Annotated in this window: 50 protein-coding genes (1 of these 50 running past the window's edge); 31 read left to right on the top strand and 19 right to left on the bottom strand. The window is 69.9% G+C overall.

Features of this window, described 5'->3' with window-relative positions:
- Nucleotides 1-855, bottom strand: the 5' portion of a protein-coding gene (hpnR, locus tag FGD71_RS15325; protein ID WP_119101030.1) for a hopanoid C-3 methylase HpnR. It extends 642 nt beyond the left edge of the window; the window shows 855 of its 1,497 coding nt (coding positions 1-855); the start codon lies at nucleotides 853-855; its stop codon lies beyond the left edge, outside the window.
- 262 nt (nucleotides 856-1,117) lie between these two features.
- On the opposite strand from hpnR, the gene FGD71_RS15320 reads away from it, so the two are divergent.
- On the top strand, nucleotides 1,118-1,999 hold the full coding sequence (locus tag FGD71_RS15320) for an SDR family NAD(P)-dependent oxidoreductase (protein ID WP_119101011.1): 882 nt from the start codon (nucleotides 1,118-1,120) through the stop codon (nucleotides 1,997-1,999).
- A 132-nt stretch (nucleotides 2,000-2,131) separates the two neighbouring features.
- Here FGD71_RS15320 and FGD71_RS15315 read toward each other — a convergent pair whose 3' ends face one another.
- Nucleotides 2,132-3,259 carry a threonine synthase gene (locus tag FGD71_RS15315; protein WP_119101010.1) on the bottom strand — a complete coding sequence of 376 codons (1,128 nt, stop codon included), beginning with the start codon at nucleotides 3,257-3,259 and terminating at the stop codon, nucleotides 2,132-2,134.
- Nucleotides 3,260-3,320: 61 nt separating this feature from the next.
- Nucleotides 3,321-4,532, bottom strand: coding sequence for a serpin family protein (locus FGD71_RS15310; protein WP_119101009.1), 1,212 nt, complete (start codon nucleotides 4,530-4,532; stop codon nucleotides 3,321-3,323).
- An 82-nt stretch (nucleotides 4,533-4,614) separates the two neighbouring features.
- Between FGD71_RS15310 and FGD71_RS15305 the strand changes: the two genes are divergently transcribed.
- The 6 genes from FGD71_RS15305 (at nucleotide 4,615) to FGD71_RS15280 (ending at nucleotide 11,131) form a co-directional block, all read left to right on the top strand.
- Nucleotides 4,615-5,883, top strand: coding sequence for a DUF4190 domain-containing protein (locus FGD71_RS15305; protein WP_119101008.1), 1,269 nt, complete (start codon nucleotides 4,615-4,617; stop codon nucleotides 5,881-5,883).
- A 147-nt stretch (nucleotides 5,884-6,030) separates the two neighbouring features.
- Nucleotides 6,031-6,783: a GntR family transcriptional regulator gene (locus FGD71_RS15300; RefSeq protein WP_119101007.1), complete on the top strand. Its 753-nt coding sequence runs from the start codon at nucleotides 6,031-6,033 to the stop codon at nucleotides 6,781-6,783.
- 232 nt (nucleotides 6,784-7,015) lie between these two features.
- Nucleotides 7,016-7,198 (top strand): SPOR domain-containing protein, encoded by a 183-nt coding sequence (locus FGD71_RS15295; protein WP_119101006.1) that lies wholly within the window; start codon nucleotides 7,016-7,018, stop codon nucleotides 7,196-7,198.
- A 33-nt stretch (nucleotides 7,199-7,231) separates the two neighbouring features.
- Nucleotides 7,232-7,636 carry a (deoxy)nucleoside triphosphate pyrophosphohydrolase gene (locus tag FGD71_RS15290; protein ID WP_119101005.1) on the top strand — a complete coding sequence of 135 codons (405 nt, stop codon included), beginning with the start codon at nucleotides 7,232-7,234 and terminating at the stop codon, nucleotides 7,634-7,636.
- Nucleotides 7,637-7,863: 227 nt separating this feature from the next.
- Nucleotides 7,864-8,271, top strand: a complete 408-nt coding sequence (locus tag FGD71_RS15285; protein ID WP_119101004.1) for an ATP-binding protein — start codon at nucleotides 7,864-7,866, stop codon at nucleotides 8,269-8,271.
- A 241-nt stretch (nucleotides 8,272-8,512) separates the two neighbouring features.
- Nucleotides 8,513-11,131, top strand: coding sequence for a SpoIIE family protein phosphatase (locus FGD71_RS15280; protein WP_119101003.1), 2,619 nt, complete (start codon nucleotides 8,513-8,515; stop codon nucleotides 11,129-11,131).
- Here FGD71_RS15280 and FGD71_RS15275 read toward each other — a convergent pair.
- Nucleotides 11,094-12,785: a hypothetical protein gene (locus FGD71_RS15275; RefSeq protein WP_240436596.1), complete on the bottom strand. Its 1,692-nt coding sequence runs from the start codon at nucleotides 12,783-12,785 to the stop codon at nucleotides 11,094-11,096. The genes FGD71_RS15280 and FGD71_RS15275 overlap by 38 nt on opposite strands.
- Before the next feature lie 212 nt (nucleotides 12,786-12,997).
- Between FGD71_RS15275 and FGD71_RS15270 the strand changes: the two genes are divergently transcribed.
- Nucleotides 12,998-13,321, top strand: a complete 324-nt coding sequence (locus tag FGD71_RS15270; RefSeq protein WP_119101002.1) for a hypothetical protein — start codon at nucleotides 12,998-13,000, stop codon at nucleotides 13,319-13,321.
- Here FGD71_RS15270 and FGD71_RS15265 read toward each other — a convergent pair.
- Genes FGD71_RS15265 through FGD71_RS15250 form a run of 4 tightly spaced genes read right to left on the bottom strand, consistent with a single transcriptional unit; the run spans nucleotide 13,302 to nucleotide 17,168 of the window.
- Nucleotides 13,302-14,072: a succinate dehydrogenase/fumarate reductase iron-sulfur subunit gene (locus FGD71_RS15265; protein ID WP_119101001.1), complete on the bottom strand. Its 771-nt coding sequence runs from the start codon at nucleotides 14,070-14,072 to the stop codon at nucleotides 13,302-13,304. The two genes, FGD71_RS15270 and FGD71_RS15265, sit on opposite strands and share 20 nt — an antisense overlap.
- A complete protein-coding gene (locus FGD71_RS15260) occupies nucleotides 14,069-16,039 on the bottom strand; it encodes a fumarate reductase/succinate dehydrogenase flavoprotein subunit (RefSeq protein WP_119101000.1) in 1,971 nt (656 codons plus the stop codon). The genes FGD71_RS15265 and FGD71_RS15260 overlap by 4 nt, the downstream gene beginning before the upstream one ends.
- A complete protein-coding gene (locus tag FGD71_RS15255; RefSeq protein WP_119100999.1) occupies nucleotides 16,039-16,860 on the bottom strand; it encodes a hypothetical protein in 822 nt (273 codons plus the stop codon). The genes FGD71_RS15260 and FGD71_RS15255 overlap by 1 nt, the downstream gene beginning before the upstream one ends.
- Before the next feature lie 20 nt (nucleotides 16,861-16,880).
- Complete coding sequence (locus FGD71_RS15250) at nucleotides 16,881-17,168, bottom strand: hypothetical protein (RefSeq protein WP_119100998.1); 288 nt, start codon at nucleotides 17,166-17,168, stop codon at nucleotides 16,881-16,883.
- Between the two features lie 385 nt (nucleotides 17,169-17,553).
- Between FGD71_RS15250 and FGD71_RS15245 the strand changes: the two genes are divergently transcribed.
- From FGD71_RS15245 to FGD71_RS15205, 9 genes are all read left to right on the top strand, one after another.
- Nucleotides 17,554-19,992, top strand: a complete 2,439-nt coding sequence (locus FGD71_RS15245; RefSeq protein WP_119100997.1) for an ABC transporter family substrate-binding protein — start codon at nucleotides 17,554-17,556, stop codon at nucleotides 19,990-19,992.
- A gap of 236 nt (nucleotides 19,993-20,228) precedes the next feature.
- Nucleotides 20,229-22,136, top strand: coding sequence for a translational GTPase TypA (gene typA / locus FGD71_RS15240; RefSeq protein WP_119100996.1), 1,908 nt, complete (start codon nucleotides 20,229-20,231; stop codon nucleotides 22,134-22,136).
- A 395-nt stretch (nucleotides 22,137-22,531) separates the two neighbouring features.
- The gene (locus FGD71_RS15235; RefSeq protein WP_119100995.1) at nucleotides 22,532-23,575 is read left to right on the top strand and encodes an ABC transporter permease; all 1,044 of its coding nucleotides are present in this window, start codon (nucleotides 22,532-22,534) and stop codon (nucleotides 23,573-23,575) included.
- Between the two features lie 101 nt (nucleotides 23,576-23,676).
- Nucleotides 23,677-25,470, top strand: coding sequence for an ABC transporter substrate-binding protein (locus FGD71_RS15230; RefSeq protein WP_162931132.1), 1,794 nt, complete (start codon nucleotides 23,677-23,679; stop codon nucleotides 25,468-25,470).
- 100 nt (nucleotides 25,471-25,570) lie between these two features.
- Nucleotides 25,571-26,548 (top strand): ABC transporter permease, encoded by a 978-nt coding sequence (locus FGD71_RS15225; protein WP_119101028.1) that lies wholly within the window; start codon nucleotides 25,571-25,573, stop codon nucleotides 26,546-26,548.
- 15 nt (nucleotides 26,549-26,563) lie between these two features.
- Nucleotides 26,564-27,625 (top strand): ABC transporter ATP-binding protein, encoded by a 1,062-nt coding sequence (locus FGD71_RS15220; RefSeq protein ID WP_119100993.1) that lies wholly within the window; start codon nucleotides 26,564-26,566, stop codon nucleotides 27,623-27,625.
- Between the two features lie 13 nt (nucleotides 27,626-27,638).
- Nucleotides 27,639-28,745 carry an ABC transporter ATP-binding protein gene (locus FGD71_RS15215; protein WP_119100992.1) on the top strand — a complete coding sequence of 369 codons (1,107 nt, stop codon included), beginning with the start codon at nucleotides 27,639-27,641 and terminating at the stop codon, nucleotides 28,743-28,745.
- Between the two features lie 224 nt (nucleotides 28,746-28,969).
- On the top strand, nucleotides 28,970-29,344 hold the full coding sequence (locus FGD71_RS15210) for a VOC family protein (protein ID WP_119100991.1): 375 nt from the start codon (nucleotides 28,970-28,972) through the stop codon (nucleotides 29,342-29,344).
- A 9-nt stretch (nucleotides 29,345-29,353) separates the two neighbouring features.
- Nucleotides 29,354-29,845: a GNAT family N-acetyltransferase gene (locus FGD71_RS15205; RefSeq protein ID WP_181359210.1), complete on the top strand. Its 492-nt coding sequence runs from the start codon at nucleotides 29,354-29,356 to the stop codon at nucleotides 29,843-29,845.
- Here FGD71_RS15205 and FGD71_RS15200 read toward each other — a convergent pair.
- The 5 genes from FGD71_RS15200 to FGD71_RS15180 form a co-directional block, all read right to left on the bottom strand.
- Nucleotides 29,809-30,825: an ABC transporter ATP-binding protein gene (locus FGD71_RS15200; protein WP_119101027.1), complete on the bottom strand. Its 1,017-nt coding sequence runs from the start codon at nucleotides 30,823-30,825 to the stop codon at nucleotides 29,809-29,811. The genes FGD71_RS15205 and FGD71_RS15200 overlap by 37 nt on opposite strands.
- Before the next feature lie 102 nt (nucleotides 30,826-30,927).
- Complete coding sequence (locus FGD71_RS15195; protein WP_119100989.1) at nucleotides 30,928-31,953, bottom strand: ABC transporter ATP-binding protein; 1,026 nt, start codon at nucleotides 31,951-31,953, stop codon at nucleotides 30,928-30,930.
- Nucleotides 31,954-31,968: 15 nt separating this feature from the next.
- Nucleotides 31,969-32,949, bottom strand: coding sequence for an ABC transporter permease (locus tag FGD71_RS15190; RefSeq protein ID WP_119100988.1), 981 nt, complete (start codon nucleotides 32,947-32,949; stop codon nucleotides 31,969-31,971).
- A 171-nt stretch (nucleotides 32,950-33,120) separates the two neighbouring features.
- Nucleotides 33,121-34,848, bottom strand: coding sequence for an ABC transporter substrate-binding protein (locus FGD71_RS15185; protein ID WP_240436595.1), 1,728 nt, complete (start codon nucleotides 34,846-34,848; stop codon nucleotides 33,121-33,123).
- Between the two features lie 131 nt (nucleotides 34,849-34,979).
- Complete coding sequence (locus tag FGD71_RS15180) at nucleotides 34,980-35,996, bottom strand: ABC transporter permease (protein ID WP_420878295.1); 1,017 nt, start codon at nucleotides 35,994-35,996, stop codon at nucleotides 34,980-34,982.
- Between the two features lie 340 nt (nucleotides 35,997-36,336).
- Between FGD71_RS15180 and FGD71_RS15175 the strand changes: the two genes are divergently transcribed.
- The 5 genes from FGD71_RS15175 to FGD71_RS15155 are packed head-to-tail and all read left to right on the top strand — an operon-like array spanning nucleotide 36,337 to nucleotide 41,942.
- Nucleotides 36,337-37,971 (top strand): peptide ABC transporter substrate-binding protein, encoded by a 1,635-nt coding sequence (locus FGD71_RS15175; RefSeq protein ID WP_119100985.1) that lies wholly within the window; start codon nucleotides 36,337-36,339, stop codon nucleotides 37,969-37,971.
- Between the two features lie 51 nt (nucleotides 37,972-38,022).
- The gene (locus FGD71_RS15170) at nucleotides 38,023-38,946 is read left to right on the top strand and encodes an ABC transporter permease (RefSeq protein WP_119100984.1); all 924 of its coding nucleotides are present in this window, start codon (nucleotides 38,023-38,025) and stop codon (nucleotides 38,944-38,946) included.
- Complete coding sequence (locus FGD71_RS15165; RefSeq protein WP_119100983.1) at nucleotides 38,939-39,949, top strand: ABC transporter permease; 1,011 nt, start codon at nucleotides 38,939-38,941, stop codon at nucleotides 39,947-39,949. Before FGD71_RS15170 ends, FGD71_RS15165 begins: the two co-directional genes overlap by 8 nt.
- 6 nt (nucleotides 39,950-39,955) lie before the next feature.
- Nucleotides 39,956-40,930: an ABC transporter ATP-binding protein gene (locus FGD71_RS15160; protein ID WP_119100982.1), complete on the top strand. Its 975-nt coding sequence runs from the start codon at nucleotides 39,956-39,958 to the stop codon at nucleotides 40,928-40,930.
- The gene (locus tag FGD71_RS15155) at nucleotides 40,923-41,942 is read left to right on the top strand and encodes an ABC transporter ATP-binding protein (protein ID WP_119100981.1); all 1,020 of its coding nucleotides are present in this window, start codon (nucleotides 40,923-40,925) and stop codon (nucleotides 41,940-41,942) included. The genes FGD71_RS15160 and FGD71_RS15155 overlap by 8 nt, the downstream gene beginning before the upstream one ends.
- 149 nt (nucleotides 41,943-42,091) lie before the next feature.
- Here FGD71_RS15155 and FGD71_RS15150 read toward each other — a convergent pair whose 3' ends face one another.
- The gene (locus FGD71_RS15150; protein WP_119100980.1) at nucleotides 42,092-44,260 is read right to left on the bottom strand and encodes a S9 family peptidase; all 2,169 of its coding nucleotides are present in this window, start codon (nucleotides 44,258-44,260) and stop codon (nucleotides 42,092-42,094) included.
- A gap of 176 nt (nucleotides 44,261-44,436) precedes the next feature.
- Between FGD71_RS15150 and FGD71_RS15145 the strand changes: the two genes are divergently transcribed.
- The 4 genes from FGD71_RS15145 (at nucleotide 44,437) to FGD71_RS15130 (ending at nucleotide 48,795) form a co-directional block, all read left to right on the top strand.
- Nucleotides 44,437-44,631: a hypothetical protein gene (locus FGD71_RS15145; RefSeq protein ID WP_119100979.1), complete on the top strand. Its 195-nt coding sequence runs from the start codon at nucleotides 44,437-44,439 to the stop codon at nucleotides 44,629-44,631.
- Nucleotides 44,632-44,709: 78 nt separating this feature from the next.
- A complete protein-coding gene (mshB, locus tag FGD71_RS15140) occupies nucleotides 44,710-45,618 on the top strand; it encodes an N-acetyl-1-D-myo-inositol-2-amino-2-deoxy-alpha-D-glucopyranoside deacetylase (RefSeq protein ID WP_119100978.1) in 909 nt (302 codons plus the stop codon).
- 248 nt (nucleotides 45,619-45,866) lie between these two features.
- Complete coding sequence (locus FGD71_RS48830) at nucleotides 45,867-46,259, top strand: DUF6113 family protein (RefSeq protein WP_119100977.1); 393 nt, start codon at nucleotides 45,867-45,869, stop codon at nucleotides 46,257-46,259.
- A gap of 190 nt (nucleotides 46,260-46,449) precedes the next feature.
- Nucleotides 46,450-48,795 (top strand): hypothetical protein, encoded by a 2,346-nt coding sequence (locus FGD71_RS15130; RefSeq protein WP_119100976.1) that lies wholly within the window; start codon nucleotides 46,450-46,452, stop codon nucleotides 48,793-48,795.
- Between the two features lie 85 nt (nucleotides 48,796-48,880).
- Here FGD71_RS15130 and FGD71_RS15125 read toward each other — a convergent pair whose 3' ends face one another.
- The 3 genes from FGD71_RS15125 to FGD71_RS15115 form a co-directional block, all read right to left on the bottom strand.
- The gene (locus FGD71_RS15125) at nucleotides 48,881-49,621 is read right to left on the bottom strand and encodes an MBL fold metallo-hydrolase (RefSeq protein ID WP_119100975.1); all 741 of its coding nucleotides are present in this window, start codon (nucleotides 49,619-49,621) and stop codon (nucleotides 48,881-48,883) included.
- Between the two features lie 44 nt (nucleotides 49,622-49,665).
- Complete coding sequence (locus FGD71_RS15120; protein WP_119100974.1) at nucleotides 49,666-50,517, bottom strand: SirB1 family protein; 852 nt, start codon at nucleotides 50,515-50,517, stop codon at nucleotides 49,666-49,668.
- A gap of 259 nt (nucleotides 50,518-50,776) precedes the next feature.
- Nucleotides 50,777-51,802, bottom strand: a complete 1,026-nt coding sequence (locus tag FGD71_RS15115) for a GNAT family N-acetyltransferase (protein WP_119100973.1) — start codon at nucleotides 51,800-51,802, stop codon at nucleotides 50,777-50,779.
- A gap of 141 nt (nucleotides 51,803-51,943) precedes the next feature.
- On the opposite strand from FGD71_RS15115, the gene fdxA reads away from it, so the two are divergent.
- Both fdxA and FGD71_RS15105 read left to right on the top strand, forming a co-directional pair.
- Nucleotides 51,944-52,264, top strand: a complete 321-nt coding sequence (fdxA, locus tag FGD71_RS15110) for a ferredoxin (RefSeq protein ID WP_018089397.1) — start codon at nucleotides 51,944-51,946, stop codon at nucleotides 52,262-52,264.
- Nucleotides 52,265-52,366: 102 nt separating this feature from the next.
- Nucleotides 52,367-53,458: a bifunctional succinyldiaminopimelate transaminase/glutamate-prephenate aminotransferase gene (locus FGD71_RS15105; protein ID WP_119101026.1), complete on the top strand. Its 1,092-nt coding sequence runs from the start codon at nucleotides 52,367-52,369 to the stop codon at nucleotides 53,456-53,458.
- Nucleotides 53,459-53,552: 94 nt separating this feature from the next.
- Here the strand turns inward: FGD71_RS15105 and FGD71_RS15100 are convergent, their stop codons facing one another.
- Nucleotides 53,553-53,948: an ATP-binding protein gene (locus FGD71_RS15100; protein WP_119100972.1), complete on the bottom strand. Its 396-nt coding sequence runs from the start codon at nucleotides 53,946-53,948 to the stop codon at nucleotides 53,553-53,555.
- Between the two features lie 30 nt (nucleotides 53,949-53,978).
- Between FGD71_RS15100 and FGD71_RS15095 the strand changes: the two genes are divergently transcribed.
- On the top strand, nucleotides 53,979-54,158 hold the full coding sequence (locus FGD71_RS15095) for a hypothetical protein (RefSeq protein ID WP_140935896.1): 180 nt from the start codon (nucleotides 53,979-53,981) through the stop codon (nucleotides 54,156-54,158).
- 216 nt (nucleotides 54,159-54,374) lie between these two features.
- On the opposite strand, the gene FGD71_RS15090 is transcribed toward FGD71_RS15095, so the two are convergent.
- Entirely contained in the window at nucleotides 54,375-55,379 is a 1,005-nt protein-coding gene (locus tag FGD71_RS15090) for a VldE C-terminal domain-containing protein (RefSeq protein WP_119100971.1), read from the bottom strand.
- 127 nt (nucleotides 55,380-55,506) lie between these two features.
- Between FGD71_RS15090 and dapE the strand changes: the two genes are divergently transcribed.
- Nucleotides 55,507-56,586 carry a succinyl-diaminopimelate desuccinylase gene (gene dapE / locus FGD71_RS15085; protein ID WP_119100970.1) on the top strand — a complete coding sequence of 360 codons (1,080 nt, stop codon included), beginning with the start codon at nucleotides 55,507-55,509 and terminating at the stop codon, nucleotides 56,584-56,586.
- Between the two features lie 179 nt (nucleotides 56,587-56,765).
- Nucleotides 56,766-57,524 (top strand): LOG family protein, encoded by a 759-nt coding sequence (locus tag FGD71_RS15080; RefSeq protein WP_119100969.1) that lies wholly within the window; start codon nucleotides 56,766-56,768, stop codon nucleotides 57,522-57,524.
- The last annotated feature ends 147 nt before the right edge of the window (nucleotides 57,525-57,671 follow it).

Below are 57,671 nucleotides of genomic sequence, written 5' to 3'. Positions count from 1 at the left end.
CAGTCCCAGCCGTGACCAGCGTTCGAAGACCTCGGGATGCCGCAGGAGCACATCGCTGCGGGTCTCCAGGTAGTACTGCTTTCGGATGCCGCGGCGTTCCACCTCGGCGGCGATGGCGTCGCCGTGTTCGGGCCGGATGAAGGCGACGTCGTCGACGATGAACACATTGGGCTCGCGGATGGCCGCCAGGTCGTCGGCCGCCGCCTGGGGCGACGCCTTGCGGTAGCTGCGGCCGTAGAACGTCCACGCGGAGCAGAACGAGCAGTCCCAGGGGCAGCCGCGGGTGAACTCGACCGAGGCGCACGGGTCGAGTTCGCCGATGAAGTACCGGCGGCGGTTGCGCATCAAGTCCCGTGCGGGCAGCGGGGCGTCGATGCTCTCGAGCATCCGGGGCGCCGGCCCCCGGCCGCTCGCGGTGACGAGCCCGGGGACCTCGTCCACGGCTCCGTCACGGATCGCCTCCAGCAGCGGCGCGATCACCGGCTCGCCCTCGCCGCGCACCACCGCGTCCACCGAGCCGCCCGCCTGTTCCAGCACGTCCTCGGCGACGAAGGAGACACTGTGGCCGCCGAAGAAGACGAAACAGCCGGGTACGGTCTGCTTCGCGTGTGCCGCCAGCTCGATGGCCTCCGGGATGTTCGCCAGGTAGTTCAGGGAGACCCCGAGGGCCTCCGGCCGGAAGGACCTCAGTTCCCTCATCAGCACGGACCGGTCGAGCACTTGAAGGTCCACGACACGGACCTCGTGACCCGCGTCGCGCGCGGCACCCGCCACTCGTTCGAGACCGAGCGGCTCCAGGCGCAGAAAGATCTCGGAGTACATCAGGGCGCTGGGGTGGACGAGCAGGAGACGCATCATCGCCTCGCCACGAACTCGGGGACAGGGGGTGTCCCCTTCGTATCCCGGTAAGCCCGCGGAGAGTACCGCCAGTCAGCGGTATCGGACGCTGCTGGAGGGTGGTTCCCTGCCCGCGGAGACGGGCGACCGCGCATCTGCGGACCGCCGACGGTCCGGCGCCGGGTAGGGGAACGGGGGCGACGTAGACCGAAGCGCAGGGAGACAGGCGATGACGCAGTCCGGCTCCACCTACAACGCTGAGGCGAGACCCGGTGATNCGATGACGCAGTCCGGCTCCACCTACAACGCTGAGGCGAGACCCGGTGATCCGCGCCCGGCGGCCCCGCCCCGCCCCGCGAGGGTGGTGAGGAAGCAGGCGCCGGTCCTGCGCGGCGGCCCGCGGGTGGCGCTGGTGACGGGCGCGTCCTCGGGCATCGGCGCCGCGATCGCGCGACGCTTCGCCGAGGGCGACGGCGCGGGCCGGGGCGAGGGCGAGTGGCAGCTGCTGCTCAGCGGCCGGGACCGGGACGGGCTGGAGAAGACGGCCGCCGGTACGACGGCCAGGATTCTGCCCGCCGACCTCGCCGCTCCGGACGGTCCTCGCCTGCTGGCCGAGTCCGCGCTCCGCGTGGCCGGACAGATCGACCTGCTGGTCGCCGGGGCGGGGATCGGCTGGGCCGGGCCCTTTGTGTCCATGCCGCACTCGGCCATCGACCGGCTGCTGTCCGTGGACCTCAACGCGACGCTCCACCTGGTACGGGCGGTGCTGCCCTCCATGGTGGCGGCCGGCCACGGACGCGTCGTGCTCCTCGGATCGGTCGCGGGGATGGTGGGTGTACGGGAGGAAGCGGTGTACTCGGCCGCCAAGGCCGCCGTCGCAGCCTTCGCCGAGGCGCTGCGGCAGGAGCTGCGCGGCACCGGCACCGGAGTGACGCATGTCGTGCCGGCGGCCGTGGACACGGCGTTCTTCGAGCGGCGCGGCGCCCCCTACCAGCGCTCCTGGCCGTGCCCCGTGCCGGCCGGCGAGGTGGCCGACGTCGTCTGGGATGCCGTCCGGCACGGACGCGAGGACGCCTACGTACCGTCCTGGCTCCATCTGCCCGGTCGCGTACGCGGTGTCGCTCCCGGCCTGTACCGGCGGCTGCTGCACCGCTTCGGTTGAAGCCCGCTTCCGCGGCCGGCCTCGCCTCCTCGGCGTGAGGTCCGGTGGGCCACGCCGTTCAAGAATCCACCGTTCAGGAATCCACCGTTCATGGGGCCCACCGTTCATGGGCCCAGCGTTCGTGGCCGCCGTTCAGGAGCCCGACAATTCCTCTTCCCTCCGCGCGAGTCCCGTCTTCAGTCCCGCCCCGCACAGCGGCACGACAGCCGTACGGTTCCCCGGTACGCCCTCCCTGACGGCAGCCCAGCAGGCGACCCCCGTCGACTCGACGTACAGCCCGCGCGAGGCCAAGTCCCGCTGGGCGTGCCGGATCTGGTCCTCGGTCACCGTGAGGAAGGTTCCCCCGGACTCGCGGACCGCCCGCAGGATCTGCCGGGCCCGCGGCGGGCGCGGGATGGCGATGCCCTCCGCGACGGTGGAGGCCATCGGCGTGACCCCGACGAGGTCGTCCGCGCCCTCGTCCCAGGCGTGGGCGAGGGGCGCCACCGCGGCGGACTGGACCGCGTACAGCGCGGGCCGCCGGTCGATCAGTCCCGCCGCGTACAGCTCGGCCACCGCGAGAGCGGCGCCCAGCAGCAGCGTCCCGTTGCCGACGGGCACGACGAGCACCTCGGGAAGTCGTCCGCCGAGGTCCTCCCAGAGTTCGTGGACGTAGGTCTTCGTGCCGTGCAGGAAGTACGGGTTGAAGACGTGGCTGGCGTAGAACGTGCCCTCCTCGTCCGCTGCCTCCCGGGCCGCCCGCGCGGCCGCCTCCCGGTCGCCGGGGACCACTTCGAGCCGGGCGCCGTGCGCTCCGATCTGCTCCAGCTTCTTGGCTGACGTACCGTCAGGGACGTATACAGTGCACGGCAGTTGTGCGCGGGCGCAGTACGCGGCGATCGCCGTGCCCGCGTTGCCGCTGCTGTCCGCGACGACCCGGCGCGGGCTCAGTCGCAGCGCCAGCTCGGCCAGCATCACCGCCCCGCGATCCTTGAACGAGAGCGTCGGCATCAGGAAGTCCAGTTTGGCCGAAACGCCGTCCTTCAGCGGGACCAGCGGCGTACGGCCCTCGCCGAGTGACACCGACGGTGCGGCCAGGGGCAGGCACTCGGCGTACCGCCACAGTGAATTCACCCGGCCCACAAGGGATTTGAGGGTAGCCGGGGTCGGAGCGAAATCGAGGTCGAGCGGACCGCGACAGGCCGGGCAGCACCAGGCGAGCGAGTCCACGGGGACACGCGTGCCGTCCCTCGGGCAGAAGCGATCCGGCAGTGGAGTCATGAGCGCAGACTAAAGGGGGCGTTTGGTGGCGTTGTGTCATGACTGGCACATGGCCGCTGTGTTACGTCCGTGAAGGCGAGCGGTCCTCGTCCTCGCGGTACGGCGTCGGGTCCGTGACCCAGCCCGCCGCGAGGACGAGGCGCGAGGAGCGGTTCAGGGCGAGGAAGCCGAAGGGGCGATCGAACGTGGCGTCGATCGTGGTGGTCGTGTACCGCAGCTCGGGTATCCCGCCCCCGGGTGCGGCGGCGAGCGCCGTCACGGACGCGGCCCGGAAGCCGAGGGCGCCGAACGTGGCCGTGGTGGACTGCTGGGCCGACCCCACGCACAGGGGCTGGGCGCTGATGCCCGGGAAGTGTCCTCGGGACTCGTCCCGCGCCGTGGTGAGGCCGAACAGGCCGTGCAGATGCAGCAGATCGTGGTCGGCGGACAGGTCGAAGGCGACGGTGGTGACGTCCAGGGACGGCGGCTGAGGAGTCACGCAGCGCTCCTTCTCCACCCGGAGGCCGGGGCCCGCCTCGCCGTACGGCAGTTCGTGTCCCGGGACGACCGCATGACGGCGGCCCAGCACGTCCACGCCGGCGCCCAGCACCTGGCCGGGGCTCATCCGCTCCTCGCCGAGCAGGAGATGGACGTCGATGCCGGTATTGCCCAGCACCTTCAGCTCGGTGACGGCCCCGTACGGGGTGTCCGCGACCCCGACCCGGTCCAGCAGACGGGTCGAGCGGCGCAGCCCCCGCAGCGTCCGCTTCTGCCACGGCCCACTGCGCGGCCGGACGGGGTACTCCTTGAACGGGCGGAACCATTCGGTGCGCAGGGCGAGCGCGCTCGCGAGAACCATCTCGGTCCGGTCGGTCAGGGGTACGGGCATCCGCTCGATCAGACCGCCGGTCCGCTTGGCCGCCCAGGCGTCCAGAGCTTCCCTGTCGGTCTCCTCGCGACCCGTGAGCACCCCGTGCACCGCCGTCGGCAGCCCCGCCTCCCACTCCTCCCGCAGTTCCAGCGTCCGCTTGGTCCACAGTCCGACGGCCGAGTCCAGCCCCCGCATCCCGGCCATGGCGCTCAGCAACTCCCGCCCCGCGGCTGCGGCTTCCCCGGCCGGCAGGTCCACCGCCTCCGCCAGCTCCGCACGCGCCGGGCCCGCCGCTCCGTCCGTCAGGAGGGCCAGGAGCGGCCACACCCCGGCCGCCGAGAAGGCCGTGCCGCCGGCTGACGCCCCGGCCCACCGGGTCGTCAGCTCGTTGACAGCCCGTATCGCCCGGTTCGTCACTTGCATTCCGCCCCCCACCGCACCGCGCTTACGATGCGCCCTGTCGTACGTCAGTTCTTGAACCACTTGGACGAGGAGCACGGTACTAGTGGACACACCTCCGCCCCCTGGGCCACAGCAGCCCCAAGGCGGGCCGTACCCGCCGCAGGGCCCGTACGGCGCGTACCCCGGGCAGGGGCAGGGGCAGGGGCAAGGGCCGTACGGCCAGGGGCAGGGACAGAACCCGTACGGCCAGGGCCAGGGACCGGGCCCGTACGGCTATCAGCCCTGGGGTCAGGGCTACTCCCCGTACAACCGCCCGACCCCCGTCAACGGCTTCGCGATCGCCGCGCTCGTGCTCGGCATCCTTTGCTTCCTGCCGCTCTTCGGGCTGGTCCTCGGCTGGGTCGCGCTGGCGCAGATCAAGAAGAAGGGCGAGCGCGGCAAGGGCATGGCGGTCGCCGGGATGATCCTTTCCGGGATCGGCGCCGCGCTCCTCGTGCTGGGGCTGGTCACCGGCGCCGCGGCCGACTTCTGGGACGGCTTCAAGGAGGGGGCGCGGGACGCGCGGGAGAACGGCGCGGCCTTCACCGTGGACAAGGGCGAGTGCTTCGACACCACCGACGGCTCGCTGGAGGGCATGGCGTACGACGTCGACACCGTGCCGTGCGAGGGCAAGCACGACGGCGAGGTCTTCGCGAACTTCAAGATGGCGGCGGGCAGTTACCCTGGTGACGACGCCGTCACCCGGGCCGCCGACGACAAGTGCTACACGCTCCAGTACGCCTACGCGATGGACTCCTGGGCGCTGCCGGACAACGTCGACATCTACTACTTCACCCCGACCCGGGAGAGCTGGAGCCTGGGTGACCGCGAGATCAGCTGCCTGTTCGGCAACACGGACGAGAAGGGCAGCCTGACCGGCTCGCTGCGCCGTGACGAGACCACGCTGGACGCCGACCAGCTCGTGTATCTGAAGGCGGCCAACGTCCTCAACGAGGCGATGGAATCGGCGCCCGAGGAGGAGTACGTCGAGGACGACCTGCCCGGCCACAAGCAGTGGGCGACCCGGGTCTCCGGCGCGCTCACCGAGCAGGCCGGGATGCTCCGCGACCACGACTGGTCCGCCGACGCACGGGAGCCGGTCGCCGAGCTCGTCCAGAAGATAGAAGCGTCCCAGAAGGAGTGGGCGAAGGCGGCCAAGGCCTCTGACGCCGACGTCTACTACGAGCACTACGACAAGGGCGCGGGACTGATCGACCCCAAGGTGACCGTCACCGCGCGCGAGGCTCTGGGCCTCGCCACGGACCCGCCGGCCTCCTCCGAGGACGGCGGTGACGGGGGTGGCGGCAGCGGGGGCGGCGGCGCCGAGGTGTGACGGCAGCCATACCGGGGAGAAAGTGCCTGCGTAAAGCCCGCTGCGGGCCGATGTCATCACTTCGAGTGATTCTCTGGCCTTTGCTTGCCTGTCACAACCCAGGGTTGCCACGCTGTTGCTGTCTGTACAACCTGATGGGAGCGGCCAGTGACTTTCGGTGAGCAGCCGGCGTACCTCCGCGTCGCGGGTGATCTCCGCAAGAAGATCGTCGACGGCTTGCTGCCACCGCACACCCGGCTCCCCTCCCAGGCCAGGATCCGCCAGGAGTACGGGGTTTCGGACACGGTCGCCCTGGAGGCCCGCAAGGTGCTGATGGCCGAGGGGCTCGTCGAGGGGCGCTCGGGGTCCGGCACCTATGTGCGCGAGCGGCCCGTGCCACGTCGGGTCGCCCGCTCCGGGTACCGGCCGGAGAGCGGCGCGACCCCGTTCCGTCAGGAGCAGGCTGAGGCCGAGGCGCGCGGCACCTGGGAGTCGCACAGCCGGCAGGCCGAGGCGGCCGGTGCGATCGCCGAGCGGCTCGGCGTCCAGCCGGGCGACCGCGTGATGTGCACGAGGTATGTCTTCCGGGACGCGGGCGAGACGATGATGCTCTCCACGTCCTGGGAGCCCCTCGCCGTCACGGGTCGTACGCCGGTGATGCTCCCCGAGGAGGGCCCCCTCGGCGGCATGGGCGTGGTCGAACGCATGGCGGCCATCGACGTGATCGTGGACAACGTCACGGAGGAGGTGGGCGCGCGACCCGGCCTCGCCGAGGAGTTGGCCGCCCTGGGGGGTGTCCCGGGCCATGTGGTGCTCGTCATCCAGCGCACGTTCTACGCGTCGGGGCGCCCGGTGGAGACGGCAGACGTGGTCGTACCGGCAGACCGCTACCGGATCGCCTACCACCTGCCGGTGAGATGACCCGTACCCCGTGGGCGGGGTCCGGGGTGGAGCCCCCAGAGGGCGGGAACAGTCGGATGAGGGGGCGCATGCGCGAGTGTGCGCCCCCTCCGTCATGGCTGGTTGCGTGCCTCTTTGTGAAAAGCCGTATTCGCTGCGTGAAGGTTAGGCGTAGGCTCGGGCATATGCAGATCGGGGTTTCCTTAGCCAGCGGGGTGCGGCGCCAACCGGGGACGGGAAGCGGAGGGGTGCGATGAATGACGGCACGATCACACTTCCCTGGCTCGTCGTCCGGCAGGACGACAACGGCAACCGCTATCGCGTCGGCAGGTACGCGACCAGGGCCGAGGCGCAGAAGATCGCGGACAGTCTCGGGGAGCGGGGCCACAAGCAGCTCTACTGGATCGAGCAGATCGGGCAGAACGGGACCAAGTGAGGGTGCTGCTGCGGCTCCCGTAGGCTCCGGCGCATGACGGAACGGATCGTGGTGGTCGGAGCCGCCGTGTTGAGCGAGGGGCGACTCCTCGCCGCGCGCCGGAGCGCGCCCCCGGAGTTGGCCGGGCGCTGGGAACTGCCCGGCGGCAAGGTCGAACCCGGCGAAGCCCCCGAGCGAGCCCTCGTGCGTGAACTGCGCGAAGAACTCGGCGTAGAGGCGGAACCGCTCGCGCGGATCCCGGGGGAGTGGCCCCTGAAGTCCCCGTACACCCTCCATGTGTGGACCGCCCGTCTGCTCGCCGACTCGGGGGAACCGAAACCCCTTGAGGACCACGACGAGCTGCGCTGGCTGACGGCGGACGAGATCTGGGACGTGGACTGGCTGGATCAGGACGTGCCGGCCGTAATGGAGGTCGCTCGCCGGTCCTGGGACACCTGAGGTCTGCCGAGCGGAGGGCTCCCGCACCCGAGTTGGCCTTGTGAGATGCGCGACACCCATCGCACGTGGGACCCTCGGGCCCGTGGGGCGCACGTGGTGCCTGGGGTGTGCGCGTCGTACGCCGTATGTGCCGCGGTGCGCTCCCGTGCGCGGTACTGCACCCGGAATATCGGGTATGTGCCCATTAGGCCCCATGAAACCGGACAAGGTCCGCTTCTGGCTCGGGAGTGATCTGCGTGATCCACACCGAAGGCGACAGCGCCGAGTGGACCTTCCCCGCGGATCCCACTGCCGTACGGACCGCACGCACCGTCGTCCGGAGCCAGTTGCGCACCTGGGGGCTCGACCCCCTCTGTGACGTGACCGCACTACTGGTCAGCGAGCTGGTGACCAATGCCCTGCGGCATGCCACGGGCCCCATCGGCGTACGTCTCGTACGGCCTTCGGAGCCGCTCGGCGCCTTGCTGGTGGAAGTCTCGGACCCGCTGCCGAACCCACCCCTCGAGCGGGTCGCGCACCCCGAGGACGAGGGCGGACGCGGACTCCAACTCGTGGCGTCCTCCTCGCGGCGCTGGGGTACCCGGCCCGGCGAGACGGGTAAGACGGTGTGGTTCGAACTGGGCCCGCCGTACTGAACGGCAGCCACTTACGGACATGCCGGGGCGAGTTGGTCATGAGGCCCGAGGGGAGTCTGTGATTCGACGGGGTGCGCCCTGGTTAGAAGACTGGGAGTGTTTGTCGCGGCCGGTCCAAAAAGCATCGGGACCGTGCTGTGATCGTGAACACCGTGTTGTGCGGCACCGTAGTGCTGGATACTGCGGGCAGCCGCCCCCGGTGACCGGTGCCGGACGCGGTGAGCTGGAGGGGACGGTTCGCGTGAGCGAGATACCAGCGAAGGCCACGGAGACGACGGAGTCCACGGAGTCCGCGGACCCGGCGGGCGGCGCATTGGCCGATGTGGCAGCTTATGGTGCCGTGGAGGCGGCGGGCGACGTGACATGGCAGAGCAGTCCGCCCGGATCGATTTACGACTACATCAAGGTCGCCTCGTTCTCGATCGGCCCCGACGGCCTCGTCGAGCAGTGGAGTCTGCGGGCCGAGCAGGTCTTCGGCATCCCCGCCGAGCGGGCCGTGGGAACGGATCCGATCGAGGCCTTCGTCGCCGCGGATCTACGCGCGCAGGGGCAGCGGAAGATGGCCGAGATCCTGGACGGCCGGGAGTGGACCGGTGTGGTCCCCTTCCAGATGCCCGACCCCGAGGGGCTGGGCAAGGGCACCGAGGGACTCGCCGAGGTCTACGTCATGCCGACGCGTACGCAGGAGGGCGAGCGAGCCGCCCTCTGTATCGTCGTGGACGTCCGCACCCTGCGTCAGATCGAGACGGATCTCGCTGCTTCGCAGGCGATTTTTGGTCAATCCCCGTTCGGTTTTCTGCTGATTGACACAGAACTGAAGATCCGCCGTGCCAACGAGCGGTTCGCCCTGGTCTTCGGCGGCACGGTCGACGACCACCGTGGGCGCACCGTCAGGGACTATCTGCCGCAGGGCGAGGCCGACCGCGTCGCCGCGACCCTGCGCCGCGTCCTGGAGACCGGCAACTCCGTCACCGACATGCTGGTCTCGGGCACCGTGCCCGGCTCCACCGAGCGCCGCAACTGGTCCGTCAACCTCTACCGCGTACAGAGCGGTTCGGGCCGGCCGATCGGTATCGCCTGGCTGGGTACCGACATCACCTCACGCCGGGCGGCCGCGCGCGAGGCCGCCGCCGCCCGGCGCAATCTGGCCCTCCTCAACGAGGCCGGCGCGCGCATCGGCAACTCGCTCGACCTGGAGACCACGGCCCGCGAACTCCTCGACGTGGCCGTCCCCGGCTTCTGCGACCTCGCCTCCGTCGACCTCTACCAGGGGCTCCTCGCCGGCGACGAGACCCCGCCCGGGCTCGCCGACGGCAGCGCCGAGCTGCGCCGGGTCGCCTTCGCGAGCGCCGTCGCCGACGCGCCCTTCCTCAGCGGACCCGAGCCGGTGAACGTCGGCGCCGTCCACCACTTCGCCTTCAACTCGCCCTGCGCGGACGCCCTGCGCACCGGCCGCCCGCAGTCCGTCCCCGGGGAGGACGGCGGCCTCATCCAGTCCACGCTCGCCGTCCCGATGGTCGCGCACGACACCGTCGTCGGCATCGTCCAGTTCTCGCGTACGAAGGGCAGCGAGCCGTTCGACGAACGCGACCGCGCGCTCGCCGTCGAACTCGCCGCGCGCGCCGCGGTCTGCATCGACAACGCGCGCCTGTACCGCCGTGAGCACGAACGCGCCCTGATACTGCAGCGATCCCTCCTGCCCCCCGGCGACCCGGAGGCCTCCGGCCTCGACATCGCCTGCCGCTACCTGCCCGGAAACGCCGCGACCGAGGTGGGCGGCGACTGGTTCGACGTCATAGAACTCCCCGGTCACCGCACGGCGTTGGTCGTCGGCGACGTGATGGGCCGCGGCCTGCGCGCCGCCGTCGCCATGGGGGAGCTCCGCACGGCGGTACGGACCCTGGCACTGCTCGACCTCGAACCGGCCGAGGTGCTCTCGGCGTTGGACGAGATCGCCCGGGGCCTCGGCACGCCCGGCGGCATCCAGCAGGCCACCCGCACCGCCGGCCGCCAGTCGCGGCAGGACGCCGACCTTTCCGAGGTCTACCTCGCGACCTGTGTGTACGCGGTCTACGACTCGGTCACGCGCCGCTGCACCTTCGCCAACGCGGGCCACCTGCCACCGGTGCTGGTGGAGCCCGGCGAGAGCGCGCTGATGCTCGACGTGCCGCCCGGGATGCCGCTGGGCGTCGGCGGCGAGCCGTTCGAGGAGGTCGAGGTCGAACTGCCGGAAGGCGCCCTCCTCGCGCTCTACACCGATGGACTGGTCGAATCCCGCGACCACCCGCTGGACGAGGGCCTGCAGGCCTTCGTGGGCGCGCTGACGGATCCCACCCAGCCCCTGGAGGACGTCTGCGACCACGTCCTCAACACCCTCGACACGCACCACGGCGAGGACGACATCGCGTTGCTGATGGCACGTGTCCAGGGCCTGCCGACGGAGTCCGTCGGCGACTGGACCCTGCCGCGCGAGCCCCGCAGCGTGGGCCGGGCGCGCGAGTACGCCCGCGGCCAGCTTTTGAGCTGGGGTCTGGAGCCCCTGGTCGAAACGGCGGAGCTCCTGGTCAGCGAGCTGGTGACCAACGCCCTGCGCTATGGCGAGGGCGAGATCAGGCTCCGGCTGCTGCTCGACCGCACGATGGTCTGCGAGGTCTGGGACGCCGGACTCGTCCAGCCCCGCCGCCGCCGCGCCCGGGACACGGACGAGGGCGGTCGCGGCCTTCAGCTCGTCGGCCTGCTGAGTGCGGCTTGGGGCTCCCGCCGTACGCCCCGCGGCAAGACCGTGTGGTTCGAACTCCCCCTCCCCAACGGCCAAAAGAGCCTTACGGACCCGGCGGAGGCGTTGCTGAGCCTGTTCTGAGCCCCCGCCTCGCACGGGTCGCGGGCCCGCCGAAGCTCGCGGGCGGGCCCCCGTCGGGGCGCCCGCCCAGGAGGACCCCGCCGAGGACGGCACCACCGGTGCCGTCCGCCTGCCGCGGCGATCCGGTGTACGGGTTCCCATGTGTGCGTATGTCGCGCTCGGCGAGCTCGCGGGCCTGGTGAGCCAGGGCGTCGGCCCGCAGGCAGTCCTCTGCCGAAGGATCCGTGTCCGGGGCGAGCAGCCGTTGTGCCTCCGCCAGCCGGGTCCGGGCCGCGCCGCCGACCGCGCCCCGGTGCGTGGTGACGAAGTCGGCTGCGGCGGCGGTGGCGTTGCGCGCGGCGATCAGGGCCGCGGCCCGGACGGCGTCGGCGCGGCCGGCCCCGAGGGGCGCGGTGGCCCGGGCGATTCGACGGAGGGCGCCGAGCGGGTCGTACGGTCCGGCGGCCGTCTCCTCCCGTACGCCGGCCAGGACCGCCTCGGCGTGGGCGACGAGCGCCCGCAGTTCGCCCACGGGCATCCGGGCGGACGTACGCTCCAGCGGCCCGCCCGCGCCGGTGACGGCCTCCTCCGCCCCGGCGAGCGCGGCCGGCAGCGCCTCCACGGCGGCCGCCAGCTCCGCCGCGAGCCGCTCCACGCCGCCCACGAACACCGCGGCCTGGGACACGGCGCCCTCGGCGGCACGCAGACGCGGCGCCGCCGCGTAGGGGTCGCCCATGTCGGTGGACTGCCGGGCCCGGTTGAGATGGGTCGTGGCGAACACGAGCCGGTCCTTGGCCTGTTCGATGTGGCCGATGACAGGGCGGGCGGCGGAGGGGGCGTACCGCCCGCCGAGATCGGCGAGCACGGCCTCCGCGGCGCCCGTACGGGCGGCGAGCTCCCGGAAACGGGCCTCCGCGAGGCCCAGGGCCTCGCCCGTGTCGCGCTCCAGGGCACGCAGCCGGTCGAACGCGGCGGCCTCCGCGTCGAGCCGCCGTCCCGCGTCCGTGCACCGCGCGGCGATGTCACGGAGCGTCTCCCGCCGGGCCGTGTCACTCTCCAGCGGGTCGCTTTCCGGCGCCTCGCCCTCCACGGATGCGTCGTACCGCTGCCGCAGCCGGAAGGCGGCCGACAGTTCGGACTCGGCGTCCCGCACGGCCCGGACGAAGGGCTCGACGGCCTCGGCGTCGAAGCGGGCCTCGACGAAGGCGAGTTCCTCCTGACTGGTGCGGACGCTGTCGTCGATCTCGACCAGCAGTGTCCGGGTCCGCACGTCGGATTCGGAGAGGGGCGTCACGGGTCCGGCGGGGCCGCCACCGGGAGTCGTGCGCGTGCGTGCGCGCCGCCTGCGCCGGGCATACCCGTACGCCGCGAGCGCACCCGCCGTGCCCGCGGCGAGAAGCGGCAGAACGAGATCCGCGGTGGCCGTCCCGTCGTCGTCCTGGGCGTGCCGGCTGTTCTCGGCGTTCTGGACGTTCTGCACGTCCTCGATACCCGGGATGTCCTGGATATCCTGCGTGTCGGCCGTGGCCATGGCGCCCGGGGTGGCCGCACGGGCTGCCGGCGGTGCGCTCCCGGCCGTCGCCGCCGGCCCTCCGGTACCCGTGTCCGTGTCCGTCATCCAGGGCAGCACCAGCCACGCCACCCCGACCATCCCGCCCACCACGACGTGTGCCACCCGCACGGGTATGTGGGACGGGTTTCGCCGCGCTCGGCCCCGGGGCAAGGAAGACGTCACATTTGGGAGCGTATGGCCGTGCATGCGGCTCCGCGACCGGGTGCGTACGCGCGCGAGCATCGAAAAGGACCCTCACGCTGCTGGAGCATCCGGACCCGCACGTGTCACTCTCAGGGTGACGACGGAGCGGACAAGAAGCAGGCGGCGGGCAAATGGACTGGCACTACACGGCGGGGCTGGCCGAAGGGCTGATCCTGGGGATCATGACGGCCGTCGGCACCGCCGCCATACACACGGGGTGGGTGCCGGGATGGGAGCGCGGCCGTGTTTTCCGGCCACGGCTGTGGGGGCAGGGCCTGCTCCTGCTCGCCGTGTCCCTCGCCCTCCCGGTGATCGCCCTGGCCCTGGCCGGCCCCACCGTCTTCTGGCTCGCCGCCTGCCTCGTCGGAGGCGCGGGAGTGGTCGTCGGTGCCGCTCTCATGCACCGCTCCCGCCGCGACCGCCGCCGCGGATCCCCTACGACTGCCGCCTCCTGATCTTCGACCCCAGCCACACCAGCGGGTCGTACTTACGGTCGACCGCGCGCTCCTTCAAGGGAATCAGCGCATTGTCCGTGATCTTGATGCCCTCGGGGCAGACCTCGGTGCAGCACTTGGTGATGTTGCAGTAGCCGAGCCCGTGCTCGTCCTGGGCGGTGGTCTTGCGATCCAGCCCCGTTTCCGCCGCCGCGTCCAGCGGGTGCATGTCCAGTTCGGCGACGCGCATCAGGAAGCGCGGGCCCGCGAACGCCGTCTTGTTCTCCTCGTGGTCGCGGACGACATGGCACGTGTCCTGGCACAGGAAGCACTCGATGCACTTGCGGAACTCCTGAGAGCGGTCCACGTCCTCCTGCATCATGCGGTACTCGCCGGGACCGAGATCGGCGGGCGGCACGAAGGACGGCACCTCCCGCGCCTTCGTGTAGTTGAAGCTGACGTCGGTGACGAGATCACGGACCACGGGAAAGGCCCGCAGGGGAGTCACCGTGATGGTCTCCTCCCGCCCGAAGATCGACATACGCGTCATGCACATCAGCCGGGGCCGCCCGTTGATCTCCGCGGAACACGAACCGCACTTGCCCGCCTTGCAGTTCCACCGCACGGCCAGGTCCGGTGCCTGGGTCGCCTGGAGCCGGTGGATGATGTCCAGCACCACCTCGCCGTCGTTGACCTCGATCTTGAAGTCCTCCAGGCCACCGCCCGAGACGTCCCCACGCCACACCTTGAAGTGGGCCTCATAGCTGCTCACTCGTACAGCTCCTCTTCGGCGAGGTACTTGACCAGCTCCTCCTTCTCGAAGAGGGCGAGCAGGTCGGGGCGGATGGGCTCGGTGGTCTCCCGGGCGAGACGGATCTGACCGCGCACCGGGTCCGTGGCCGCCAGCTCGCCCGTGGGGTCGGTCAGACGGCACAGCAGATTGAGACGCCGCCACTCCCGCTCCATCGTCGGATGGTCCTCGCGGGTATGGCCGCCCCGCGACTCCGTACGCTCCAGGGCGGCCCGCGCCACGCACTCGCTGACGAGCAGCATGTTGCGCAGGTCGAGGGCGAGATGCCAGCCCGGGTTGAACTGCCGGTGCCCCTCGACGCCGGCCCGCCGCGCCCGTACACGCAGCTCCGCCAGCTTCTGCAGGGCCGCCTCCATCTCCGCCTCCCGGCGGATGATGCCGACCAGGTCGTTCATGGTCTGCTGGAGTTCCTGGTGGAGGGTGTACGGGTTCTCGGGTGGCCGCCCGGCCTCGGCGCCGGCCTGCGGCCCCTCCTCCGCGGAGAACGGCCGCAACGCCTCCGCGGCCGCCGCATCGACCTCGACGTCGTCCACGGCGGGGCGCCCCTCGGCGAGCCCCGCGGCGTACTGAGCCGCGTGCAGCCCCGCTCGCCGGCCGAACACCAGCAGGTCGGAGAGCGAGTTGCCGCCGAGCCGGTTGGAGCCGTGCATGCCGCCCGCGACCTCGCCGGCCGCGAACAGCCCCGGCACGCCGCGCGCCGCCGCCGTGTCCGACTCGACCGCGATACCGCCCATCACGTAGTGACAGGTCGGCCCGACCTCCATCGCCTCGGCGGTGATGTCGACGTCCGCGAGCTCCTTGAACTGGTGGTACATGGAGGGCAGCCGGCGCCGGATGACCTCGGCGGGCATCCGATTCGACACGTCCAGGAAGACCCCGCCGTGCGGGGAACCGCGCCCCGCCTTGACCTCCGCGTTGATGGCCCGCGCCACCTCGTCGCGCGGCAGCAGCTCGGGCGGACGCCGGTTGTTGTCCGGGTCCTCGTACCAGCGGTCGCCCTCCTCCTCGGACTCGGCGTACTTCTCCTTGAAGACGTCCGGGATGTAGTCGAACATGAACCGCTTGCCCTCGGAGTTCTGCAGCACGCCGCCGTCGCCGCGCACGGACTCCGTGACCAGGATGCCCTTCACGGACGGCGGCCAGACCATGCCCGTCGGATGGAACTGCACGAACTCCATGTTCAGCAGGGGAGCCCCGGCCAGCAGCGCCAGCGCGTGCCCGTCACCCGTGTACTCCCACGAGTTCGACGTCACCTTGAAGGACTTGCCGATGCCTCCGGTGGCGATCACCACCGAAGGGGCTTCCAGCACGAAGAAGCGCCCGGACTCGCGGTCGTAGCAGAAGACGCCCGAGACGCGGCCCGGGGCGGCGCCGCTCGCGGACGCGGTGTCCTTCAGGACCCTGGTGACCGTGCACTCCTGGAAGACCTTCAGGCGCGACTCGTAGTCACCCGTCTCCTTCTTGTCCTCCTGCTGGAGCGAGACGATCTTCTGCTGGAGCGTGCGGATCAGCTCCAGTCCCGTACGGTCGCCGACGTGCGCGAGGCGCGGGTACTCGTGCCCGCCGAAGTTGCGCTGCGAGATCCGCCCGTCCTTCGTACGGTCGAAGAGGGCGCCCCAGGTCTCCAGCTCCCACACGCGGTCCGGGGCCTCCTGCGCGTGCAGCTCGGCCATCCGCCACTGGTTGAGGAACTTGCCGCCGCGCATGGTGTCGCGGAAGTGGACCTGCCAGTTGTCCCCGGCGTTGACGTTGCCCATCGCCGCCGCGATGCCGCCCTCGGCCATCACCGTGTGCGCCTTGCCGAACAGGGACTTGCAGATCACGGCCGTACGCGCGCCCCGCTCCCGCGCCTCGATGGCGGCCCGGAGGCCGGCGCCGCCCGCGCCGACCACGACGACGTCCCACTCCTGTCGATCCACAACGGACATCAGAACAACCTCGGATCGTCAAAGGCGCCGGACGCGACCAGGTACACGTAGAAGTCGGCGAGTGCCACGCTCACCAGCGACACCCAGGCGAGCAGCATGTGACGGGCGTTGAGCTTCCCGACCCACTGCCACATCCGGTAGCGCACAGGATGCTTGGAGAAGTGCTTGAGCTGGCCGCCGACGATGTGCCGACAGGAGTGGCAGGAGAGGGTGTACGCCCAGATCAGCACGATGTTGACCAGGAACACCAGGGTGCCCAGGCCCATGTGTCCCCACTCGTAGTGCTCGTCGCGGAAGGCGAGCACGGTGTCGTACGTGAGGATGCACGCGACGAGGAGCGCGGCGTAGAAGAAGTACCGGTGGATGTTCTGCAGGATCAGCGGGAAGCGGGTCTCGCCGGTGTACTTCTTGTGCGGCTCGGCGACCGCGCAGGCCGGGGGCGAGGCCCAGAAGCCCCGGTAGTAGGCCTTGCGGTAGTAGTAGCAGGTCAGCCGGAAGCCGAGCGGGAAGATCAGGATGAGCAGGGCCGGGGACAGCCCCCACCAGCCGCCGAAGATCTCCCAGTTCGGGCCGCTCCTCATCGGCTCGCAGTTCTCCGCCAGGCAGGGCGAGTAGAACGGCGAGACGTAGGGCGCCGCGTAGTAGTCGGTGTTCGCGAACGCCCGCCACGTCGAGTAGACGACGAAGGCCAGCAGCCCGGCCGCGGTGGCGGCGGGCGCCAGCCACCAGCGGTCGGTCCGCAGATGCGGGGCGTCGATCGCGGCGCGTGTCGGTGTTCTTACACCGCCGCTGTTCAGATGGGGTTCCGTACCAGTGGCCAAGGGGGTGGACTCCAGTCGGATCAGGGTGCGTGCCGGTCGCGGGCGCCGAGACCCTCGTCGTCCGAGTCCGTCCACAGAGTGTTGTCGTACGGGGTGTCGGGGATGGAGACGAGGTCCGGCCGCCGCGATGTGGTCATCCCGGGGGCGGCGTCGCGCAGCAGCGCGACGCTCTCGCGCAGGTGGTCGGCGTCGGTGCGCACCCGGCGCATCTCCAGACCGCCACCGATCTGCTGTTCCAGGCGACCCACGGACCGGAAGAGGTCGTCGAGACAGCGCTGGACGGTTGTCAGGTCATCGTGCACGGACATGACTTGCCCTCACTTCCGCGGACCCTGCGGTCCAAGGCGTCAACGTTCATGCGCCTGCGAGTGTCGCGCGTCACATCGCTCCCTGGGAAGGGATCTGCATGGATTAACAGCTCGTGTCGCGCACATGCGCCGACGCGCGCGCCCCTTTTCTTTGAGCTCGTTCGCCTCCGGGGCGCTGCAGCCGGTGTCGAGACCGGCGCGCCCCTTCGGCTCACTCGCCCTTTTGTGGGCCGGATGGGTGGTTTCTCTTACTCCGTCGTCGTGTCGTCACCCGTTTTCCGCAGCTACCCCCTTCAGTAGGGCGATACATCTGATCAACTTCATTATACGGACAAGTGTGATCTAGCCCACCAAATCGGATCACAGCGCCCCGGAGGTACCAGTCATGGCCCACGACCGCGTCGGACCGCGCGCGGTGATGCGCTCGGTCGCGTTCCTCACGGCGGGCGTGCTCGCGGTGCCGGCTCTCGGCGCGTGCAGCGCGGAAGAGGACAAGGCCGCCCGGCCCACCGCGGGCCAGGACATCGCCCCCGCCGGGCGCGCTCTGATCGCCGACGGCGGCACCGTGCGCTGGGCCGTGGACGCGGTCCCGGAGACCCTCAACACCTTCCAGGCGGACGCCGACGCGACCACCTCCCGGATCGCGGGCGCGGTCCTGCCCTCGATGTACCGGCTGGACAGAGCAGGTCGCCCCGAGCGCAACCCCGACTACCTGGAGTCCGCGAAGATCGTCAAGCGCGAGCCCAAGCAGGTCGTGCTCTACAAGCTCAACCAGCAGGCCGTCTGGAGCGACGGCCGCGAGATCGGCGCCGCCGACTTCGTCGCCCAGTGGCGCGCCCTGTCCGGCAAGGACACCGCGTACTGGACGGCCCGCAACGCCGGGTACGACCGCATCGAGAAGATCGAGCGCGGCGCCGACGACCTCGAGGTACGGGTCACCTTCAGCAAGCCTTACGCGGACTGGCGGTCGCTGTTCTCGCCGCTGTACCCGAAGGACGTCATGGGCTCCCCGGACACGTTCAACGACGGAGCCCGCCGCAAGCTGAAGGTCACCGCCGGCCCGTTCGTGATCGACGAGATCGACCGCAAGGCCGGTGATGTCACGCTGAAGCGGAACCCGCGCTGGTGGGGCGACCGTGCCAAGCTCTCCCAGCTGGTGCTGCGCGCCGTGCCGCGGGCGAAGCGCACCGAAGCGCTCGCCGACGGCCGGATCGATCTGGCCGAGATCGACCCCTCGCAGGCGCGGCGCATCACCCTGGCCGCCCGCGACAAGGCGGCCGGCGAAGGCGCCCCGCTCGCCCACGGCCCCGGCGCCGCGCTCACGCCCGGCAAGGCGCTGCGCTCCTGGGCGATCGCGCACGGCTCCGACGCCAAGGCGGCCGAGGAGGAGATGGCCGTCCGCGAGAAGCGGGGCCGGGCGATCGCGAAGTACGCCGACGAGCAGTCGGCCCTGCGCGCTTTCGTGGTCCGCAAGTCCCTCGAACCCGCCTACACGCAGCTCGCGCTGAACGGCGCCCAGGGCCCGCTCGCCGACGAGCGCGTACGCCGCGCCGTGGCCCGCGCCCTCGACCGGCGTGAGCTCGCCCGGGTGGTGCTCAAGCCGCTCGGCCTGCCCGCCGAACCCGTCGGCAGCCATCTCGCGCTCGCCGGACAGCCCGGTTACGCCGACAACAGCGCCGCGCTCGGCAGCCAGGACACGGCGCAGGCGCAGGCGCTGCTGTCCGACGCGGGGTGGGTGCGGGGCGGCCCCGTCAAGGAGAAGAAGCCGGCGGACGCGGCCGGCGCCGAGGCCTCCGGGAAGCCGGACCGCTCCGGGAGCGAGGCTTCCGAGAAGCCGGACGGCTCCGGGGGCGACGACGGTACGTACATCGTCGGCGAGGACGGGAAACCGGGCGAGGCGTACGACCTGGTCCCCGGCCGCTCCCACGCTGACGGCTCCGGCTCCCGTGGCGACAGCGACCACAAGCCCGGTGCCGGCGCCGGCGCAGGCTCCCTCGTCCTTGCGCCCGCTCCCATGACCGAGCTGCGGCGGGCGCTGCTCGGCCAGGCCGCCGTGCTGGCCGAGCAGCAGCGGACCAGCCACTCCGCGCACGAGTCCAGGACAGAGGCGAGGAAGGCGGAGAAGAGGAAGGCGGAGAAGGGGAGCGAGGAGCGGAGCCAGGCCCAGGACGGGAAGGAATGGCGCAAAGAGAGGGGAGCGCCGGCGGGGGCGTACGCGCCGAGGGGCACGGCCGCCCCGGCGGGCCCCAAGGCCGCGCCCCTCGCCAAGGACGGCAAGGCGCTGTCGCTGCGCTTCGTGCTTCCGTCCGGCCCGGGAACGGAGCCGCTGCGCGCGGTCGCCGAGCGCATCTCGCGGATGCTGGGGCGCATCGGCATCCAAACGGAGTTCTCCAAGGTCGCGGACGAGAGCTACTTCCAGGACCACATCGCGTCGGGGGAGTACGACCTGGCGCTCTACTCCTGGCCCGCGTCCGCCTTCCCGGCCACCGACGCCCGGCCCATCTACGCCAAGCCGGTCCCCGCCGCGGACGGCTCCCTGAATGTCGAGCAGAACTACACACGGGTCGGCACCGACCGGGTCGACCAGCTCTTCGACGAGGCCATCGCCGAGCTGGACGCGGAGCAGTCCCGGGCCCTGATCCGCAAGGCCGACGCCCGCATCTGGGCCGCCGCCGGTTCGATTCCCCTCTATCAGCGCCCCCAGCTGACAGCCGTCCGCCCGAACCTCGCCAACGCGGGCGCCTTCGGCTTCCAGACCCCGGTCTACGAGGACATGGGCTTCCTGAAGAAGGGCGCGAAGCCGCAGGCCGGCCCGTCTTCCTGAGCAGGCACCGCGCCCCGACAGGGGCGCGGTGCTGTGACATACGCGGCTCCGCCGCGTGGGCCCGGCCGGCCCCCATCGACCCGCAGTGTGAGAACGACCTCGCTCCGCCCGGTTCGGCCCCAGCGGCAGTGCCCCCGTACGATGGGGTAAGGCCGTGGCATGTCCAGCCCGGCAGGGCCCGCGTAACACAGATGTACGCGTCGGCCGTTCACTCACTCCGGGAGAAGCGCCTCACTATGGCCACGCGCCACGACATCCGCAACGTCGCCATCGTCGCCCACGTCGACCACGGCAAGACGACCCTGGTCGACGCCATGCTCAAGCAGGCGGGTGCCTTCGCCGCGCACGCCGCCGAGTCGCTCGACGACCGCATGATGGACTCGAACGACCTGGAGCGTGAGAAAGGCATCACGATCCTGGCCAAGAACACGGCGGTGAAGTACCACCCGAAGCAGGGCGGCGACATCGTCACGATCAACATCATCGACACCCCCGGCCACGCCGACTTCGGTGGCGAGGTCGAGCGCGGTCTGTCGATGGTCGACGCGGTCGTCCTGCTCGTGGACGCCTCCGAGGGCCCGCTGCCGCAGACCCGCTTCGTGCTCCGCAAGGCTCTGCAGGCCCGCCTGCCCGTCATCCTGTGCATCAACAAGACGGACCGCCCGGACTCCCGTATCGACGACGTCGTGAACGAGGCGTACGACCTCTTCCTGGACCTGGACGCCGACGAGGACCAGATCGAGTTCCCGATCGTCTACGCCTGCGCCCGTGACGGCGTGGCCTCGCTGACCAAGCCGGCGGACGGCACCGTCCCGGCCGACAGTGACAGCCTGGAGCCGTTCTTCTCCACGATCCTGGAGCACGTACCGGCCCCGACGTACGACGAGTCGGCCCCCCTCCAGGCGCATGTCACCAACCTGGACGCCGACAACTTCCTCGGCCGTATCGCGCTGCTCCGCGTCGAGCAGGGCGAGCTGCGCAAGGGGCAGACGGTCGCCTGGATCAAGCGTGACGGCTCCGTCGCCAACGTGCGCATCAGCGAGCTGATGATGACCGAGGCGCTCACCCGCAAGCCCGCCGAGATGGCCGGGCCGGGCGACATCTGCGCCGTCGCCGGTATCCCGGACATCATGATCGGCGAGACCCTCGCCGACCCCGAGAACCCCATCGCGCTGCCGCTGATCACGGTCGACGAGCCCGCGATCTCCATGACCATCGGTACGAACACCTCGCCGCTGGTCGGCCGCGGCGGTACCGGCAAGGGCGCGGACGCCAAGTCCGCCGTCAAGGACCGCAAGGTCACTGCCCGCCAGGTCAAGGACCGCCTCGACCGCGAGTTGATCGGTAACGTCTCGCTCCGCGTGCTCGACACCGAGCGTCCGGACGCATGGGAGGTCCAGGGCCGTGGTGAGCTCGCGCTGGCGATCCTCGTCGAGACCATGCGCCGGGAAGGCTTCGAGCTGACCATCGGCAAGCCGCAGGTGGTCACCAAGGAGGTCGACGGCAAGCTGCACGAGCCGGTCGAGCGTATGACGATCGACGTCCCCGAGGAGCACATGGGCGCGGTCACGCAGCTCATGGGCGTCCGCAAGGGCCGGATGGACAACATGTCCAACCACGGCTCGGGTTGGGTTCGTATGGAGTTCGTGGTGCCGTCCCGCGGTCTGATCGGCTTCCGTACGGAGTTCCTGACCAGCACCCGAGGCACGGGTATCGGGCACTCGATCCACGAGGGCCACGAGCCGTGGTTCGGCAACCTCCAGACCCGTAACAACGGTTCACTGGTCGCCGACCGCTCCGGCGCCGTCACCGCGTTCGCGATGACGAACCTTCAGGAGCGCGGCGTGCTCTTCGTGGAGCCGGGCACCGAGGTGTACGAGGGCATGATCGTCGGTGAGAACTCGCGCTCCGACGACATGGACGTGAACATCACCAAGGAGAAGAAGCTCACCAACATGCGGTCTTCCACGGCCGATGTGGCCGAGTCGATCGTCCCGCCGCGCAAGCTCTCGCTGGAGCAGTCGCTGGAGTTCTGCCGCGACGACGAGTGCGTCGAGGTCACCCCCGAGGCCGTTCGCATCCGCAAGGTGAACCTGGACGCCCGCGAGCGCGCCCGCGCCGCGAGCCGCGCCAAGCACGGCTGACGCCCCCTCACTGAGCAGTACGGACCCGGCTCTCCCTCGCGGGAGCCGGGTCTGCGGCGTGCCCGCGGGCGGGGACCGTTGGCGTGATCAGTTCGGTCGACTGTGCAGGGCCTGTGAAGTCGTGTTCGGATACCGGTGATTCGACGATCAAGTTTCGGACATGTAAACAGAAATGACGACACGTATGTCCGTTATGGGGGAATCGAATTACACCTGTCAAGCGCGACCAGGTGTCAATCTTTGCAATTTTTGCTCAAAATATGGACGGTAGGGAGATCCCTATGCTCTGTGCACTTGACGCGCGTTGATTCCCTTGGCGAAAGTTCCCCCAAACCACAGAACCCGCCGGTATCTGTGCTGCGCTCAACTCTCCATCCCCCGGGGGAAGAACACACATGACCAGTCCAACCAAGGCCGAGGGCTCCGGGTCAACGGTCGCCTTGGACCCCGACCTTGCGTCGACGACCGAGGTCGCCAAGCCCAAGAAGCTTGAGGGCCGTTCCCCCGGCCAGCTGATGTGGCAGCGCTTCAGGCGTGACCGTACCGGCATGTTCTGTGCCGGGGTAGTGATTTCCTACTTCGTCATCGCGCTGCTCGCGCCGGTGATCACCGCGCTGAGCGGGACGAACCCGTACACGCTGTACGGACAGGACCCGACGTACGCGGACCAGCCGGTGCTGGACGATTTCGGACTTCCGCTGGGCTATCTCGGCGGTGTGTCCGGGGAGCACTGGTTCGGCGTCGAACCGCAGTACGGCCGCGACCTGTTCGCCATGCTGCTGTACGGCATGCGCACCTCGCTGTTCATGGCGCTGGGTGTGACCACGCTGCTGGTGATCACCGGTGTCACCATCGGTCTGATCGGCGGCTACTTCGGCGGCAGGACCGACTACTGGGTCGGCCGGATCACCGACTTCTTCCTGTCCTTCCCGCAGCAGCTCTTCTTCATCGCCTTCATGCCGGTGGTGACCGCGTTCTTCGTCGACCCGCGGGAGGAAACCCCCACATACTTCCGGGCGCTGGCGATCCTGATCGTGCTGTGGCTGCTGGGCTGGATGGGCATGGCCCGGCTGGTCCGATCCACCGTACTGTCCCTGCGCGAGCGGGAGTTCGTGGAGGCGGCCAAGGTCTCCGGGGCCTCTCCCTGGCGGATCGTCCGCAAGGAGATCCTGCCCAACGTCGTCTCGCCGATCCTGGTGCAGTTCACGTACCAGCTGCCCAGCACGATTCTCACCATCGCGTTCCTCTCCTTCGCGGGTGTCGGCTTCGTCGAACCGACCCCGGACTGGGGGCGCTTGTTCGCCGCCGGAGCCAAGTACGCCGAGCAGGACCCGGCGTTCATGTTCTTCCCGGGCCTGGCACTGGTGGTCTTCGTCCTGTGCTTCAACCTTCTCGGAGACTCCGTCCGGGACGCCTTCGACCCCAAGTCCGGGCGCTGAACCGTCCATTGGTGGGGGGTGGCTGCCGCCCCCGCGTCGGCCTACCAGCCGCGTCAGGCAGTACTCATGGATAACAACCGACAGGTAGGTGCATACGCCTCATGAAGTCGTTCAACTCGCGCAGAGGGCAAGCCATTGTGGTCGCCATCGCGGCCGGCTCCCTCGCCCTGACCGGATGCTCGGAGAACAAGGGCGGCAACTCGGACAAGGACTCCAAGAAGGACCAGAAGGAGGCCGCGGTCCAGTCGAAGGCCGTCACCTACGGCGACGCCAAGGCGTCGACCGGCCCGGCCCCGGAGGTGCCCGGCGCCAAGCCGGGCGGCACCATCCAGGTCTACCAGGAGGCGGGTCTCTCCCACCTGGACCCGGGTCAGATCTACGTCTCCGACGCCGGCCAGGTCGCCAACCTGCTCTTCCGCGGGCTGACCAACTTCCAGGAGGACGGCAAGGGCGGCGTCTCGGTCGTGGGTGACCTCGCGACCGACTCGGGCACGTCGTCCGACGGCGGCAAGACCTGGAAGTTCACGCTCAAGGACGGCGTCAAGGACGAGAACGGCAAGGCGATCACCTCGGCCGACATCCGTCACACCGTCGAGCGTCAGTACGCGGAGTTCATCTTCGACGGCCCGACCTACCTCCAGACCTGGCTGAGCGGCCCGAAATACCGCAAGGCGCTGCCGGACGGCGGCTTCGGCAAGAAGCACCTGCCGGACGACGTCCTGGAGACCCCGGACGACAAGACCGTCATCTTCCACTTCAAGACCGCGCAGCCCGACCTGCCGCAGACGCTGGCCATGCCGGGCTACACCGTCGTGCCGGAGGAGACCGACACCAAGGCGAAGTACGACAAGGCCCCGGTCTCCAGCGGCCCGTACAAGATCGCCGAGTACAAGGTCGGCAAGACCCTCAAGCTCGTCAAGAACGAGAACTGGGACCCGAAGACCGACTCCGTGCGCAACCAGTACGTGGACGGCTGGAACTTCGACTTCGGTGTCACCGAGTCGACCCAGACCAGCCGGCTGATCGCCGACCAGGGCGCCGCCAAGAACGCCATCCAGCTCACCGGCGCCGTCGAGTCCACCAAGATCCAGGACGTCATCACGACGCCCGAGGTCAACAAGCGCACGATCAAGGGCTACCAGCCCTACGTCATGACGCTGAACTTCAACCTGGACCGGGTCAAGAACAAGAAGGTCCGCGACGCCGTCACCTACGCGGTGAACTCCAAATCGCTGATCGCCGGTGAGGGCGGCGCGTACGGCGGTGACGTGGCGCCGAACCTGTTCGCCCCGACCCTGCCGGGCTACGAGGCGAAGTACGACCCGTACGGCCGTCTGAAGACGCCGAGCGGCAACATCGCGAAGGCGAAGGAGCTCCTGAAGGGCGTTCCGGCCGCCGAGAAGAAGCTCGTCTTCGCCTACCGCAGCAGCGAGATCGAGCAGAAGCGCAAGGTCGCCCTCGAGGACGCGCTGAGCAAGGTCGGCATCACGGTCGTCGCCAAGGAGGTCGACGCGGCGAGCTTCACCGAGCAGATCGGCAAGCTCGACAACCCGTACGACATGTACGTCACCGGCTGGGGCCAGGACTGGCCGTCGCCGGGCACGGTCGTCACGCCGATCTACGACGGTGACCAGATCGCCGACGGTTCGCCGAACTACTCGCACATCAACGACCCGAAGGTCCAGGAGCTCATCAAGAAGGCCCTGAGCGAGGAGCCCACCGAGGCCGCGAAGACCTGGAAGGAAGCGCACCACTACATCCTGGAGAAGGTCAACCCGGCCGCGCCGCTCTGGTACTCCAAGCAGTTCCAGCTCTACGGTTCGAACATCGGCGGTGCCCGCTACAGCACCGAGTCGAGCTACATCGACGTCACCCGACTGTTCCTGAAGTCGTAACTCTCTACGGCTGATTGCGGGGGTGCGCACCAGGCGGAGCGCACCCCCGCGGTTCCGTGACACCGCCCCCATCGTCTCCGCAGAGAGCAGCCTCCCCGCCATGCTTCAGTTCATCATCCGGCGCACGGTCGGCGCCGCCCTGACCTTGTTCCTCATCGGCGCCACCACGTTCTTCCTCTTCGTCGCCGCGCCGTCCGACTACGCTTCCCTGGCCTGTGGCAAGGACTGCTCACCCGCGAGGCTGGAATCCATCCGGGAGGCACTCGGCCTCAACCTGCCGATCGCCCAGCAGTTCTGGGACTTCATGTCCGGCATCGTGACGGGGCGTGACTTCCCCGACGGCCACTGCGCCGCTCCGTGCCTCGGGCAGTCCTTCTACTCGGGCGACATGGTCTGGGACACCATCCTGGACCGCTTCCCGCTGACCATCACGATGACCGCCGGCTCCATGGTCGTCTTCCTGGTCGTCGGCCTCGGCGCAGGCATGCTCGCCGCCTACAAACGCGGCTCGACGGTGGACAAGGTCGCCACGGGCGCGTCCATGGTGCTCAGCTCGTTCCAGATCTACTTCCTCGGCCCGATCGCGCTGACGGTCCTCGTGTACAGCACGGGCTGGATGGAGGACCCCAAGTACGTCCCGATCACCGAGGACCCGGTCGGCTGGTTCGTCGGTCTGTCCATCCCCATGGTGGTGATGTCCACCATCTTCACCGCGCAGTACACGCGTATGGCGCGCGCCTCCATGATCGAGCAGCTCGCCGAGGACCACGTGCGCACCGCCCGCGCCAAGGGCATGTCGCAGAAGTACGTCTTCTTCCGCTACGCCTGGCGCGGCTCGCTCATCCCCATCGTCACCATCCTCGGCATCGACCTCAGCGCCCTGCTGGGCGGTGCCGTGGTCACCGAACTGACCTTCTCCCTCCAGGGAATCGGCCGTCTCGCCGTGGACGGCGCGCTCCACAAGGACCTCCCGCTGACGATGGGCGTCATGCTGTTCGGGGCCTTCTTCATCCTGATCCTGAACATCCTCGCCGACATCGTGTACGCGTACGTCGACCCGCGCGTCCGGCTCTCCTAGGAAGAACGAACCACCGTGACCACACTGACCAAGACCTCGGACGCCCCGGCTCCGACCGGGCCGGAGAGCTTTCTCTCGGTCCGCGATCTGAAGGTGCAGTTCTCCACCGAGGACGGCATCGTCAAGGCGGTCGACGGACTCTCCTTCGACGTCGAGCGCGGCAAGACCCTGGGCATCGTGGGCGAGTCGGGCTCGGGCAAGTCCGTCACCAACCTGACGATCCTGGGCCTGCACAACCCCAGGACCACCACCGTCGACGGCGAGATCGTCCTCGACGGCAAGGAGCTCGTCACGGCCACGGAGAAGGAACTGGAGAAGCTCCGCGGCAACAACATGGCGATGATCTTCCAGGACCCGCTGACGGCGCTCTCGCCGTACTACACCGTGGGCCGGCAGCTCTCCGAGCCGTTCATGAAGCACAACGGCGCCTCCAAGAAGGAGGCGAAGGACCGGGCCGTCCAGATGCTGGAAAAGGTCGGCATCCCGCAGCCCGAGATGCGCTTCGACGACTACCCGCACCAGTTCTCCGGCGGTATGCGCCAGCGCGCGATGATCGCCATGGCGCTGATGTGCGACCCCGACCTGCTGATCGCGGACGAGCCGACCACCGCGCTCGACGTGACCGTGCAGGCGCAGATCCTGGACCTGCTCAAGGATCTGCAGCAGGAGTTCGGCACGGCGATCATCTTCATCACCCACGACCTCGGCGTCATCTCGAACATGGCCGACGACCTGCTGGTGATGTACGCGGGCCGGGCCGTCGAGCGAGGCAGCGTCCGTGACGTCCTCCGCTCGCCGATGCACCCGTACAGCTGGGGCCTGCTCAGCTCCATGCCGCGCCTGGACGGCAACATCCACGAGGAGCTGACGCCGATCCCCGGCACTCCGCCCTCCCTGCTCAACCCGCCCTCCGGCTGTCCCTTCCACCCGCGCTGTGCCTTCAAGGACGAGGTGGAGGGCAGCCGCTGCACCGACGAGCGGCCGTCGCTGGCCGAGGGGCGCGCCGCCGCGTGCCATCTGACGGCGGAGCAGAAGCAGACCATCTTCATCGACCAGATCCAGCCCCGGCTGCGCTAGGGAGAACCGAGTCATGAGCGACAATCTCACCCTCCCCGCACCACAGGGCTCCACCGGTAAGTCGGCCGAGACGCTCCTCGAGGTCGAGGGCCTGACCAAGCACTTCCCGATCTACGGCGGCTTCCCGATCAAACGGAAAGTCGGCGCCGTGCAGGCCGTCGACGGGATCGACCTGACCGTCGGCGTCGCCGAGAGCGTCGGCCTGGTCGGCGAGTCCGGCTGCGGCAAATCGACCACTGGCCGGCTCATCACCCGCCTCCTGGAGCCGACCGCAGGCAAGATCACCTACGCGGGCCGGGACATCACGCACGCCTCGCGCAGGCAGCTCGCGCCCGTACGGTCCGAGATCCAGATGATCTTCCAGGACCCGTACTCCTCGCTGAACCCCCGGCAGACCGTCGGCAGCATCATCAAGTCGCCGATGGAGGTCAACGGCATCGAGCCGGACGGCGGCCGCGAGAAGCGCGTACGGGAGCTGCTGGAGCTCGTGGGTCTCAACCCCGAGCACTACAACCGCTTCCCGCACGAGTTCTCCGGCGGTCAGCGCCAGCGCATCGGCGTGGCCCGCGCCCTGGCACTGAATCCGAAGCTGATCGTGGCGGACGAGCCGGTGTCGGCCCTGGACGTGTCGATCCAGGCGCAGGTCGTCAACCTGCTGCAGAAGGTCCAGCAAGAGCTGGGCATCGCGTTCCTGTTCATCGCCCACGACCTCGCCATCGTGCGCCACTTCTCGCACCGCGTCGCGGTGATGTACCTCGGCAAGGTGGTGGAGGTCGGCGACCGGGACTCGATCTACAACCGGCCCCGGCACCCGTACACCCATGCCCTGCTGTCGGCGGTCCCCGAGGTCGCGACCGAGGACTCCGAGGACCGGGAGCGTATCCGGCTCGCCGGTGACGTGCCCTCGCCGATCCACCCGCCGTCGGGCTGCCGCTTCCGTACGCGCTGCTGGAAGGCGCAGGACAAGTGCGCGAGCCAGGAGCCGCCGCTGATCCAGCTCTCCGGAAACCGTGAAGGTCATCTGACGGCCTGCCACTTCCCGGAGGAGCCGACCACGGAGGCACGGGACGAGGACGTCGTGATGGACCCGGCGCTGAAGGCGCTGGAGGCGCAGGACTGACCGGTTCGCGCCGAGTGGCGTCGCACGGCCCGCGCCCGGACTTCCGGGCGCGGGCCGTTCTGCTGCGCGGGCGTTGCGGTGTGCGGGCCGTCCCGCTGCGCGGGCCGTGGCCGAATCGCGAGCCTTGTCCCATGAAAAGCGGATGACTCGGCGCGCCGAAGGTGCCTAGGCTGCGGTGCCCGCGCGCCGAAGCCGCGGTCCAACGAGGCGTGTGGAGACATCAGTTGCCCCTGAGCATCAGGCACATCACCTTCGACTGCACCGGAGACCCGTACGACCTGGGGCTGTTCTGGAGCAGGCTGCTGGAGCGGCCCCTGGCCGACGACGACAAGCCGGGGGACCCGGAGGCGATCCTGGCGGATCCCGGCGGCGGGCCGACGCTGCTCTTCGTGCGGGTCCCGGAGGGCAAGTCGGTGAAGAACCGCATCCATTTCGACCTGGAGCCGAAGGGGCGCACCCGGGCGGAGGAGGTCGAGCGGGCACTCGCCCTCGGCGCACGGCAGCTCTTCGACCGTACGCGGCCGGACGGCGGGGGCTGGGTCGTGCTGGCCGACCCCGAGGGCAACGAATTCTGCGTGGAGCGCGGGGAGTTGGGCTGAGTGGCCGATGTGCGCCTGGAGAAGGTGACCCCGGCCAACGTCGACGCCGCGCTCGCGCTGAGGGTGCGGCCCGACCAGGAACGCTTCGTGTCCCCGGTCGTGAAGTCCCTGGCCGAGGCCTATGTCCAGCCCGAAACGGCCTGGCCGCGCCTGATCTTCGACGGTGATGAACTCGTGGGGTTCGTCATGGCCTTCTTCGACGTGCGCTTCGATCCGGACGATCCGGGGGACCGGCTCCGCTCCGGGCTCTGGCGGCTCAACATCGCCGATGGCCGACAGGGCCGCGGATACGGCCGCTTCGCCGTGGAGGCCGTGTGCGAGGAGGTCCGCAGGCGCGGGCAGTCGCGCGTCACGGTGAGCTGGGCGCAGGGAGAGGGCGGGCCCGAGCAGTTCTACCTCAGGCTCGGATTCCGTCGCACCGGCGAGATGAGCGATGACCAGGTCGTCGGCGAGCTGGACCTGGATCAGCCGTCCACCGGCAGCCGTGCGGTCTCGGGGTAGTGGCAGGCCGTCAGGTGACCCGCGCTGTTGCCCTCGGCCCGGACCAGGGGCGGGGCCTGCGCGGCGCACGTGTCCGTCGCCTTCCAGCAGCGTGTGCGGAAGCGGCAGCCCGAGGGAGGGCTGATGGGTGAGGGAACGTCTCCCGCAAGGCGGATGCGCTCACGGGCCGGCGCGTCGTCCGCCGTCGCCTCGGGGACGGCGGACAGCAGCGCGCGGGTGTACGGGTGGCGCGGGTTCTCGTACAGGTCCGCCCGGTCCGCGATCTCCACGATCCTGCCGAGGTACATGACGGCCACGCGCTCCGAGAAGTGCCGTACGACGGCCAGGTCGTGGGCGATGAAGACGAAGGCGATCCCCAGCTCCTTGCGCAGCTCCTGAAGGAGATTGACGACCTGCGCCTGGATCGACACGTCCAGGGCCGACACCGGCTCGTCGGCCACGATCAGCTTCGGGTTCAGCGTCAGTGCCCTTGCCACGCCGATGCGCTGGCGCTGGCCGCCGGAGAACTCGTGCGGGAAGCGGTTGTAGTGCTCGGGGTTGAGACCCACGAGCTCCAGCAGCTCCCGTACGCGCTTCTCGCGGCCGCCGTCCGGCTCGATGCCGTTGACCTCCATCGGCGACTTGATGATGCTGCCGACGGTCTGCCGGGGGTTCAGCGAGGAGTACGGGTCCTGGAAGATCATCTGGATCTCGGACCGTACGGGCGCGAGCTGCCTGCGCGAGGCGTGCGTGATGTCCCGGCCGCGGTACGAGATGGTGCCGCCGGTGGGCTCCAGGAGGCGGGTGATGAGCCGGCCAGTGGTCGATTTGCCGCAGCCGGACTCGCCGACCAGACCCAGGCTCTCGCCCTCGGCGACCCGCAGGTCGAGACCGTCGACGGCTTGGACCGCGCCGACTTTCCGTTTGATCGGGAAGCCGCCGTAGATCGGGAAGTGCTTGGTCAGCCCGCTGACCTCCAGGAGGGGGGTGGCGCTGCTCAGGGTGGTGCTCGATGCGCTGCTCGCGGTGCCGTTCACGGGGCTGCTCATGGCGCTGCTCATGGTGGTGAGGTTCCGTCTCTCGTACGTCGGTCGGCGTGTGCGTCACAGGGCGCGGGCCGTGGCGAAGTCGGCGAAGAGCTCCCGGCGCTGCCCGGGGGCGAGGTGGCAGGCCGTACCGCGTCCGTCCACGACCTCGAGCACCGGCTGCAGCGAGGTGCACCGTCCGCCGTCGACCTTCTCCATGAAGGCGCACCGAGGATGGAAACGGCAGCCGGACGGCGGGTTGAGGAGGGAGGGCGGTGAGCCGGGGATGGGGGAGAGCGGCACGTCCACCGGTCCGTGCAGGCTCGGCATCGACCCCAGCAGCCCGAGTGTGTACGGGTGCTGGGGATCGCGCAGCACCTCCTTCTTGCTGCCCTGCTCCACACACCGGCCCCCGTACATCACCAGTACGTCGTCCGCGATGTCCGCGATGACGCCCAGGTCGTGCGTGATGAAGACGATCGCCGTGCCGAACTCCTGCTGGAGCTCCTTGAGCAGGTCCATGATCTGCGCCTGCACGGTCACGTCGAGCGCGGTGGTCGGCTCGTCGGCGATCAGCAGCTCCGGGTCGCAGACCAGCGCCATGGCGATCATCGCGCGCTGGCGCATACCGCCGGAGAACTGGTGCGGGTAGTCGTCCACGCGGACGTCCGGCATCGGGATACCGACCCGCCGCAGCATGTCGACCGCCCGCGCCCGGGCCTCCCGCCTGGAGGCGCCGGTGTGCTTGCGGTACGTCTCGCCGATCTGTGCGCCGATCGTGTGGTACGGCGACAGCGAGGCCAGAGCGTCCTGGAAGATCATGGACATCTTGTTGCCGCGCAGCCGCTCCAGCTCCCGTTCGGTGGCGGTCAGCAGCTCCTTGCCGTCGAGCAGGATCTCCCCGTCGAGGGCCGTGTGTTCGCGGTCGTGGAGGCCGAGGACGGCCAGGTTCGTGACGGACTTGCCCGAGCCCGACTCGCCCACGATGCCGAGCGTCCGGCCCTTCGCCAGGTCGAACGAGAGCCCGTCGACGGCCTTGACGACGCCGTCCTCGGTGGAGAAGTGGACCTTCAGGTCCCTGATGGAGAGGAAGGGGTTGTTCATGGGGTCTGTCTCTCCCTAGGCCAGCCGGATCCGCGGATCGATGAGGGCGTAGACGGCGTCCACTAGGACGTTGAGGAAGACGATCGCTCCGGCCGAGAGCAGGGTGACGCCCAGCAGCATGGGCAGGTCGCTCTTGTCGACGGAGTCCACCGCGAGCCGGCCGATGCCCTGCATGCTGAAGGTGGTCTCGGTGATGATCGCGCCGCCGAACAGGGTGCCCAGGTCGATGCCGAAGACGGTGACGATCGGGCCCATCGCGCCGCGCCAGGCGAAGCGGAAGAAGACGTTCGCACGGGACAGGCCCTTGGCCCGGGCGGTGCGGACATAGTCCTCGCTGAGCTGTTCGACCAGCTGGGAGCGGGTCATACGGGTGTAGTTGGCGGTGAAGATGATCGCCAGGGTCAGGCACGGCAGCAGCATTCCGGACGCCCAGGAGACCGGGTTCTGGGTGAGGGGGGTGTACGAGGGCTGGTCGAGCACGCCCAGCTTGGCGACCAAGAGGAACATCGCGATGTAGCCGACGAAGTAGATCTGCAGCGAGGAGCCGATCAGCGACAGCGAGCTGGCGAGCTTGTCGAGGAACCGGCCCTGCTTGAGCGCCGCGAGCATGCCCGCCCCGATACCGAGGACCAGGAACACGAGGGCCGAGCCGAAGGCGAGCGAGAGGGTCAGCGGCAGCCGGTCCATGATCGTGCCGTAGACGGGCTCACGGTTGGCGAAGGAGTAGCCGAGGCACGGGGCGTGGCAGAACCCGTAGCCGCTGTACTCGCGCCCGGCGAAGATGCCCACGAGCCAGTCCCAGTACTGCACGGGGATCGGCTTGTCGATGCCCAGGTTGTGCCGGATCTGCGCGAGCGCTTCGGGGGTGCAGTTCTTGCCGCAGGACATCAGCGCCGGGTCGCGTGGGATGGCGTAGAAGAGCCAGAAGGTGACGGCGCTGATGATCAGCAGGATGACCACTGCGCCGGAGACTCGGCGAACAAGGAAGCGGAGCATGGGGCGTGACTTTCCGGACGGGGCGCCGTCGCCGGGGGCAAGAGGGAAGGGCCGGAGGGAGCCGGAGGGAAGGGCCGGTGGAGAGGGCCGGTGGAGAGGGCCCTGGCGGGGCGGCCGGGTGAGGGGCGGCCCCGGGCGGTCGTACGCGACTGGAGGGTGTCGAAGCACCCCCTACGACATGGCGTAGAGCTTGCAGAGCGCGATGCAGGTGTTGCCGCTGTCGTACACGACGTTGCCGACCTTGGACCCGTGCATCCAGTTGCGGATGGAGTGGTAGTCCGGGACGCAGGCCGCGAGCTCCATGATCTGGCGGTCGACGGCACCCCAGGCCTTGTTGGCCGCCTGGGTGTCCGCGATCGTGGAGGCCGCTTCGATGGCCTTGTTGACGCCGGTGTCGTTCAACTGCGCGTAGTTGCTGCGGCCGTTGCCGATGTTGTGGCCGTCCCAGCAGGGGTAGAAGACCGAGTAGCCGCCTGGCCAGTCGGGGCTCCAGCCGGCGGCCATGAGGTCGTATCCGTTGTCGATCTTGCCGATCTGGGTGTAGAAGGTCGACTTGTCGAGCTGCTGGTTGACGACGGTGAAGCCGGCCGCCTCCAGCGCGTTCTTGATGGCGACGGCCTGTTTCACGGAGTTGTCGGACTGCTGGTAGGCGATGACCAGTTTCTGGCCGCTCTTGCCTGCCTGCTTCAGGAGCGCCTTTGCCTTCACCGGGTCGCCGCCCGGCTTCTTCGTCTTGTCGTACAGGTCGAACCTGGTGTAGCCGGGGGTCACCGGGCTGAAGATGGTGGTGGCCACCTCGCTGGTGGCGGCGCCTCCGCGGATGGTCTGCAACTGCTGCAGCGGCCACGCGTAGTTGATGGCCTGGCGGACCTTGACGTCCTTGATCCGGGTCGTGTTGATCGGCCAGTAGTAGGTGACCGTGTCGACCTCGGTGAGCACCCGCTGCTTGAGCTTGGCGTTGGTCAGCACCTGCTGGATGCGCTCGGGGGCGACCTCGTTGAAGATCGACATCGCGTACCGGTCGTTGCCCTTGTCGGCGATGTACCGGTCGGTCGAGGCCAGCGCCTGGAAGCCGAACTGGAAGACGTACTTGTCCGGGTAGGCGTTGCGGATCGAGTCCGTCTTCGGGTCCCAGTGCTCATTGCGCACGTACGTCATCGCCTTGCCGACCTGACGGCTCGCGATCTTGTACGGGCCGCAGGAGTACGGGCGCTTGTCGTACTTCTCCTTGGTGTCGTGCTTCTTCGGCACCAGCGAGTAACCGCGCATCGCCAGCGTGAAGTTGAAGTCGGCGCGCGCCTCGCTGAGCCGGAAGATGACCGTGTTGCCGTCGATCTCGATGGAAGCGAGGTGCTTGCCGTCGTACGGGCCCTTGTACTTGCCGCCGCCCACGAGCCACTGCTGGACGTAGCGGGGGCCCTCGGTGACGAAGGAGGCGAAGAGCCGCTCGAAGGAGTGGCGGACATCGTCCATGGTGATGTCCGAGCCGTCCTCCCACTTCAGGCCGTCCTTCATGGTGAAGGACCAGGTCTTGCCGCCGTCCTTCATGGTGCCGGCGTCGGTGGCGGCGTCGCCGACGAGGGTGCAGCCGCCCTTCTCGTCGATCTTGTAGCCGGTGAGACCGCGCAGGATCGGCACCGTGATGGCACCCTCGGTGGCGACGTAGATCTGGGCAGGATCCATGTGGTCCATGTCGAACTGGTCCAGCGAGTAGACCGTCCCGCCCTTGACCGCGCCCTTGACCTCGGGGGCCGGGCCGGTGGAGTCGGCCTTCGTGCCGACGGGGATCGTCTGGGTCTTGGAGCCGCTGACCGTGGGGACCTTGTCCTGCGAGGAGCTGCCGCTGCCGCTGTCGCTGCTGCCGCACGCGCTCAGGACCGGAGCCGCGGCTGCGACCATACCGGTGGCGATCAGGAAGTTTCTACGTGAAAAGGACACAGTGAGCCTACCTAGGGATGGAGCGGGCCGGACTGCACCAGCCGGACGACGTTGAACCGGGCCGGAAAGCCGGAAAGCTGGAAACGGGTGAGTCAGCGCTTGGACTTCGGGTCGAGTGCGTCGCGCACCGAGTCGCCGAGCAGGTTGAAGGCGAGGACGAAGATCACCATGGACAGGCCGGGGAAGAGCATGAAGGTGATGTCCTGGGTGTAGAACTGGGCACCGCGCTGGATCATGACGCCCCAGTCCGGGGTGGGGTCGATGATGCCGACCCCGAGGAAGGCGAGACCCGCCTCGGTGGTCACGAACGTCGGGAGCAGCAGCGTGGACTGGATGATGATCGGGGTCCACAGGTTGGGCAGCAGCTCCTTGAAGACGATGCGCCGCGGTGACGCGCCTGTCACCTTGGCGGCGTCCACGAACTCCCGCTCACGCAGGCCGAGTACCTGGCCGCGCAGCAGGCGGGCCATGGCCGCCCAGCCGAAGGCGGACAGCACGAGGATCAGGGCCGTGGCCCGCAGCCCGGTCGGGATGTTGTCGTTCGGGGCGACGAACACTCCGTACACCACTGGCATGAAGGCGATGAAGAACAGCGTGGAGGGGAACGACAGAAGGATGTCGATCACCCGGCCGACGAAGTAGTCGGTCCTGCCGCCCAGGTAGCCCGCGACGACTCCGATCACCACACCTAGGACGGTGGTGAGCAGGGTCGCGGCCGTGGCGATCCCCAGCGAGGTGCGGATGCCGTAGAGCAGGAAGGTGAAGACGTCGCGCCCGAGCTGCGGCTCGATGCCGAACCAGAACTCCGAGCTCATGCCGCCTTTGGGTCCCGCCGGATACGAGAAGGCGTTCAGGAGCTCCGGACGCGAGCTGGCATAGGTGGTGTACGGGTTCTTGCCGTACAGCTTCGCGATCAGCGGAGCGCCGATCGCGATCACGAAGAAGAAGATCACGACGCCGGCCGATATGACGCCCGTGCGGTCCCGCTTGAAGCGCAGCCAGGCGAGCCGGCCGGGAGACCGGCTGCTGCCGCTTCGGGAGGGTGCGCTGGGCGCCGGTGGTACGGCGCCGATTTCGGCCACCGCCGGGAGTGGGGCGGTGGAGGGCATGGGCGAGGTCATGGTCCATCCGGCCTGAACTGGTCACGGGGTCGCACGATGCGAACCCCACGGGTTGGGGTCTGTTCGGCCCCAGGCGCGACTTTTCATCGCGGTTGACTCTGGGTCAATGAATCTCTGATGGCTTTGATCTGGTCTTTTGTCCTTTGACTCAAGGCTGGCAGGCCGGTTGGTTGAGCTTTGGACTGTCGTGACCAAAGTGCGAGGGACGGCCGCTGCACCCGGACGGGTGGAGTGAAAGTGCGAATGATCCTTTAAGGGCTGATATTTGCCGGTATGAAGGAACGGCGTCCCTGCGCCGGAGCCGCAGCGCACTCTGAGGAGGCACTCCATGCGTGGAGCCACACACGCCAGATGGGCCGCGGGTGCGGCGGCGGTAGCCCTCGCGGCGACCGGATGCGGGGGCAGTGGTGGTGGCGGCGACAGTGGGGGTGCTTCCGGGATCGTGAGCGCCTCATGGGGCGACCCGCAGAACCCGCTGGAGCCGGCCAACACGAACGAGGTGCAGGGCGGCAAGGTCCTCGACATGGTCTTCCGCGGGCTGAAACGGTACGACGCCGAGACCGGCGCGGCCGAGAACATGCTCGCCGAGAAGATCGAGACCTCGGACTCGCAGAACTTCACCGTCACCGTGAAGAGGGGCTGGACGTTCAGCAACGGAGAAGCCGTCACCGCCAAGTCGTTCGTCGACGCCTGGAACTACGGCGCCAGTCTCAGGAACAACCAGAAGAACGCGTACTTCTTCGGCTACATCGAGGGATACGACGAGGTGCACCCGGAGGACGGCGGCAAGCAGAGCGCGGACACGCTCTCCGGTCTGAAGGTCACCGGCGACCGCACCTTCACCGTCAGGCTCACGCAGAAGTTCTCGTCCTTCCCCGACACCCTTGGCTACACGGCCTTCTCGCCGCTGCCCCGGGCGTTCTTCGACGACCACGCGGCCTGGGTGAAGAAGCCCGTCGGCAACGGCCCGTACGCCGTCGAGTCGTACGCCAAGGGCTCGCAGATGTCCCTGCGCAAGTGGGACGGCTATCCCGGGGACGACAAGGCCCAGAACGGCGGCGTGGACCTCAAGGTCTACACGGACAACAACACCGCCTACACCGACCTCCTGGCGGGCAATCTGGATCTGGTCGACGACGTCCCGGCCTCCCAGCTCAAGAACGTCCGAACCGACCTCGGCGACCGGTACATCAACCGGCCCGCCGGCATCATCCAGACCCTGTCCTTCCCCTTCTACGACAAGGTCTGGGGCAAGGACGGCATGGAGAAGGTCCGCACGGGGCTGTCCATGGCGATCAACCGCGAGCAGATCACCGAGACCATCTTCCAGAAGACGCGCACCCCCGCCACCGACTGGACGTCACCCGTCCTCGGCGAGGACGGCGGCTACCGGGCCGGCCTGTGCGGCGCCGCCTGCCAGTACGACGCCGGCGAGGCGAAGAAGCTCATCAAGGAGGGCGGCGGGCTGCCCGGCGGGCAGATCAAGATCACCTACAACTCCGACACCGGCTCCCACCGCGAGTGGGTCGACGCCGTCTGCAACTCCATCAACAACGCACTCGACAACGACAAGGCCTGTGTCGGCAACCCCGTCGGCACCTTCGCCGACTTCCGCAACCAGATCACCGACAAGAAGATGTCCGGGCCCTTCCGCGCCGGCTGGCAGATGGACTACCCGCTGATCCAGAACTTCCAGCAGCCGCTGTACTACACCAACGCCTCGTCCAACGACGGCAAGTGGTCCAACAAGGACTACGACCAGCTCGTCGACCAGGCCAACGCCGAGCCCCACGCCGGCAAGTCCGTCCAGCGGTTCCAGCAGGCCGAGAAGATCGTCCGCGACAACATGGCGGCCATCCCGCTCTGGTACCAGAACGGCAGCGCCGGCTACTCGGAACGGCTCTCGGACGTGGCGCTCAACTCCTTCAGCGTCCCCGTCTACAACGAGATCAAGGTCAACTGAGCCGCGGCGGGCGGCTCCTCGAAAGGGCTGCCCCCTACCTCCGGAGCCCCCATGGGACGGTATGTGATCCGGCGTCTGCTCCAGATGATCCCGGTCTTCTTCGGGGCCACGCTGCTGATCTTCCTGATGGTGAACGTGATGGGCGACCCCGTCGCGGGCCTGTGCGGCGACCGGCAGTGCGACCCCGCCACGTCGGCCCGGCTGCGAGGGGAGTTCGGCCTCGACAAGCCGCTGGTGCAGCAATACCTGACGTACATGGGCAACGTCTTCACCGGGGACTTCGGCACCGCCTTCAACGGGCAGAAGGTCACCGAGCTGATGACGACCGCCTTCCCGGTCACCATCCGGCTGACGATCGTCGCGATCCTCTTCGAGATCGTCATCGGGATCACGCTCGGGGTCGCCACGGGTCTGCGCCGCGGGCGGCCCGTCGACACCGGCGTCCTGCTGGTGACCCTCGTCGTCATCTCGGTGCCGGTGTTCGTCACCGGTCTGCTGCTCCAGCTGCTGCTCGGCGTCGAGTGGGGCTGGATCAGACCGTCGGTCTCCACGGAGGCCGGCTTCGGCGAGCTGATCGTGCCCGGCCTGGTACTGGCCTCGGTCTCCCTCGCCTATGTCACCCGGCTGACCCGTACGTCCCTCGCGGAGAACCGCCGCGCCGACTACGTCCGTACCGCCATCGCCAAAGGCCTGCCCCGGCACCGGGTGATCACCCGGCATCTGCTCCGCAACTCGCTGATCCCCGTGGTCACCTTCATCGGCACCGACATCGGCGCGTTGATGGGCGGCGCGATCGTCACCGAGCGCATCTTCAACATCCACGGCGTCGGCTTCCAGCTCTACCAGGGGATTCTCCGGCAGAACACCCAGACCGTCGTCGGGTTCGTGACCGTCCTCGTGCTCGTCTTCCTGGTGGCCAACCTGCTGGTCGACCTCCTGTACGCCGTACTCGACCCGAGGATCCGCTATGCCTGAGCAGCCGTACGAGACCGAGGGAGCCGTCGCCGCGACGGGCGTGGGCGGTGCGATGGACCTGGCCGCCGACGAGGCCACGACCTTGGAGCGGCAGCCGTCGGCCGCCTCCGGCGGACGGTCGCCCGGCGGCCCGGAGGGCGACAAGGAGCCACAGGAGAAGCCGCGTTCCCTCTGGTCCGACGCCTGGCGCGACCTGCGCCGCAACCCGGTCTTCATCATCGCGGGCCTGATCATCCTCTTCCTGGTCGTCATCTCCCTGTGGCCCTCGGCGATCGCCCCCGGGAACCCGCTCAAGTGCGACCTCGCCAAGGCCCAGCAGGGCTCCCAGCCCGGACACCCCTTCGGGTACGACGGTCAGGGCTGCGACGTCTACACACGGACGGTGTACGGGGCGCGGGTGTCGGTCACCGTCGGTGTCTGCGCCACGCTCGGGGTCGCGGTCCTCGGCGGCCTCCTGGGCGGGCTCGCCGGATTCTTCGGCGGGGCGTGGGACGCGCTGCTGTCCCGGATCACCGACGTCTTCTTCGCGATCCCGGTCGTCCTCGGTGGTCTGGTGCTGCTGTCCGTGGTGACCAGCAACACCGTCTGGCCCGTGATCGGGTTCATGGTGCTGCTCGGCTGGCCGCAGATCTCCCGCATCGCGCGCGGCTCCGTCATCACCACCCGGGAGAACGACTACGTCCAGGCGGCCCGCGCCCTCGGCGCCTCCCCCTCCCGACTGCTGCTGCGGCACATCGCACCGAACGCCATCGCGCCCGTCATCGTCGTGGCGACCATCGCGCTCGGTACGTACATCGCGCTGGAGGCGACCCTCTCCTACCTCGGTGTCGGGCTGAAACCGCCGACGGTGAGCTGGGGCATCGACATCTCCTCGGCCTCCCAGTACATCCGGCAGGCGCCGCACGCGCTGCTCTGGCCGGCCGGCGCGCTCGCGATCACCGTGCTCGCGTTCATCATGCTCGGCGACGCCGTGCGCGACGCCCTCGACCCGAAGCTGAGGTGAGCGGCCGTGCTGCTCGAAGTGCGCGACCTGCACGTGGAGTTCAGGACCAGGGACGGTATCGCCAAGGCGGTCAACGGAGTCACCTTCGGTGTCGACGCCGGGGAGACGCTCGCCGTGCTCGGCGAGTCCGGCTCCGGGAAGTCCGTGACCGCGCAGGCCGTCCTGGGGATCCTCGACACGCCACCCGGGAGGATCACCGGGGGCGAGATCCAGTTCCAGGGGCAGGACCTGCTGAAGCTCAAGGAGCAGGAGCGGCGGCGGATCCGCGGCGCCCGGATGGCGATGATCTTCCAGGACGCGCTGTCCGCGCTCAATCCCGTCCTCTCCGTGGGCGCCCAGCTCAGCGAGATGTTCACCGTCCACCGGGGGATGTCGAAGAAGGACGCGAAGGCGAAGGCCGTCGAGCTGATGGACCGGGTGCGGATCCCCGCCGCCGCGGCGCGCGCCGGCGACTATCCGCACCAGTTCAGCGGGGGAATGCGCCAGCGCATCATGATCGCCATGGCGATGGCCCTCGAACCGGCGCTGATCATCGCCGACGAGCCGACCACGGCCCTCGACGTCACCGTTCAGGCCCAGGTCATGGACCTCCTCGCCGAGTTGCGGCGCGAACTCGGCATGGGCCTCATCCTCATCACCCACGACCTCGGCGTGGTCGCCGACGTCGCCGACCGGATCGCCGTGATGTACGCGGGCCGGATCATCGAGTCGGCCCCGGTCCACGACATCTACAAGGCACCCGCCCACCCGTACACCAAGGGCCTCCTCGCCTCCATCCCACGCCTCGACCAGAAGGGCCAGGGGCTGTACGCGATCCAGGGCCTGCCGCCGAACCTGATGGCCATCCCACCGGGCTGCGCCTTCCATCCGCGCTGTCCCATGGCCCAGGACATCTGCCGCGCCGAGGAGCCCCCGCCGGCCGAGGTGGACGCGGACCGCGGGAGCGCCTGCTTCTACTGGCGGGAGACGCTCGATGCCTGAGGCGATTCTGGAGGCCAGTGGCCTGGTCAAGCACTACCCCCTCACCCGGGGCGTCCTCTTCAAGAAGCAGATCGGGGCGGTCAGGGCCGTCGACGGCGTGGACTTCGCACTAGGCCGGGGCGAGACCCTTGGCATCGTCGGCGAATCCGGCTGCGGCAAGTCGACGGTCGCCAGGATGCTGGTCAACCTGGAGCGGCCGACGGCGGGTTCGATCAAGTACAAGGGCGAGGACATCACCCGGCTGTCCGGTCGCGCCCTGAAAGCCGTACGCCGCAACATCCAGATGGTCTTCCAGGACCCGTACACCTCCCTCAACCCCCGCATGACCGTGGGCGACATCATCGGAGAGCCGTACGAGATCCACCCCGAGGCCGCGCCGAAGGGCGACCGTCGCAAGAAGGTCCAGGAGCTGCTGGACGTGGTCGGGCTCAACCCGGAGTACATCAACCGCTATCCGCACCAGTTCTCCGGCGGCCAGCGCCAACGCATCGGCATCGCACGGGGGTTGGCACTCCGGCCCGAGATCATCGTGGCCGACGAGCCGGTCTCGGCGCTCGACGTGTCCGTGCAGGCCCAGGTGATCAACCTGCTCGACCGGCTCCAGGACGACTTCGACCTGTCGTACGTCTTCATCGCGCACGATCTGTCGATCGTGCGGCACATCTCCGACCGGGTCGGCGTGATGTACCTCGGGCGGATCGTGGAGACCGGCAGGGACGCCGAGATCTACGACCACCCGACCCACCCCTATACCCAGGCCCTGCTGTCCGCGGTGCCCGTCCCGGACCCGGAGGCACGGGAGCACCGGGAGCGGATCATCCTCCACGGCGATGTGCCCTCACCGGCGAACATCCCGTCCGGCTGCCGCTTTCGCACGCGCTGCTGGAAGGCCCGGGAACGGTGCGCGCTCGAGGTGCCGCTGCTCGCGGTGCCCGCCGGGTTCCGGTACGACACGGGTCCCGCGGTGCACGCATCGGCCTGCCACTTCGCCGAGGCCGTGTCCGTGACATAGCATGATAAATGCTTATCAACTGCGTTAACACGCAGGCAACTTGGCTGAAGCGGTACCGATATACGGACGCGTCAGGCTGAACAACGTACGGCCGTGCGGGTGCCGTAAACCGGCCGGGGCGCGCCATGTCGCCCCGGCCGGTTGCCTGACTACGCTACGCCGAGCGAGCGCTTCAGGAAGTCCACCTGGAGCAGCAGCAGGTTCTCGGCCACCTGTTCCTGCGGGGTCATGTGGGTGACCCCGGAGAGCGGCAGCACCTCGTGCGGGCGGCCCGCGGCCAGCAGCGCGGAGGACAGCCGCAGGGAGTGCGCGACCACCACGTTGTCGTCGGCGAGGCCGTGCACGACCATCATCGGACGGGCCGGCTCGGCGGCGTCCACCAGACCGTTGTCGTCGATCAGCGAGTTCTCGGCGTACACCTCGGGCTGCCGGTTCGGATCGCCCAGGTAGCGCTCCGTGTAGTGGGTGTCGTACAGCCGCTGGTCGGTGACCGGCGCGCCCACGATGCCCGCATGGAAGACGTCCGGGCGGCGCAGCACCGCGAGCCCCGCGAGATAGCCGCCGAACGACCAGCCGCGGATGGCGACCCGGCTCAGGTCCAGCGGGAAGCGCTCGGCGAGCGCCCGGAGCGCGTGGATCTGGTCATCGAGGACGACAGCGGCCAGATCGTCCTTGATCGCCTTCTCCCAGGCGGGGGAGCGGCCCGGTGTGCCGCGCCCGTCCGCGACGATCACCGCGAAGCCCTGGTCGGCGAACCACTGTGAGGTGAGATGCGGGTTGTGCGCGGCCAGCACGCGCTGTGCGTGCGGGCCACCGTACGGATCCATCAGGACCGGCAGCGGGCCGTCGGTGTGGCCCGTGGGGAGCAGGACGGCGCACGGCACCCGGCGCTCACCCGCCTCCGTGAGGCTCACGCGCGGGCGCAGTCCAGGACGGTCGGCGTACGAGGCCACGGTTGCCGCCGGCTTTCCCTCGCGCAGCACATGCACCTGTGCCCCGGGCCGGTCGGGCACCGACGAGACGAGCACGGTCACATTGCCCGAGCGGACCGCCGAGTGCACGCCCGGCTCCTGCGACAGCCGCTCCATGCCGAGGCCGTTGACGCGGTAGACGTGGATCTCGCCGATCTCGGGGGCCGCCGCGGCCTCGCCCGCCGACGCGGACACCAGCACATCGTCGTCCGACACGTCGAGCACCGCGCGCACATGCAACTGCGGTCCCGTCAAGGGGCGTTCACCCACCGCCAGGACCCGCGCCCCGCCCTCGTCGGCGATCCGCACGAGCTGTCCGCCCGGGCTCCAGCACGGTGCGCCGGGGAAAAGATCAAGCCATTGTGGATCTTCGTCCGCGTGCACCATCCGGGTCGCCCCGGAGTCGGCGTCCACGGCCAGGTAGAGCTGGCTCTTCTGGTCCCGCGCCTGCACGAGCAGAAGCGGTGCTCCGGCCGCTGACCAGTGCACTCGTGCCAGATACGGATAGCGCGCCCGGTCCCAGACGACCTCCGTGCGCGCCCCGTCGAGCCCGACCACGAAGAGACGTACCTCCGCGTTGCCGGTACCGGCCGCCGGGTACGCGACCTGCTGCGGGGCCTGCTCCGGCCGCGCGGGATCGGCGATCCACCAGCGGCGTACGGGCGCGTCGTCGACCCGCGCGACCAGCAGCCGGTCCGAGTCCGGCGACCACCAGAACCCGCGCGAACGGCCCATCTCCTCGGCCGCGATGAACTCGGCCAGCCCGTAGGTGACCGTCGCCGAACCCGCCGAGGGCTCCGGCTCCGCGAGCGCCCGGTCGTCCTCGCCCTCGGCGCCGACGACCCGCAGGGCGCCCCCGGAGACATACGCGACGAGCCGTCCGTCGGGGGAGGGGCGCGGGTCCAGCACCGGTCCGGGAACGGGCAGTTCACGTGCCGTGCCGGCCCGCAGTTCTGCTGTGAAGAGCCGCCCCGACAAGGCGAAGGAGGCCAACTCCACGGCCTTGTCGGTGGCATAGCCGACGATGCCCGCGCCGCCCTCCCGGCTGCGCTCGCGGCGCGCCCGCTCCTGGGCCGACAGCCGCTCGGACGCCCCCTCGAGCAGCGTCTGCGGGTCCGCGGCCACGCGCTCCCGCCCTTCGGCCGAAGGGACCCCCGCCTCGCTCCGGCTGTCGCCGTCCGCCACATCGAGGACCCACAGCAGATTCGCCCGGTCCGTACCCGAGCGAGACCGCAGGAACACGACACGGGAACCGTCGGGGGCCACGGTGAACGCGCGGGGCGCACCGAGCGTGAAGCGCAGGGTGCGCGCCTGCCGGCGCGGAAAGGAGAGAGGCTCGGTCGTCATGCCCCGACCATATTGGCCATGCGCCCCCTTGTGCGGCCGTGCGCCGATCGATGCGCAGCCATGGATAGTTATGATCAATGGCGCCGCGTGGGTATGAACCTGCTGGCTGCTGTACGGATCAACAATTGTCCCTGCTCTGCCCCCCACATCCCTGGGATCCTTGGAGGTGAGCCGCCGTGGCACTCTCGATTTCGGCGGTGGTGCTGCTGGCGATCATCGTCTTCATTCTGGTCAAGAAATCAGGACTGAAGGCCGGTCACGCGGTCGTCTGCGTCCTGCTCGGCTTCTACCTGGCCAGCTCGACGATCGCGCCCACGATCAACGAGCTGACGACGAACATCGCGGGCATGATCGGGGACATAAAGTTCTGACCCGCGCTCGCGGGCGGCGCCGGGCTCCCGTAGGGCGGCCCGGGGCTCGTACGGCCTGCGCCTCGTAGGGTGGGGTCCATGACGGAACCCCCTGCCCGTCGTCTGCTCCTGGTGCACGCGCACCCGGACGACGAGGCGATCAACAACGGCGCGACCATGGCCCGGTACGCGGCCGAGGGCGCCCATGTCACGCTGGTGACCTGCACGCGGGGCGAGCAGGGCGAGGTCATCCCGTCCGAGCTCGCGCACCTGACGGGCGAGGCCCTCGGCGGCCACCGCCAGGTGGAGCTCGGCAGGGCGATGGACGCGCTGGGCGTGCGTGACGCCCGTTTCCTCGGCGGTCCCGGCCGGTATCAGGACTCCGGGATGATGGGCCTCTCCGACAACGACAACCCACGCTGCTTCTGGCAGGCGGACGTGGACGAGGCCGCCGCGGATCTTGTCCGGGTGATCCGCGAGGTACGTCCTCAGGTTCTGGTCACCTACGACCCCGACGGGGGTTATGGCCACCCGGACCACATCCAGGCCCACCGGGTCGCCATGCGCGCCGCCGATCTGGCCGCCCGGCCGGACGTCCGCCCCGACCTCGGCGCACCGTGGACGATCACCAAGATCTACTGGAACCGCGTGCCGCGCTCCGTGGCCGAAAAGGGCTTCGCGCGTCTGAGGGACGTGCTGGGCGAGCTGCCGTTCCCCGCCTCCGCCGCCGTCGACGACGTACCGGGTGTGGTGGACGACTCCATGATCACCACGGAGATCGACGGTACGTCCTTCGCCGCCGCGAAGGCCGCCGCGATGCGGGCGCACGCCACACAGATCGAGGTCGCCGAGCCGTGGTTCGCGCTCTCCAACGAACTCGCTCAGCCGCTGTTCGTCGTGGAGTACTACGAGTTGGTGCGCGATGAGCGGGCGGGGGCGCGTGCCGGGGTGCCGGCCGGGCCGCGGGAGACGGACCTGTTCGCGGGGATTTCCGAGGAGAGCGCCTGATGAGTACGCGGAACAGGGCGAAGGCGAACAGGTCAGGGGCCGGCAAGGCGGGGTCTGGCGTGGACAGGTCTGGCGTGGACAAGTCCGGTGCGAACGGGTCTGGGGCGAACAAGGCGGGGGCGAACCGGTCTGGTGCGAACAGGGCCGGAGCTAAGACGCCCGGGGCGGCAAGCTCCAGTGGGCGAGGCCCCGGCGTCGGAGGCTCCGGCGTGGGTGGCTCCGGTGCGGGAAGCTCCGGTGCCGGAAGCATGCTCGCCCAGCCGCCGAAGCTGCCGTCGTCCGCGCGGACAGCCGCTTACTTCGGCCTTTTCGTCCTGGGCGCCGTGGTCGCGGGAGCGGGCGGGCTGGTCCAATCCGGCTGGTTCCCGGGCGGGTTGATCCTCGCGCTGGCCGGCGCTGCCGGGCTCTTCCTGGGCGGGGCGCGGGCGATGGGCAGCAGGGCCGGGGCGGTCGCGCCCGCGGGCGGGTGGGTGATCGCGGTCATCCTGCTCACCGCGAGTCGTCCGGAAGGCGACTTCCTCTTCGGTGTGGGAGCCGGTTCCTATCTCTTCCTGCTCGGAGGCATGGCTGTGGCTGTGATGTGCGCCACGCTTGGCTCGGGGCGGCAACCTGGCGGCCCCGCTGCCCGACTTGGCAAGTGACGTACTACTTCGCCGCAGAACGTGCGTGCGGTTCCGGTGTGGGTTTCCTCAGCGGTCGCGGGATACGCGCCAGAAGTGGCCAGTATGGTGGTGCGCGCGCCGAGCCTCCCCCGAGCTCTCGGCTTCGCCGAGCAGGGGGGACCCCAGCGATGAGGTCTATGGGCGGCGGAGCCAACCAGGAGAGCTTGCCTTGAGTCGTGAAACTGACAGTTCGTCCTCCGGGCCCAACGGGCGCGGCGGAGCCGCATACCCGTCGGGTACGCCGCCCTACGGAACCCCCACGGGTTCCGAGGGCGCTGCCGACGCGGGGCGTTCCGCTGGTGACCGGCCGGAGGAGCGCAAGACCGAGACCACGCTGACGACGCGGATCCGGATCAACATCCCTGGATCGCGGCCCATTCCGCCCGTCGTCGTGAGAACACCCGTCGGGGACGCGGAAAGCTCCGACAGCGGTACGAACGGGGCGGCCTCGGCCGCCGCGGAGCCGGGACCGAGTGCTGCCTCGGGTGCGCCCAAGGCCTCGGACCCGGCCTCGATCCCCGCCCCCGCCCCGGCCTCGATCCCTGCTCCTTCCTCCGGACCCGCCGCTCCCGCGGAGGCGAAGGAGAAGACGAGCGACTGGTTCGCGCCACGCAAGTCCGGTGCCCCCAAGGGCGGTTCGGGCGGTGGCGGCACCAACGGGGCCGGGCTGCCCGGAGGTTCGGGCACGCCGGGCACGGATACGCAGGGTGCTGGTGCTGGTGCTGGTGCTGGTGCGGGCGCGCCGAGCGGGCCCGCCGTACCGGGGCCGCGTTCTGCCGGCGGGTCCGGTGGAGCGCCCCGGCCCGGTGGTGGCGTCGGCGGTCCGCCCGGAGGCGCGAACGGCACGAGCGGCGCCGGGCTGCCCGGCGCGGGCGGCACGAGTCCTGTGGCGCCCGGGCACGGCGGCGGCACCGGTTCCTTCGACGTGTCCAGTGCGCTGGCGGCGGGGCCGCTCGGTACCGGCACGGGAGGGCACCCGCCGAAGACGAAGGGCGCGGGCGACGGCGGTGACTCGTCGCGGCGCGATGACCTGCCCTATTTCTCCGACGTCCCCGAGAACGGCCGGGGCGGGCCCTCGGGCCCGACGGGCGGACCGGTCACCGGAGACGGGCCGCTCGCGCCGCCCGCCGGTGCCGGAGGTCCGGGCGGTCCGGGCGGTCCGGGGAACCCCGACGGGTATGCGGGTCCCGCTCGTCTGGGGGGCCCGGGTGGGCCGGATGGTCCTGGTGGCCCTGGTGGCCCCGGCGGCCCCGGTGTGCCTGGTGGCCCCGGTGTCCCGGGCAGCCCTGGTGCTCCGGCCGGGAGCCCCGGTCGACCCGGCGGCGGAATGAGCGACGACACCGCCATCCTCACCCCGCAGAAGCCCGCCCCCGAACCGCCCGGTTACGGCGGCGGCCCCGGTGACAACGTCTCCGGACACACTCTGACCAGCGGCATCCCCGTCGTACCGTCCCCACAGAACTCGCCGTTCGGGCCGGGCGCCCTTTCCGACGGCCCGCTGCCGCACCAGCCCCCGAAGCTGCCCGAACCCGTCTCGCCGGCCGCGCCTGTCGCGGCCAAGCCGAAGAAGAAGGGGCGCAGCAAGCTGGTGCTCCTGGGCGTCGGCGTGGTGGTCCTCGGCGGGGGCGTCTACGGCGCCGGGCTGCTGATGAACCACTCCGACGTGCCCAAGGGCACCACGGTGCTCGGCGTCGACATCGGCGGCGGCACCCGCGACGACGCCGTCAAGAAGCTCAACGACGCCTTCGGTGACCGTATGAACAAGGCGATCCAGTTGTCGGTAGACGGCGACACGGTCTCGCTCAAGCCTGATCAGGCGGGCCTTCAGTTCGACAGCCAGGCCACGGTCCGCGCCGCCGCGGGCTCCGACTACAACCCCGTGTCGGTGGTGGGTTCGCTGTTCGGCAACAAGCGCGTCATCGACCCGGTGATGCCCGTCGACGGGGAGAAGTTGCGGGCTGCCCTGGAGCGCGAGGCGGGCGGCACCGGCTCGGCGACCGAGGGCACGATCAAGTTCGAGTCGGGCAAGGCCGTCGCCGTGTACGGCAAGACGGGCAAGGGCATCGCCATAGGGCAGTCGACGGAGGCCGTCGAGGAGGCGTACCGCACGCAGGTGGAGACCGGGAAGTCCAATCCCGTGAAGGTCCCCACCACCACGCGGCAGCCGACGATCTCGAAGGCCGAAGTCGACGCGATGATGAAGAAGTTCGCGGAGCCGGCGATGTCGGGCATCGTCACCGTCAGGGCCGGTACCGCGGAGATCCGCTTCAGCCCGGAGAACTCCCTCTGGAAGTTCCTTGGCGTGAAGGCCGTCGACGGCAAGCTCGTGGACACGTACGACCTCGAAGCGCTCAAGGAGCTCTACGGCACCACGTTCGAAGGCGTGACGATCACGAGGGGTACCGGAAGGAAGACCGCGGTCACGCCGCAGGACGTGGTCAACGCGCTGCGCCCCGCGCTCCTCGGCAAGTCGGGCTCCGAACGCACGGGTGTGATCGAGACCAACCCGAGTTAGGTGGTTTCGATCGGATTCGGTCCGTTTCGTTTTGGTTCGGTTCGGTCTGATTGGATCAGGCAGTCCGCGTGGTGAGGGCGGTCGGTCAGATCTCCACGACGAGCCCGGTCGTCGCCACGTCGACCGGGCCGTCGTAGACCACGGCGGCTGCCGTCACCGCGGTCGCCGGGTCCGTCCCCGGCCACAGGTGGGTCAGGAGCAGCCGGGCGACGCCCGCCTGTGCCGCGTACTGCCCGGCCAGAACGGCGGTCAGCAGGTACGGGGCGTCCTCGTCCGGGACTTCGTGGGGGTACGTCGCCTCGGAGAGCAGGACATCCGCGCCTTCGGCGAGGCGTGTGATCTCGGGACTCGGGCCGGTGTCCCCGGTGTACGTCAGGACACCGTCGGCCGTGGTCAGACGCAGGCCCGCGTTCGGGACGTGGTGCGGGAGCGATGCCGTACCGATGGTGAACGGGCCGACCGTCAGGGTGTCGCCCGGTGCGAAGTCGCGGCGTGTGCACGCGGGCGCGAGCATGCCCGGCCTGTCGAGCGCCAGAACGGCGTCGAGGGCGCCGGCGGGCGCGTACACGGGCATGGCGGGTGGCGGGCTGTCGGCGAGCGCCCGGGCTCGGAGCAGCGGGTTGAGGTCGGCGCAGTGGTCCGGGTGCCCATGGGTGACCAGGACGGCGTCGACCGCGTCGGCGGTGACGTGGTGGAGCAGCTGCGGAAAGGTCGCGTACCCGGGGTCGACGAGCAGCCGGAACCCGGACTGTTCGACGAGGTAGCCGCTGCAGGCGTGGGCGGCGGTGGGCCAGGCGCCGGAGCCGCCGAGCACAGTGAGCTTCACGTAGACCCCTGTTCGTGCGGTCGGCAACCCGTGGTGCGGGCAGGTCAGTTGAGCATCGCGCGGGCCGCGCGGGCCTGTTGGTGTATGCGGTCCGCGGCAGGTTCGTCGACGCCGGCCACGATATCGGCGTACGCGTCGAGTTCGGCCGCGCCCAGCAGGAAGTCGCCGCGCTGGACGAGGAGTTGTGCGCGGTCGTAGCGCAGGCGGGCAGGGTGGGACGGGAGGAGGAGGGAGAGCTCCACGGCCCACAGGGCGACGTCACCTCGTTCGGGGCGGGCGGCGGCCCAGGCGCGGATGTTGTTGAGGATGCGCAGGACGACGTCGAGCGGGTCGGCGGGGGTGAGCATCGACGGGTCCAGGGGAGCGCCGGTGGCGCCCGCCACGAGCAGCTCCGCGTCGGGGCCGGTCAGTACGCGGCCGCCGTCGAAGGGGTCGGCGAGAACCTGCTGCTCCGGGGGGCCGAAGCCCACGACGAAGTGTCCGGGCAGGGCGACCCCGTAGACCGGCGCACCGGCCCGGCGCGCGACCTCCATCCACACCACCGACAGCAGGATGGGCAGCCCGCGTCGCCGCCGCAGCACCTCGTGCAGGAGCGAGGACTCCAGTCGCTGATAGTCCCCGGGCGTACCGCGGAACCCGCAACGCTCGCCGAGGTGCTCCGCCAGGGCCGTGGCCCACGAGCGCGGCCCGCCCGGCCGGAACGGCAACTCCCCGGCCAGCCGGTCCAGCTCGATCTGAGCGGCATCCATCCCCGCCTCGTCCAGCGCCCCGTCGGCCTGGGCGCCGATCAGGAGGCACAGCATGGACAAATCGGGCCGGTCGGCCCGCGCCTCCTCGCTGAAGCGCTGTCGCCACACGGCACTCTGCTCCGGCCCAGGAGGATGAGGGGGACCCATAACTGCCTCGTGCCCTTTCACGCCGATCGCTACCGCTGCGTGGCTCTTACGACCAGTTTCCCCGGCCATTCACTCTCCGGCGCGCCCGCCTCCGACCGCGGCCCTTCGCCTCCGGCCGCGGCCCTTCGCCTCCGGCGCGCCGGTGGTGGTTGTCATGCGGTCCGGTGTGCCCGTGGAGCGTCGGCGCTCGATTCGGTCACCGTGTCGCGCGGTTGCTTTCGGCGTACGGCGGGATCCCGCCCTCCGCGGTGCCGCCGCCTCAGGCATCGGCTCGTCCGTCCGCACCTTCGCCACCGCCGCGGTAGTGGTGGTACGCGTGGTGGGCCGTGAAGCCCATGCGGGCGTACAGCGCGCGCGCCGCCGCGTTGTCGGTCTCCACTTGCAGCCACGCCGCCGAGGCGCCCTCGGAGAGGGCCTGGCGGGCCAGAGCCGTCATGACCGTCGTGGCCAGACCCTGGCGGCGGAGGGACGGATCGACCTCGACCGCGGCGAAGCCGGCCCAGCGGCCGTCGACCACGCAGCGGCCGATCGCGGCGGGTATGCCCGGCTCGGCGCCGGGCACCGTGGCGAACCACACCGAAGGCCCGCTGCCCAGCACCTTCAGGGCCACGTCGCTCATCCCCTTGCGCTGGTAGCGGCCCAGCCACGCCTCGTCCGCCGTGCGGGAGAGGATCACGGGGCGAGCCGGGTCAGGGAGGTCACCGACCGGGGCCAGCGCGCCGATCCACATCTCGGCGGTCACCTCGCGCGTCCACCCCCGCTCCGCCAGCTCCGCGCACAGCAGCTCCTGCGTGCCCTCGGCCCCGGTCGCGGTCTGGACGTACGCGGGCAGGCCCCGGGCCGCGTACCAGTCCCGCACGAAGGTCAGCGCCGCGTCGAGCGGCAGACCGGGGTCCCCGAGCGGCAGCACCGAGTTGGCCCGGCGGGTGAAGCCGGCGGCGGCCCGCAGCTCCCAGTCGCCGAGACGGGTGGACTCCACCGGCTGCCAAGCCCGCGCGGCGACCCGTGCCAGCTCCTCGTACGTCGCCGAGGGGCCACGCCGACGGGCCGGAGCGGACGGGACGACCTTGCCCGCGACGAGCGAGTTTTCCGGGATGCGGACGACCTCCCCGGACCGTCGTGTGATCAGCAGCACATCGTCGTCCCATGATGTGAGAACACCGACCGTGTCGGTGAACTTCTCACCCTTGGGTGCGTGTTCGTCCAGCTGCCGTAGGGAGACGCGTTTACCCACGTCAGCGGGGGTAATGCGGACCTCAAGCCGTATGCGCGCGGAGAATTCCACAGCTCAGTCCAACCCTCCTGTTCGGATCATGCCCAGGAACGGAGATACTAGGTGTGGGCATCGACGACGCCGCGCTCCCGCGCGCCAGGTGGCGGAGCCTGTGGACGGCTCGCCAGCGCCCTATCGAGGAGGAACGACAGCGTGACCTACGTCATCGCGCAGCCTTGTGTCGACGTCAAGGACAAGGCGTGCATCGAGGAGTGCCCGGTCGACTGCATCTACGAGGGCTCCCGGTCCTTGTACATCCACCCGGACGAATGCGTCGACTGTGGAGCCTGTGAGCCGGTCTGCCCGGTCGAGGCGATCTTCTACGAGGACGACACTCCGGAAGAGTGGAAGGACTATTACAAGGCGAACGTCGAGTTCTTCGACGAGCTCGGCTCGCCCGGCGGTGCCAGCAAGCTGGGACTGATCGAGCGCGACCACCCCTTCATCGCAGCGCTGCCGCCGCAGAACCAGTAAGCGGCCCGCATCCGCGCGCCGCCTCGGTCCCGTACGGCCTGATCACCTCGATCGCGTCGCCGTACGGGACCGAGGCGTTTGCCCGAGCAGAAAGTGATCCCCGTGTCCGCAGTCTCCGACCGGCTTCCCACCTTTCCCTGGGACAAGCTGGAGCCCTTCAAGGCGACGGCCGCCGCTCACCCGGGTGGCATCGTCGACCTGTCCGTCGGCACTCCGGTCGACCCGGTGCCCGAGCTGATCCAGAAAGCTCTGGTGGCGGCGGCCGACTCGCCCGGCTACCCCACGGTGTGGGGCACGCCGGAGCTGCGGGACGCGCTCACGGGCTGGTGCGAGCGGAGGCTGGGCGCGCGGGGCGTCACCCATCGCAATGTCCTGCCGGTCGTCGGCTCGAAGGAGCTGGTGGCCTGGCTGCCGACCCAGCTGGGCCTCGGCCCGGGGGACAAGGTCGCCCATCCGCGCCTCGCCTACCCGACGTACGAGGTCGGCGCCCGTCTGGCGCGCGCGGACCACGTCGCGTACGAGGATCCGACGGAGCTCGACCCGGCCGGCCTGAAACTGCTGTGGCTCAACTCGCCCTCGAACCCCACGGGCCGTGTCCTGTCCCAGGACGAACTGACCCGGATCGTCGCGTGGGCGCGTGAGCACGGCATCCTCGTCTTCTCGGACGAGTGCTACATCGAGCTGGGCTGGGAGGCCGACCCGGTCTCGGTCCTGCATCCCGACGTGTGCGGCGGCTCGTACGAGGGGATCGTGTCGGTCCACTCGCTCTCGAAGCGGTCGAACCTCGCGGGCTACCGGGCCGCGTTCCTGGCCGGCGACGAGACCGTGCTCGGCGACCTCCTCCAGATCCGCAAGCACGGCGGCATGATGACGTCCGCGCCGACCCAGGCGGCGGTGGTCGCCGCGCTCGGTGACGACACCCATGTGCGCGAACAGCGCGAGCGCTACGCGGCCCGCCGCACGGCCCTGCGCGACGCCCTCCTGAAGCACGGCTTCCGCATCGAGCACAGCGAGGCGAGCCTCTACCTCTGGGCGAGCAGGGACGAGTCCTGCTGGGACACGGTGGGCCACCTGGCGGAGCTGGGGATCCTGGTCGCGCCGGGCGACTTCTACGGGCCGGCGGGCGAGAAGTTCGTACGTGTGGCGCTGACGGCGACGGACGAGCGGGTGCGGGCGGCTGTGGAGCGCCTGTAAGCACCCGTACTGCCGTTTCGTACGTACGGCGAAGGGGCCCAGGTGGCGTGCACCTGGACCCCTTCGCCGTATGAGCGGCGCCGTACGAGCGGCGTCAGCCGACCGGCAGCTCCTGGACCGGCAGCTGCTTCGTGGGCAGGGTGCCGCCCTGGGAGAGGCCGTCGGTCGGCAGCTCCCCTCCCGTCGACTTCGTGGTGGCACCGACCACGTCACCCGCGGGCCCGGTGACATCCCCGGTGGCCTTCTTGACCGCCTTGCGGTCCACGTCGCCCAGGTCGCCCGCATCCGCGTCGCCCGCGAGCCCGGTGACGTTGCGCGCGGCTCCGTCGGCGGTGGTGTCCGCGTTGTCCAGCGTGGTCACTCCGCCGAGGTCGGGGGTGGCCGGCAGTTCGGCCGCGCCGGCGGAGCCGGCCGCACCGACCACGGGCGCCGCTCCCGCTGCGATGAGCAGCGCGGCACGGGCGATCCGGCGGGTCAGGGGGAGGGACATGATGCTCCTTAGACGGGAGAGAACGGTGAAGTGTCCGACCCCGACGGGGAGTTGACCGGCTGGCTGCTGATCGTTTCCGGCGTCGGACGCAGTGACTACCGCTCGAAGTCCGCGAAGGTTGCGGTGGCCAAAAGTAAAGAGTTGGCAATGCGTCGCATTATCGGCTGCGGAGAAAACGGGCGAAAACCGCCTGGCGGCAAAGCCTGCTGAATCCTTACGGCCCTTTGCTCCCAAGGGATTCGCCGGAGAGGAGAGTGGCGGGGCGAAAACCCGTGCGCGCCGTGGACATGGCGCCCCGGTTACTCCCTCCGGCGAGTGAGGGCTCGCACTGCTGCCCGGCTCTGTTGCCCGGGCCTGTTGTCGGACCGCTTTCCGGGGCCTCTGTCCGGGCCGCTTACCAGGCTGCTTTCCGGGCCGCTGTCCGTTCTACAGTCCGGCGACGATGCGGACGGCGCTCGTCGTGTTCCGGGAAGGCGAGCCGTCCTCGCGCCACTCGCTGCGGGTGTTCCCGGCCGTCCAGACCCGCCCCGCGTAGGCGACCTGCCGGATGTGCAGCGTGGAGGAGTTGGCCACGGCCCAGTGCGCCAGCGCCCAGCCGCGCTGCCGCTCCCCGCCCTCGGCCCTCGCCCCGTCGGGGACGGGGATGGTCACGGTGCGGGGGTTTCCGGCGCCGCTTCCGGCCGTGGGTGCGGCCGACGGCGTGGCGCTCCCGTCGGTGCCTGCCCCGTCCTCGGGCCCCGCACCTCGTTCCGAGCCGGCGTATCGCTCCGCGCCCGCCTGCTGGAACACGCTCTGACCGAAGTCCCGTACGAGCGCGGCGCGCACCGCGTCGGGGCCGCCCGGCTGGACTCCCGGGCGCCCCTCACAGGTGAGCGTGGCGGCGGCGCGCCCGGTCAGTGCCGCGGCCAGCAACGTGGCGTCCGGCTCGTGCTTCGCGTACGCCTGCGGAAAGCCGCTGCGCTGCACGCGCTGCGCGGCGACGGTGAGCGGCAGCCGCGAGTAACCCGGCACCTTGGCCAGGTGCTTGTAGAACTCGCCCGCCGCGTACGTCGGGTCCATGATCTGCTTCTCGGTGCCCCAGCCCTGCGACGGCCGCTGCTGGAACAGTCCGAGCGAGTCCCGGTCGCCGTGTCTGATGTTGCGCAGGCCGGACTCCTGGAGCGCCGTCGCGAGGGCGATCGTGACGGCCCGCTCGGGCATGGCGCGATTGGCGCCGACCGCCGAGATCGTCGCGGCGTTCGCCGCCTGCTCCGCCGTGACCTCGTACGACGCGCCGTCACCCTTGCCCGAGACGACCGTGCAGCGCGGTGCGCCCGTGCCCCCGGTGAGGTACTGCACCGCGAGGTAGGCCGCGAGGGCGAGCAGTGTCGCTAGGGCCGCACCGAAACGGAAGAAGCGGCCGCGACGGACGGAAGTGGGGCGTTCAGGCACGCGTAACAAGGTATAGGAGGCAACTGAGGGCCGAGCGACACTGTGGACAATTAGTCAATAGGCGGCGAGATTCGTTCCATGGTGCCTTGGGGGAGGTGACCTGACCCCGCGCGTTAGGGTCGACGGCATGACCGACGCCCCGCTTGACCTCACCCTGGACGCCGCACGGCTCACCGCGCAGATCGTCGACTTCCCCTCCGAGAGCGGCAGCGAGAAGCCCCTCGCGGACGCCGTCGAGACCGCGCTGCGCACCCTGCCGCACCTGACGGTCGACCGGTACGGCAACAACGTCGTCGCCCGTACGAACCTGGGGCGGGCCGAGCGCGTCCTCCTCGCCGGACACATCGACACGGTGCCGATCGCGGAGAACGTACCGTCGCGTCTCGACGAGGACGGCGTGCTGTGGGGCTGCGGCACCTGCGACATGAAGTCGGGCGTCGCCGTGCAGCTGCGTATCGCGGCCACGGTGCCCGAACCCAACCGGGACCTCACCTTCGTCTTCTACGACAACGAAGAGGTCGCGGCCCACTTGAACGGTCTGGGGCATGTTGCTGAGGCCCACCCGGACTGGCTGAAGGGCGACTTCGCGGTCCTGCTGGAACCCTCCGACGGGCAGGTCGAGGGCGGCTGTCAGGGGACGCTCCGGGTGCTGCTGAAGACGAAGGGCGAGCGTGCGCACTCCGCACGCGGCTGGATGGGCTCCAACGCCATTCACGCGGCCGCGCCCATCCTGGCCAGGCTGGCCTCGTACGAGCCGCGTCATCCGGTCATCGACGGGCTGGAGTACCGGGAGGGCCTGAACGCGGTCCGCGTCGAGGGCGGCGTGTCCGGCAACGTCATCCCGGACGAGTGTGTGGTGACCGTCAACTTCCGTTACGCGCCCGACCGCAGCGAGGAGGAGGCTCTGGCCCACGTCCATGAGGTCTTCGCGGACTGCGGGGTCGAGGAGTTCGTGGTCGACGACCACAGTGGCGCGGCGCTGCCCGGCCTGTCCCACCCTGCGGCCGCCGCGTTCATCGAGGCGGTCGGCGGCACCCCGCAGCCCAAGTTCGGCTGGACCGACGTCTCCCGCTTCAGCGCGCTCGGCGTCCCGGCCGTCAATTACGGTCCCGGCAATCCTCTCTTGGCTCACAAAAGGGATGAACGGGTCGAAACGGCAAAGGTCCTGGCAGGCGAGGAGCGGCTGCGGGCCTGGCTGACGTCCTGATGCGGCCGGTGGCGGTCGATGGGGTCGACGTCCTCATCGCTGTCCCCCTGGGCGGTTCACGGCGGACATGCCCGCGTCCCCCCTCCGTAACCGGCGTAGATCTAGGCTGATGTGGAACGACCTCCCCAAGCTCGCGGCTCTGCTCGAGCGGGGGAGGCCCCTACGCGGAGGGAGCGGACATGGCTACCGGCAACCCCGAGGGCAGCAAGCAGCCACCGGAGGAGCAGCGGCTCGGCCCTGTACTGCGCAGGCGCGGCCAGGTACAGGCGAGTACGACGGACCAGCGTCTGCTGGACGAGCGCGCTCCCACGGACTGGGTGCACACCGACCCCTGGCGAGTGCTGCGCATCCAGTCGGAGTTCATCGAGGGCTTCGGCACGCTCGCCGAACTCCCGCCTGCCATCAGCGTGTTCGGCTCCGCCCGCACGCCGGTCGACTCGCCGGAGTACGAAGTCGGGGTCGCGCTGGGCCGAGGGCTCGTCGAGGCGGGCTTCGCCGTCATCACCGGTGGTGGGCCCGGCGTCATGGAGGCCGCCAACAGGGGTGCCTGCGAGGCCAAGGGCATCTCGGTCGGACTCGGCATCGAGCTGCCCTTCGAGCAGGGGCTCAACCAGTACGTGGACATCGGGCTGAACTTCCGCTACTTCTTCGTGCGCAAGATGATGTTCGTCAAGTACGCGCAGGGTTTCGTGGTCCTGCCGGGCGGACTCGGCACACTGGACGAACTCTTCGAGGCGCTGACTCTCGTCCAGACCCAGAAGGTCACCCGCTTCCCCATCGTGCTCTTCGGTACGGAGTACTGGGGCGGCCTGGTCGACTGGCTCAAGAACACCCTCATCGCCCAGGGCAAGGCCTCGGAGCACGACCTGCTGCTGTTCCACCTGACGGACGACGTGGACGAGGCGGTGGCGCTGGTGTCCAAGGAGGCGGGGCGGTAATCAGGACAGGGGTTGCTCGCCCCCGCCGCCCCTACCCGTCCCATCCCTGGGGCTCCGCCCCAGACCCCGCTCCTCAAACGCCGGAGGGGCTGACATACCCAGCCCGTCCGGCGTTTGAGGACGAGGCCGTTCAGGCCGATAGCGGGG

It is taken from the genome of Streptomyces sporangiiformans (genome assembly GCF_005768555.2).
Classification (GTDB): Bacteria; Actinomycetota; Actinomycetes; order Streptomycetales; family Streptomycetaceae; genus Streptomyces; species Streptomyces sporangiiformans.
This window is presented reverse-complemented; position numbering and strand designations above follow the sequence as displayed.

Coding starts and splice junctions, on each gene's coding strand:
- FGD71_RS15320 (WP_119101011.1), top strand. CDS start 1,118: ATGACGCAGTCCGGCTCCACCTACAACGCTGAGGCGAGACCCGGTGAT.
- FGD71_RS15315 (WP_119101010.1), bottom strand. CDS start 3,259: ATGACTCCACTGCCGGATCGCTTCTGCCCGAGGGACGGCACGCGTGTC.
- FGD71_RS15310 (WP_119101009.1), bottom strand. CDS start 4,532: ATGCAAGTGACGAACCGGGCGATACGGGCTGTCAACGAGCTGACGACC.
- FGD71_RS15295 (WP_119101006.1), top strand. CDS start 7,016: ATGAATGACGGCACGATCACACTTCCCTGGCTCGTCGTCCGGCAGGAC.
- FGD71_RS15290 (WP_119101005.1), top strand. CDS start 7,232: ATGACGGAACGGATCGTGGTGGTCGGAGCCGCCGTGTTGAGCGAGGGG.
- FGD71_RS15270 (WP_119101002.1), top strand. CDS start 12,998: ATGGACTGGCACTACACGGCGGGGCTGGCCGAAGGGCTGATCCTGGGG.
- FGD71_RS15260 (WP_119101000.1), bottom strand. CDS start 16,039: ATGTCCGTTGTGGATCGACAGGAGTGGGACGTCGTCGTGGTCGGCGCG.
- FGD71_RS15250 (WP_119100998.1), bottom strand. CDS start 17,168: ATGTCCGTGCACGATGACCTGACAACCGTCCAGCGCTGTCTCGACGAC.
- FGD71_RS15245 (WP_119100997.1), top strand. CDS start 17,554: ATGGCCCACGACCGCGTCGGACCGCGCGCGGTGATGCGCTCGGTCGCG.
- typA (WP_119100996.1), top strand. CDS start 20,229: ATGGCCACGCGCCACGACATCCGCAACGTCGCCATCGTCGCCCACGTC.
- FGD71_RS15235 (WP_119100995.1), top strand. CDS start 22,532: ATGACCAGTCCAACCAAGGCCGAGGGCTCCGGGTCAACGGTCGCCTTG.
- FGD71_RS15230 (WP_162931132.1), top strand. CDS start 23,677: ATGAAGTCGTTCAACTCGCGCAGAGGGCAAGCCATTGTGGTCGCCATC.
- FGD71_RS15225 (WP_119101028.1), top strand. CDS start 25,571: ATGCTTCAGTTCATCATCCGGCGCACGGTCGGCGCCGCCCTGACCTTG.
- FGD71_RS15215 (WP_119100992.1), top strand. CDS start 27,639: ATGAGCGACAATCTCACCCTCCCCGCACCACAGGGCTCCACCGGTAAG.
- FGD71_RS15195 (WP_119100989.1), bottom strand. CDS start 31,953: ATGAACAACCCCTTCCTCTCCATCAGGGACCTGAAGGTCCACTTCTCC.
- FGD71_RS15190 (WP_119100988.1), bottom strand. CDS start 32,949: ATGCTCCGCTTCCTTGTTCGCCGAGTCTCCGGCGCAGTGGTCATCCTG.
- FGD71_RS15185 (WP_240436595.1), bottom strand. CDS start 34,848: ATGGTCGCAGCCGCGGCTCCGGTCCTGAGCGCGTGCGGCAGCAGCGAC.
- FGD71_RS15180 (WP_420878295.1), bottom strand. CDS start 35,996: ATGCCCTCCACCGCCCCACTCCCGGCGGTGGCCGAAATCGGCGCCGTA.
- FGD71_RS15175 (WP_119100985.1), top strand. CDS start 36,337: ATGCGTGGAGCCACACACGCCAGATGGGCCGCGGGTGCGGCGGCGGTA.
- FGD71_RS15170 (WP_119100984.1), top strand. CDS start 38,023: ATGGGACGGTATGTGATCCGGCGTCTGCTCCAGATGATCCCGGTCTTC.
- FGD71_RS15165 (WP_119100983.1), top strand. CDS start 38,939: ATGCCTGAGCAGCCGTACGAGACCGAGGGAGCCGTCGCCGCGACGGGC.
- FGD71_RS15155 (WP_119100981.1), top strand. CDS start 40,923: ATGCCTGAGGCGATTCTGGAGGCCAGTGGCCTGGTCAAGCACTACCCC.
- FGD71_RS15150 (WP_119100980.1), bottom strand. CDS start 44,260: ATGACGACCGAGCCTCTCTCCTTTCCGCGCCGGCAGGCGCGCACCCTG.
- mshB (WP_119100978.1), top strand. CDS start 44,710: ATGACGGAACCCCCTGCCCGTCGTCTGCTCCTGGTGCACGCGCACCCG.
- FGD71_RS48830 (WP_119100977.1), top strand. CDS start 45,867: ATGCTCGCCCAGCCGCCGAAGCTGCCGTCGTCCGCGCGGACAGCCGCT.
- FGD71_RS15120 (WP_119100974.1), bottom strand. CDS start 50,517: ATGGGTCCCCCTCATCCTCCTGGGCCGGAGCAGAGTGCCGTGTGGCGA.
- FGD71_RS15100 (WP_119100972.1), bottom strand. CDS start 53,948: ATGTCCCTCCCCCTGACCCGCCGGATCGCCCGTGCCGCGCTGCTCATC.
- dapE (WP_119100970.1), top strand. CDS start 55,507: ATGACCGACGCCCCGCTTGACCTCACCCTGGACGCCGCACGGCTCACC.
- FGD71_RS15080 (WP_119100969.1), top strand. CDS start 56,766: ATGGCTACCGGCAACCCCGAGGGCAGCAAGCAGCCACCGGAGGAGCAG.